General features: G+C 49.4%; 46 protein-coding genes (1 of these 46 running past the window's edge). 21 read left to right on the top strand and 25 right to left on the bottom strand.

What is annotated here, in order from left to right; genetic code table 11:
- The 3 genes in view from EOE67_RS16635 to EOE67_RS16625 are tightly spaced (at most 29 nt apart) and all read left to right on the top strand, a layout consistent with a single transcriptional unit that may run on beyond the window.
- Positions 1 to 1,912: the 3' portion of a putative bifunctional diguanylate cyclase/phosphodiesterase gene (locus EOE67_RS16635; RefSeq protein WP_127700462.1), read on the top strand. 479 nt of this gene lie to the left of the window's left edge; only the last 1,912 of its 2,391 coding nucleotides appear in the window; its start codon lies off the left edge, out of view; the stop codon is at positions 1,910 to 1,912.
- The gene (locus tag EOE67_RS16630; protein ID WP_127700461.1) at positions 1,912 to 2,742 is read left to right on the top strand and encodes a DUF3034 family protein; all 831 of its coding nucleotides are present in this window, start codon (positions 1,912 to 1,914) and stop codon (positions 2,740 to 2,742) included. Before EOE67_RS16635 ends, EOE67_RS16630 begins: the two co-directional genes overlap by 1 nt.
- Before the next feature lie 29 nt (positions 2,743 to 2,771).
- Positions 2,772 to 3,221: a group I truncated hemoglobin gene (locus tag EOE67_RS16625; RefSeq protein ID WP_127700460.1), complete on the top strand. Its 450-nt coding sequence runs from the start codon at positions 2,772 to 2,774 to the stop codon at positions 3,219 to 3,221.
- Positions 3,222 to 3,251: 30 nt separating this feature from the next.
- On the opposite strand, the gene EOE67_RS16620 is transcribed toward EOE67_RS16625, so the two are convergent.
- Positions 3,252 to 3,986 carry a type 2 periplasmic-binding domain-containing protein gene (locus tag EOE67_RS16620; RefSeq protein ID WP_127700459.1) on the bottom strand — a complete coding sequence of 245 codons (735 nt, stop codon included), beginning with the start codon at positions 3,984 to 3,986 and terminating at the stop codon, positions 3,252 to 3,254.
- A gap of 109 nt (positions 3,987 to 4,095) precedes the next feature.
- On the opposite strand from EOE67_RS16620, the gene EOE67_RS16615 reads away from it, so the two are divergent.
- Together EOE67_RS16615 and EOE67_RS16610 are read left to right on the top strand one after the other, a co-directional pair.
- Positions 4,096 to 5,046 carry a D-2-hydroxyacid dehydrogenase gene (locus EOE67_RS16615; RefSeq protein ID WP_127700458.1) on the top strand — a complete coding sequence of 317 codons (951 nt, stop codon included), beginning with the start codon at positions 4,096 to 4,098 and terminating at the stop codon, positions 5,044 to 5,046.
- A 131-nt stretch (positions 5,047 to 5,177) separates the two neighbouring features.
- On the top strand, positions 5,178 to 7,184 hold the full coding sequence (locus EOE67_RS16610) for a tetratricopeptide repeat protein (RefSeq protein WP_127700457.1): 2,007 nt from the start codon (positions 5,178 to 5,180) through the stop codon (positions 7,182 to 7,184).
- Between the two features lie 59 nt (positions 7,185 to 7,243).
- Here the strand turns inward: EOE67_RS16610 and EOE67_RS16605 are convergent, their stop codons facing one another.
- Positions 7,244 to 8,086, bottom strand: coding sequence for a pseudouridine synthase family protein (locus EOE67_RS16605; RefSeq protein WP_127700456.1), 843 nt, complete (start codon positions 8,084 to 8,086; stop codon positions 7,244 to 7,246).
- A gap of 108 nt (positions 8,087 to 8,194) precedes the next feature.
- Here EOE67_RS16605 and EOE67_RS16600 point away from each other — a divergent pair, with 108 nt between their 5' ends.
- A complete protein-coding gene (locus tag EOE67_RS16600) occupies positions 8,195 to 8,887 on the top strand; it encodes a choice-of-anchor H family protein (protein WP_127700455.1) in 693 nt (230 codons plus the stop codon).
- Positions 8,859 to 9,782 (top strand): hypothetical protein, encoded by a 924-nt coding sequence (locus EOE67_RS16595; RefSeq protein WP_127700454.1) that lies wholly within the window; start codon positions 8,859 to 8,861, stop codon positions 9,780 to 9,782. Before EOE67_RS16600 ends, EOE67_RS16595 begins: the two co-directional genes overlap by 29 nt.
- Here the strand turns inward: EOE67_RS16595 and EOE67_RS16590 are convergent.
- The 3 genes from EOE67_RS16590 to EOE67_RS16580 form a co-directional block, all read right to left on the bottom strand.
- Positions 9,767 to 10,846 (bottom strand): hypothetical protein, encoded by a 1,080-nt coding sequence (locus EOE67_RS16590; RefSeq protein WP_127700453.1) that lies wholly within the window; start codon positions 10,844 to 10,846, stop codon positions 9,767 to 9,769. The two genes, EOE67_RS16595 and EOE67_RS16590, sit on opposite strands and share 16 nt — an antisense overlap.
- Positions 10,843 to 13,458: a hypothetical protein gene (locus EOE67_RS16585; RefSeq protein WP_127700452.1), complete on the bottom strand. Its 2,616-nt coding sequence runs from the start codon at positions 13,456 to 13,458 to the stop codon at positions 10,843 to 10,845. The genes EOE67_RS16590 and EOE67_RS16585 overlap by 4 nt, the downstream gene beginning before the upstream one ends.
- Before the next feature lie 68 nt (positions 13,459 to 13,526).
- Positions 13,527 to 14,918, bottom strand: a complete 1,392-nt coding sequence (locus EOE67_RS16580) for a PhoH family protein (protein ID WP_127700451.1) — start codon at positions 14,916 to 14,918, stop codon at positions 13,527 to 13,529.
- Positions 14,919 to 15,114: 196 nt separating this feature from the next.
- On the opposite strand from EOE67_RS16580, the gene rapA reads away from it, so the two are divergent.
- The 4 genes from rapA (at position 15,115) to EOE67_RS16560 (ending at position 20,923) form a co-directional block, all read left to right on the top strand.
- Positions 15,115 to 18,027, top strand: coding sequence for an RNA polymerase-associated protein RapA (gene rapA, locus EOE67_RS16575; protein ID WP_206099642.1), 2,913 nt, complete (start codon positions 15,115 to 15,117; stop codon positions 18,025 to 18,027).
- Positions 18,028 to 18,094: 67 nt separating this feature from the next.
- The gene (locus EOE67_RS16570) at positions 18,095 to 18,748 is read left to right on the top strand and encodes a pseudouridine synthase (protein ID WP_127700450.1); all 654 of its coding nucleotides are present in this window, start codon (positions 18,095 to 18,097) and stop codon (positions 18,746 to 18,748) included.
- Positions 18,749 to 18,913: 165 nt separating this feature from the next.
- On the top strand, positions 18,914 to 19,981 hold the full coding sequence (locus EOE67_RS16565; protein WP_127700449.1) for an OmpA family protein: 1,068 nt from the start codon (positions 18,914 to 18,916) through the stop codon (positions 19,979 to 19,981).
- A gap of 150 nt (positions 19,982 to 20,131) precedes the next feature.
- Positions 20,132 to 20,923 carry a DUF3530 family protein gene (locus EOE67_RS16560; RefSeq protein ID WP_127700448.1) on the top strand — a complete coding sequence of 264 codons (792 nt, stop codon included), beginning with the start codon at positions 20,132 to 20,134 and terminating at the stop codon, positions 20,921 to 20,923.
- A gap of 23 nt (positions 20,924 to 20,946) precedes the next feature.
- Here the strand turns inward: EOE67_RS16560 and EOE67_RS16555 are convergent, their stop codons facing one another.
- Entirely contained in the window at positions 20,947 to 22,512 is a 1,566-nt protein-coding gene (locus tag EOE67_RS16555; RefSeq protein ID WP_127700447.1) for a methyl-accepting chemotaxis protein, read from the bottom strand.
- A 204-nt stretch (positions 22,513 to 22,716) separates the two neighbouring features.
- On the opposite strand from EOE67_RS16555, the gene EOE67_RS16550 reads away from it, so the two are divergent.
- Positions 22,717 to 23,073, top strand: a complete 357-nt coding sequence (locus EOE67_RS16550; RefSeq protein WP_206099641.1) for a DMT family protein — start codon at positions 22,717 to 22,719, stop codon at positions 23,071 to 23,073.
- 9 nt (positions 23,074 to 23,082) lie between these two features.
- On the opposite strand, the gene djlA is transcribed toward EOE67_RS16550, so the two are convergent.
- From djlA to EOE67_RS16535, 3 genes are read right to left on the bottom strand one after another with little or no spacing between them, the layout of a single operon-like run.
- Complete coding sequence (gene djlA / locus EOE67_RS16545) at positions 23,083 to 23,883, bottom strand: co-chaperone DjlA (RefSeq protein ID WP_127700445.1); 801 nt, start codon at positions 23,881 to 23,883, stop codon at positions 23,083 to 23,085.
- Positions 23,873 to 24,586, bottom strand: coding sequence for an N-acetylmuramate alpha-1-phosphate uridylyltransferase MurU (gene murU, locus EOE67_RS16540; RefSeq protein WP_127700444.1), 714 nt, complete (start codon positions 24,584 to 24,586; stop codon positions 23,873 to 23,875). The genes djlA and murU overlap by 11 nt, the downstream gene beginning before the upstream one ends.
- On the bottom strand, positions 24,574 to 25,587 hold the full coding sequence (locus tag EOE67_RS16535; RefSeq protein WP_240652847.1) for an aminoglycoside phosphotransferase family protein: 1,014 nt from the start codon (positions 25,585 to 25,587) through the stop codon (positions 24,574 to 24,576). The genes murU and EOE67_RS16535 overlap by 13 nt, the downstream gene beginning before the upstream one ends.
- A 129-nt stretch (positions 25,588 to 25,716) precedes the next feature.
- On the opposite strand from EOE67_RS16535, the gene EOE67_RS16530 reads away from it, so the two are divergent.
- From EOE67_RS16530 to EOE67_RS16500, 7 genes are all read left to right on the top strand, one after another.
- Entirely contained in the window at positions 25,717 to 28,050 is a 2,334-nt protein-coding gene (locus EOE67_RS16530; RefSeq protein ID WP_127700443.1) for an LPS-assembly protein LptD, read from the top strand.
- Positions 28,051 to 28,061: 11 nt separating this feature from the next.
- Positions 28,062 to 29,354, top strand: a complete 1,293-nt coding sequence (gene surA / locus EOE67_RS16525; RefSeq protein WP_127700442.1) for a peptidylprolyl isomerase SurA — start codon at positions 28,062 to 28,064, stop codon at positions 29,352 to 29,354.
- Positions 29,351 to 30,349, top strand: coding sequence for a 4-hydroxythreonine-4-phosphate dehydrogenase PdxA (pdxA, locus tag EOE67_RS16520; protein WP_127700441.1), 999 nt, complete (start codon positions 29,351 to 29,353; stop codon positions 30,347 to 30,349). Before surA ends, pdxA begins: the two co-directional genes overlap by 4 nt.
- Entirely contained in the window at positions 30,339 to 31,154 is an 816-nt protein-coding gene (gene rsmA, locus EOE67_RS16515) for a 16S rRNA (adenine(1518)-N(6)/adenine(1519)-N(6))-dimethyltransferase RsmA (protein ID WP_127700440.1), read from the top strand. The genes pdxA and rsmA overlap by 11 nt, the downstream gene beginning before the upstream one ends.
- Positions 31,151 to 31,528 (top strand): Co2+/Mg2+ efflux protein ApaG, encoded by a 378-nt coding sequence (gene apaG, locus EOE67_RS16510; RefSeq protein WP_127700439.1) that lies wholly within the window; start codon positions 31,151 to 31,153, stop codon positions 31,526 to 31,528. The genes rsmA and apaG overlap by 4 nt, the downstream gene beginning before the upstream one ends.
- Before the next feature lies 1 nt (position 31,529).
- Entirely contained in the window at positions 31,530 to 32,342 is an 813-nt protein-coding gene (locus EOE67_RS16505; protein WP_127700438.1) for a symmetrical bis(5'-nucleosyl)-tetraphosphatase, read from the top strand.
- An 89-nt stretch (positions 32,343 to 32,431) separates the two neighbouring features.
- Positions 32,432 to 34,444: a methyl-accepting chemotaxis protein gene (locus EOE67_RS16500; protein ID WP_127700437.1), complete on the top strand. Its 2,013-nt coding sequence runs from the start codon at positions 32,432 to 32,434 to the stop codon at positions 34,442 to 34,444.
- Between the two features lie 233 nt (positions 34,445 to 34,677).
- On the opposite strand, the gene EOE67_RS16495 is transcribed toward EOE67_RS16500, so the two are convergent.
- The 5 genes from EOE67_RS16495 to rplU form a co-directional block, all read right to left on the bottom strand.
- The gene (locus EOE67_RS16495; RefSeq protein ID WP_127700436.1) at positions 34,678 to 35,055 is read right to left on the bottom strand and encodes a DUF3718 domain-containing protein; all 378 of its coding nucleotides are present in this window, start codon (positions 35,053 to 35,055) and stop codon (positions 34,678 to 34,680) included.
- 85 nt (positions 35,056 to 35,140) lie between these two features.
- Positions 35,141 to 35,626 carry a type 3 dihydrofolate reductase gene (gene folA / locus EOE67_RS16490; RefSeq protein WP_127700435.1) on the bottom strand — a complete coding sequence of 162 codons (486 nt, stop codon included), beginning with the start codon at positions 35,624 to 35,626 and terminating at the stop codon, positions 35,141 to 35,143.
- Between the two features lie 9 nt (positions 35,627 to 35,635).
- The gene (gene cgtA / locus EOE67_RS16485) at positions 35,636 to 36,793 is read right to left on the bottom strand and encodes an Obg family GTPase CgtA (protein ID WP_127700434.1); all 1,158 of its coding nucleotides are present in this window, start codon (positions 36,791 to 36,793) and stop codon (positions 35,636 to 35,638) included.
- A gap of 447 nt (positions 36,794 to 37,240) precedes the next feature.
- Entirely contained in the window at positions 37,241 to 37,498 is a 258-nt protein-coding gene (rpmA, locus tag EOE67_RS16480; RefSeq protein WP_068062017.1) for a 50S ribosomal protein L27, read from the bottom strand.
- 18 nt (positions 37,499 to 37,516) lie between these two features.
- Positions 37,517 to 37,825: a 50S ribosomal protein L21 gene (rplU, locus tag EOE67_RS16475; RefSeq protein ID WP_068062020.1), complete on the bottom strand. Its 309-nt coding sequence runs from the start codon at positions 37,823 to 37,825 to the stop codon at positions 37,517 to 37,519.
- A gap of 205 nt (positions 37,826 to 38,030) precedes the next feature.
- Here rplU and ispB point away from each other — a divergent pair, with 205 nt between their 5' ends.
- The gene (gene ispB / locus EOE67_RS16470; RefSeq protein WP_127700433.1) at positions 38,031 to 39,002 is read left to right on the top strand and encodes an octaprenyl diphosphate synthase; all 972 of its coding nucleotides are present in this window, start codon (positions 38,031 to 38,033) and stop codon (positions 39,000 to 39,002) included.
- Positions 39,003 to 39,097: 95 nt separating this feature from the next.
- Here the strand turns inward: ispB and mdh are convergent, their stop codons facing one another.
- Positions 39,098 to 40,036: a malate dehydrogenase gene (gene mdh / locus EOE67_RS16465; protein WP_127700432.1), complete on the bottom strand. Its 939-nt coding sequence runs from the start codon at positions 40,034 to 40,036 to the stop codon at positions 39,098 to 39,100.
- Positions 40,037 to 40,223: 187 nt separating this feature from the next.
- On the opposite strand from mdh, the gene argR reads away from it, so the two are divergent.
- On the top strand, positions 40,224 to 40,691 hold the full coding sequence (gene argR, locus EOE67_RS16460) for a transcriptional regulator ArgR (protein WP_068063020.1): 468 nt from the start codon (positions 40,224 to 40,226) through the stop codon (positions 40,689 to 40,691).
- 45 nt (positions 40,692 to 40,736) lie between these two features.
- Here the strand turns inward: argR and EOE67_RS16455 are convergent, their stop codons facing one another.
- From EOE67_RS16455 to pdhR, 10 genes are all read right to left on the bottom strand, one after another.
- Positions 40,737 to 41,663, bottom strand: a complete 927-nt coding sequence (locus EOE67_RS16455; protein ID WP_127700431.1) for a Dyp-type peroxidase — start codon at positions 41,661 to 41,663, stop codon at positions 40,737 to 40,739.
- A 1,370-nt stretch (positions 41,664 to 43,033) separates the two neighbouring features.
- Entirely contained in the window at positions 43,034 to 44,305 is a 1,272-nt protein-coding gene (locus EOE67_RS16450) for an ammonium transporter (RefSeq protein WP_127700430.1), read from the bottom strand.
- Positions 44,306 to 44,314: 9 nt separating this feature from the next.
- Positions 44,315 to 44,653 carry a P-II family nitrogen regulator gene (locus EOE67_RS16445; RefSeq protein WP_068062037.1) on the bottom strand — a complete coding sequence of 113 codons (339 nt, stop codon included), beginning with the start codon at positions 44,651 to 44,653 and terminating at the stop codon, positions 44,315 to 44,317.
- A 209-nt stretch (positions 44,654 to 44,862) separates the two neighbouring features.
- Positions 44,863 to 45,231, bottom strand: a complete 369-nt coding sequence (locus tag EOE67_RS16440) for a YacL family protein (RefSeq protein ID WP_127700429.1) — start codon at positions 45,229 to 45,231, stop codon at positions 44,863 to 44,865.
- A 105-nt stretch (positions 45,232 to 45,336) separates the two neighbouring features.
- Positions 45,337 to 47,934 carry a bifunctional aconitate hydratase 2/2-methylisocitrate dehydratase gene (gene acnB / locus EOE67_RS16435; protein WP_127700428.1) on the bottom strand — a complete coding sequence of 866 codons (2,598 nt, stop codon included), beginning with the start codon at positions 47,932 to 47,934 and terminating at the stop codon, positions 45,337 to 45,339.
- A 267-nt stretch (positions 47,935 to 48,201) separates the two neighbouring features.
- Positions 48,202 to 50,295, bottom strand: a complete 2,094-nt coding sequence (locus tag EOE67_RS16430; protein WP_127700427.1) for a M13 family metallopeptidase — start codon at positions 50,293 to 50,295, stop codon at positions 48,202 to 48,204.
- A 281-nt stretch (positions 50,296 to 50,576) separates the two neighbouring features.
- Positions 50,577 to 51,989, bottom strand: a complete 1,413-nt coding sequence (gene lpdA / locus EOE67_RS16425) for a dihydrolipoyl dehydrogenase (protein WP_127700426.1) — start codon at positions 51,987 to 51,989, stop codon at positions 50,577 to 50,579.
- A gap of 157 nt (positions 51,990 to 52,146) precedes the next feature.
- Positions 52,147 to 53,787 carry a pyruvate dehydrogenase complex dihydrolipoyllysine-residue acetyltransferase gene (gene aceF, locus EOE67_RS16420; protein ID WP_127700425.1) on the bottom strand — a complete coding sequence of 547 codons (1,641 nt, stop codon included), beginning with the start codon at positions 53,785 to 53,787 and terminating at the stop codon, positions 52,147 to 52,149.
- A gap of 11 nt (positions 53,788 to 53,798) precedes the next feature.
- On the bottom strand, positions 53,799 to 56,465 hold the full coding sequence (aceE, locus tag EOE67_RS16415) for a pyruvate dehydrogenase (acetyl-transferring), homodimeric type (RefSeq protein ID WP_127700424.1): 2,667 nt from the start codon (positions 56,463 to 56,465) through the stop codon (positions 53,799 to 53,801).
- Between the two features lie 67 nt (positions 56,466 to 56,532).
- Positions 56,533 to 57,291: a pyruvate dehydrogenase complex transcriptional repressor PdhR gene (pdhR, locus tag EOE67_RS16410; protein ID WP_127700423.1), complete on the bottom strand. Its 759-nt coding sequence runs from the start codon at positions 57,289 to 57,291 to the stop codon at positions 56,533 to 56,535.
- Positions 57,292 to 57,671: the final 380 nt, after the last annotated feature.

Here is a 57,671-nt window from a genome sequence, read left to right as displayed (position 1 = left end):
CCCGCAGCTGATCGCTTGGGTCGGCATGGGGTTTTTATTGGATCAGGATTTAGCCACCCAAATCAAAGGTGTGACCGATCTGGACATCAGCTTCAGCCGGGTGACGCCGGGCCAGCAGCTACTACTGGCCACCACCTTGCAACAACAGCTACCGGCAACCTTGCCGCACAATACCGGATCTAGTGTCGGCGATGGCGAAAATCTGGTGTTTGACGATGTGATCCCGCCTTATTTAACCCACGCCGTGGCGCTCGACAGCCAGCAGCAATTGTTTGCGTTTTTACATTTAGCCACTGCCCGCTGGCGTGACAACTATCTACAGGCGCGCAGCCAATTGCTGTTGATTTTTGGTCTTGGCCTATCGTTGGCCTTATTACTCGCCTATCTGGTGGCGCGCAGCATTACCCAGCCACTACGCCAACTCACTGATTTTGCACGGCAAATTGGTCAGGGGATCCGAGCAACAGCGCCCCTTATTCATAAAGGTGAAGTGGGTTTACTCAGCCAAACCCTGACCAAAATGCAGCAGGATATTTTACAGCGTGAACAACAAATCTTGTTCCAGTCACAACATGATTCACTGACCGGCCTCGCCAACCGCAGTTTTGTCGAACAACAATTACCAGCGCTGCTGCACCAGCCGAACTTGCAATTATTGCTGATCAACATCAAAGACTTTAAACATATCAACGACACCTTTGGTTATCAGAATGGCGATTTGTTACTGCAACAACTGGCCAACCGCCTGAAATCGAGCCCACTATTAAGCCTGCAGCCGCCATTATTACTGGCGCGGCTTGGTGGCGATGAATTTTTGCTGCTTTTACCACAACAGCTACCACAACAATTTCCACAACAGCCGCCCCAACAAAGCCGAACAACGCCGCTTGCGAGCCTGCAATTTGCGCTGAGTCAGGAATTTAAACTCGGTGGTTCCAGCATGAATCTGACGCTGGCGCTGGCGCTTTATGTGCTGGAATCGACCGAGATCAGCGCCGACGATGCTTTGCGCCGGGCCGATATTGCGATGGTGCACGCCAAGGTGCGACATGACCATCTGGCGGTGTATCAATCAGGTCAGGATGAAAGTCATCAGCGCGAACTAACCATTCTGCGTGACCTGCCGTTGTCGTTAAAAAGTGGTCAGATGTTTGTGGTGTATCAGCCTAAAGTCAGCCTTGGCCAGCAAATTTGTCACTCGTCTGAGGCGCTGATCCGCTGGCAACACCCGGAACTTGGTTTTATTCCGCCGGATGAATTTATCCGGTTGGCCGAACATTCCGGCTTAATTGCGCTGGTGACGGATTGGATGATTGACCAGGTGCTGGCCCAGCTGACGCGCTGGCAGCAGCAACAGCTTAAAATGAAAGTCGCAATTAACCTATCGGCGCACGATTTACTCAATCCCGAATTGCCAGCGCAGATGGCAAGCCGGTTACAGCATTTTCAGCTGTCACCGTCGGCGCTGGCGTTGGAAGTAACCGAAGGCGCGGTGATGCAGGACCCGGCACAGGTCATTCATGTGTTAACCCAGCTGCGGGATATGGGCATCGAACTGGCGATTGACGACTTTGGTACCGGCCAGTCATCATTGGCGTATCTGAAACAATTGCCGGTCCACGAAGTGAAAATTGACCGCGCATTTATTAAAGATATTGAGCATAATCAAAATGATGAGCTGATAGTGCAAGCCACCACTCAACTGGCACATGGCCTGGGTTTAAAGGTGACAGCGGAAGGTTTGGAAAATGTCGCCGGCCTTGCCAAACTACAACAGCATGGTGTGGATACAGTGCAGGGGTATTTTTTCTCCAAACCCTTGCCGGCAGCAGCCTTTGAGCAATGGCTGCAGACGTTTGAACCCAGTCGCGACCGTTGGTTTGGTCGCAGCGATAATAGCGGGAGTTTTTGATGAAACGACTGATCTGTGCTTTGGTTGGATTGATGCTGTCATTGCCAGCGGCCGCGGGCAGTAAAGTCATTGCCACCGGCGGTTCGACCTCGATTGAAGGCGCCGCTGGGGGTGGCATTGTGCCCTGGGCGGTGATTAACGGCTACGCGAGTAGCGGCCAGTGGTCGGTCAATAGCTTTACCAGCCGCGTCGGTGTTGATGACTTTACCTTACAAAATTTCGGCATCGGCGCCAGTTATAACAATCAATGGGAAGTGTCACTGACCCGGCAGAAATTTAACCTCGATACTATTGGTGGCGATTTACAGCAGGACGTCTTGGGTCTGAAATACCATATCGCCGGTGAATTGTTGTACACCAGCCTGCCGCAAATCAGTGTTGGATTACAGTATAAAAAACACCGCAACTCCGGTTTACCCCTGGCCGTTGGCGCGCAAAACGATTCCGGTACCGATGTCTATCTCGCCGCCAGCAAAGTGTATTTTGGCGCGGTGGCGGGTCGCAACCTGTTATTAAACGCCACCATTCGCGCCACTAAAGCCAACCAAATTGGCTTGCTCGGTTTTGGCGGCGCCAACCACAATAACTACCAATATATGTTTGAAAGTTCAGCGGCGGTGCTGCTACGGCCGGATTTGGCGGTCGGTATTGAATTCCGGCAAAAACCAAACAATCTGGCCTTTGCTGACGAAGAACACTGGCGCGATATTTTTGTCGGTTGGTTTATTAACCAGAATTTCAGTGTGGTGGGTGGTTATGTTGATTTAGGCAGCATCGCTGGCCTCGCCCAACAACAAGGCTATTATCTGGCGCTGGAGGCCACCTTTTAATGAAAGCATCTCTAATCAAAGCATCCCTAATGAAAGCATCATCTTTATCCGGCCTATGGCTGAGTTTGTGTTTAGCGGTGTTTGGGGTAACCGCCCTGAGCGGTTGTAGTCAGACAGCTTCGAAAGATCATCTGTATCAACAGCTTGGCAGCACAGTGGGCATCGAAAAAATCGTCGATGCTTTATTGGTCGAAATTGAAAACGACCCACAAATCGTTCACCATTTTCGCGACACTGATATTGCCAGATTTCGGAAGTTATTGATTGAACAGCTCTGTGAACTCAGCGGTGGCCCGTGTAAATACACCGGTGTCAGCATGCAGGAAAGTCACACCGGTTTTAAAATCACCCAGGCCGATTTTGACAATCTGGTGCGGCATCTGATGAAAGTGATGACGGAACAGAACATTAGCATTGCCGCACAAAACCAGCTGCTGGGCCTGTTGGCACCGATGTATGGGGATGTGGTGTATCGTTAGTCTGGGCTATTCTGAGCCGAACAGGCAGCATTATTTCACCTGTTCATAACGAGCATGTTGATAGCTGGTCCGGCTGTGATGGAGTTCGGCCAGCCTGCCACTCCGATACAGCTGCGCCATACCCAAATCATAAGCTCTGGCCAGCTGTCTGCCTTCAAAATCGTTCTGAAACAATGGGTAAAGTGGCTGTGCTGCTAAAATCTCCAGACTATACAGCGGCAGCACCATTGGATCTGGTTGATGACTCTGATAGCTGATAAATGCCGCCAGCCGTTGGTGTTGCAACAGCATAAAACCTTCTTCTTCAGTGGCCACTTCATAGGGTTCAACCGGAACCGGTAAATACTGATCAAAGTCATACCCCAACAACCAGCCCACCGGACGGTCTTTTAACTGGGCTAAGTTTTGCAGCGGCTGTAGGCTGTACAACTGCACACTTTGATCATAATCCAGATGCCAGCGTGGAAAAAACCGACTGGGATCTTCGTGGTGATAATCCGCCAACAACACATCAGCCCGCTTGGCATAAAACATGTGTTTTGCCCGCTTCCAGTTACTGAGCCGAAAATTCAGTTTGATATCCTGGCTGGCCATCGCTTCGCGGAAAATCTGAAAATATAAACCAGAGCCGTCGGCATGGGTCAGTCCTTGCCACGGAGAAGCCGCGATCGTAATCGATTTCGCCATCACAGCCGGCAAAAACAACAGCAACAACATGCCGCAGCAGTAACGGGTTATGGCAAAATGAACCTTCAATACAAACATAGACTGCCATCCAGCGCCAAACATCGTCGGATCATTAAAAATCATAAGCTACTTTATCAATAGGTGTTTCTTTTGCTAAAAGCAAGCTTTACACGAATAAGGACAGCCAATGCCTCAGCTGGTATTTTTGGATCAGGCAACTTTGCCGGACGTTGATTTAAGCCCGTTGCAACAATTAGCAATGCCGTTTAAATGCTACCCGCACACTGCGCCTGACGAAGTACTGGCTCGGTTGGCTGACGCCAGGGTCGCAATCGTCAATAAAGTGGTGCTAAACGCGACCACCTTGGCGCAATTACCCAACTTGAAACTGATTTGTGTTGCCGCCACCGGCGTTAATAATGTTGATCTGATAGCAGCAGCAGCGGCCGGGATCACCGTCTGCAACGCCCGTGACTACGCCCAGCACGCAGTGCCGCAGCAAGCGCTGGCGTTGTTGCTGGGATTGTTTAATCAAATCGTGCCTTATCAGCAGGCGGTGCAACAAGGCGCCTGGAGCCGAAGCCCGCAGTTTTGCTGGTTGGGTTACCCGATCCGGCAATTAGCCGGGCTGAATTTTACTGTGGTCGGTTACGGCGGATTGGGACAGGCGACCGCGCAACTGGCGGCCGCATTTGGCATGAACATTCTGATCGCCGAGCGACCGGACAGCGCCGTTGTTCGCAAAGGACGACTGAGTTTTCGCCAGGCGTTACAGCAAGCCGATGTCCTGTCACTGCACTGCCCCGCGACCGCCGACAATCAACAGCTGTTAAATCGCGAAACCTTAAGCTGGCTGAAACCCTCGGCGGTGCTGCTCAATACTGCCCGTGGCAGTCTGATTGACTCCACCGCACTGGCCCAAGTGCTGAAAAGCGGCCAGCTGGCCGGCGCCGCACTTGATGTATTAGACATCGAACCACCACCTCTTGATCACCCGCTGTTGCAACCAGACGTACCAAACATCCTCATTTCACCCCATGTCGGCTGGGCCAGTCAGCAAGCGATGCAAACATTGGTCGAACAAACCGCTGACAACATCCGCAGCTTTTTTGCCGGGACACCCAAACGTTGTTGCTAGAGCTGTTTGGCAGTTAAGTTCCGCTTTTGTGGTCAATAGTGTTTGGCTGGTCCACTGCCACCAGAGTACACTAGGCGTTTGTAGTGCAGCGACATCATGCCGACATTACTTTTCTTGCAGGAGCAGCCCAGTTGAATAGTCGTTGGTTAATCATTTTGTGGTGTCTGAGCGCCCCGTTGCACGCAGATCCGTTGGCCACCGACATCCAACAAATTCAGCGTGAACCGGCGCGATTTGCCAGCGAACTGAGTGAAGTCGCGGTTGAACAACGGGATGCCATCCACTGGTACAAACTCGCCCATGCCTATTTGCGTCTGCAAAACAAAGATGCGGCGCTCAGTAGTGTCAATATGGCTTTGCAGCTGGGCTTAGCTGACGACGTTACCGTACAGGCGCTGGAGCAAAAAGCGCTGATTTACGGCATGTTATTTCGCGATAATCAACAAGCATTGGCGGCACTGCAACTGGCTGAAACCAAACTCACCAGCCTGAACTCGGCGAATAAACCACAGTTACAAACCAGCGTGTATGAAAGTTTTGCCCAGGCCTACAATCAAACCGGCAACATGACCGAAGCCATTCGGTATGCCGAGCTCAGTATCGCCATCGCCACTGAACATCAGCTACCGCTGCCGGAATTACAGGCACGACTGACTGCTGGCCGACTGGCGCTACAGCAAAACAACTTTGTGCTGACCCAATTACATCTGAGCCGGGCGCTGGCCTTAGCGATTGAATTGGACCGCACCACGTCGTTAGGCTCTATTCATTTGCGATTGGGGATGGCCTATCGCAAGTTATCGCAGCAAAACCTGGCACTGGAGCATTTTGCCAAAGCCGAACAGCTGTTCCAGAAACCAGCGGACAGCCGGCAACGGCTGAGTGTATGGATTAATCAGGCCGAAACTTACCTACAACTGGCCGATCCGGTTGCGGCAGAACCGATTTTGGCTAAAGCCCTACAGCTTGCCACTGAATTACAGGATGTCCATTTACTCGGGCTGGTGTACTTCGGACAAGCGCAGTGGGCGATGCAGCAACAACAATTGCCGCAAGCCAGACAACAGCTGAATAAAGCACTGCAGCTGTTTAATCAGTTAGAGCATGCAGGCCAGCAACTGGAAGTCAGTTTGGCGATCGTTGAGGTTGCCTTGCAACAGCAGGATGTTGAAGCCGCTAGCGCTGCCATGCCAGCGGAGACTTTACTGGCCGACTTACCGGATTTTCTGCAACAACGGTATTGGCAGATGGCGGCGCAGTTAAACGCAGCGCGCTTACAGTGGCAGCCGGCATTTCTGGCCAGCGAAAAGGCCAGCGTATTGCAGAGCACCTTACTGAAAAACCAACAAAAATACACCCTGGATTTGCTGAATAACAGCTTGCAGCTGCAACAGCAGCAACAACAATTGACTGGATTGCAACGTCAGCAGCGCTGGTACCAACTAGCTATTTTAATATTATCTATCAGTTGGGTGGCAAGTCTGTTCTGGTTATTCAGACGGAAACGACAGGGCAGGAGCCGAGAAGATCTGACTGAGGCGACCCATCTGCCACAAGCCGCTAGTTGGACTGAGTTTTGCCGTAAACTGCAGCGCGAGTATCACAAATCCCAACCGCTGCAGCTGCAGTGCATTCAACTGGCACAACCACAGCAGTTTAAGTTTCTGTGTGGTGAGCAAACTCTGCGTCGTGCCATGCAGCAATTGATCAGCGCCTTGCCCGCTGAACATCTGGCCAGTTATGCCGTGCACACCGACGCGGTATGGCTGATCTGGCGTTGTCCACCCGCAGGCTTTGCTCAAATCGAACAACAACTGAATTACTTATTGTTGCAACAACAGGCACAACTGCCAACAAAACCAACGCTGTACAGCTTTGTCGCACCACTACAGCCGTTGCTTGGCGATTACTGGCAACCGGCAGACTTGGCTGGCCTGCGCGAACTGGTGTGGCTCAGCTGGCAACTAGCGGCTCAACAACAAAAAGCACAGCAGTTATACCGGGTGCAGTTGTACTGTTCACAGCGCAATCCTTGTAGTTGGCAAACTGAAAACGTCCGCGGCGACATTACCAACGCGCTGCGCCTAGGGCTGATTAGTTTAACCTGTAACGATTTGCCGCTGGCGAAGCCGCATTAATCATTTGGACACAATCACTTCTGTGGCCTGATGATTAACGCAAAATTAAAGAAACTCCGTCACTTCACGCCATAACGACGTAGTTCAGCCGGCAGTTGATAATGATATTTACGTCGGCCACCGCCCAGCGCAAAACTCAATTCCACGGCCTGTAACCCTAAACCTGCCGCATCCTGATTGTTGCTGCCGTAACGAGGATCGCCCATCACCGGATGGCCAATGTCAGCAAAATGACGGCGGATCTGATGTTTTCGACCACTAATCAGCGTGATATCCAGCAACGTAGTTGTCGGTTCCTGCCAGCCTGCGACCGGGCTGAACCTGGTTTCACAGGCTTTACCGTCAAGCACGGCATGAATTTGCCCCGCAGCCACCAAGGTAGCATCTAGCTTCCCCAGCACCAGTACCTGATATTTTTTGCTGATTTGATGTTGTTGGATCAGCAGACTGAGTTCCGCTGCAGTTTTCTGCTGATGCGCCACTAACATTAAACCACTGGCTTCCCGATCCAACCGGTGCAGTAAAAATACCGGCCTTTTGCTTTGATGATAAAGTTCGACCACCCGCAGCAAACTCAGATGGTCACCCCATTCGTTGCCTTGCGACAACATACCGGCCGGCTTATACCAGACACTGAAATTACCTTCATCCGCCACCAGCACCGGTGCATCACAGCTGCGTTGCAGTAAATCGCTGTCATAATTTAAATGCAGTTGCTCACCAGCTGCGACCGGGCTTTGTGCCCGGCGTAATCTTTTGTGCTGTTTGCCACGTTGCCAGCTGACGGCACCTTTGTTCATCGCATCTTTCAGCCGCGCTTTTGACAGTTCCGGCACCGCAACGCAAAGCACATCAATCGCAAGTGCTTGCTCGCTGACCACGATAGTTTTTGAGATCCGCATGACTCATCCAGTGACCGGTTTTCGCCGGGATTTGTAAGAAGAAAAAAATTCAGGAGCTATTCAGCCGCAACAAGCAAGGATGATATCAAAGCTACAGGAGCACTGACCATGAAAACCCATGTACTACCACTGATTTTCGCATTATTAACCACCCCTTCAGTGCTCGCAACTGAACCTTTAACCGCATTACAACCAACCAAAGAATCACATTTACCGGCCAGCACCGTCGCCAGCAGCGCTAAAGCCTTACCGAACATTGCTGTCAATCGTTCACTGGCAGTCACACAAGCGTTTCAGAGCAGTGCCTGGTTCCACACCATCGATTTAACCATGCGTTATGACGGCAACAACAATGGCTTTTATTCGCAACTCTATGTCCGTTTTGACGCCCACACCGACTACAACTCACAACCGGTATATGCTGTTTACAGCCTGATTGACAGTTCAGGGTATGAAACTGTCATCCACACCAGTTCAGTCTTCACACTTTATGGCCAAAGCAGTCAGGACTGGTTCGCTATCGAAACTGATTTAAGCCAGCTGCGGACCGGCTATTACAAATTGCTGATTGAATTGGTCGATGCCCGCACCGGTTACCTGCTGGCTGAAGTGTCCGGTTACGACAATGACACCTTAAATCGTCTGCCACTGGAAGATCAGAGCCGCGACGATTTCATCGAAGTGATAGTGCGGGAAGAATCCGGCGGCAGTCTTGGAGTTTTCAGCTTTTTAGCATTAAGCTGTGTTTATCTGAAACGACGGAAATCATCTGGTGCTGAAAATTCTGTTTGTGCTGAATAGTTTACTTTGGTCATCACTCCTGTCAGCGGCTATTGATGTGCAAAAAACTATCGCCAAAACGACGACTGAATTTCGCTATCAATGGCCGCCGGAGCCAGAGTTAAGCTTTCAACTCGACAACACCGCGATTAAAGCGCAGTCCGGTAGCACCCGGCGTTATTCAACTGAACTTGCTGATCAACATATCCGCCATCAGGTGCTATTGGCGGCGGTGAAATTGCAACAACGCGGAATTCGGGTGCAGATGTCGCCGAAAAACCTGCCATTTCGGGTGACAGTGCGCGGCAATGAAGCCAGCCAGGTTGATCAGGTACAGCAACAATTGCAACTAGCGCAACAGCAAGCTTACGACAACTACCTGAAACGTGATTTTTATTATCTAATGAAAAGCCCAACCGGCGAGCAATTTGTGATCCCGGATCACGTGCGGGTGATGCAACAAAGCCGCCCGGCGTTGCAATCCATCTCGAATGCCTTTGTTGATTTATATGGCAAAAATAATATCCGGCAAATCTCCGGAAAAATCAGTGATTGGGTGCAGCAAATCCCTTATCAGGATTTATCCAATCGCCAGGCGTCCGCCGGCAGCGGCTATTCAGCGCCACTGAAACTGTTGGTGGAACATGGCGGCGATTGTGACAGTAAAGCCGTGTTGTATGCGGCGGTGTTGCAGAATATTTTCCCGAAAAACAGTATCGGCATTGTGTATTTTCCAGACCATGCGGTCGTGGCCGCGCAAATCCCGCCACTGGAGCATGAACTGACCGTCACTTTGCAGGGGATCACCTATCTGGTGGTGGATCCAACAGGCCCTGCCCCAACGAAATTAGGCACCTTGGCGCAAAAATATCAAACCTACCTGACCAACCGCCAGTTTACTTACCGTTTGTTCTGAGTCTCATCCGTGCCGCTGCGAATTTGCTCCACCTGATGAAACACCTGCACCCAGTCCGCCGGAATATTCCGTACGCCCTGATTGTCACCCCGCCGCAGCCGCTCGATATGCACCAACAACCGGTGAAACGGGGACAATACTTTGGTCTTAAACCGGCGCCGCAGATAAATCGATAACAACATTAATGTCGCCAGATACAGCAGCAAATGCCCCATAAAATTCATCAGCTCACTACTCACCGAAGCGATATGCACCGGCTCCAGATGTAATGTCAGATGTAGCTGCTCAAGGGTTTTTAAATTGTCGCTGTGGTGGATCAGATCTTGTGGTTGTACCGGTACTACCTGCATTTTTTCAACCGTTAACAACGCCTGCCCAACATCATTCATCAACTGAACCCGTGCGCCTTGCTGTGCCTTCGCCACCAGTTTCAGCATGGTGGCTAAATCAAGCTCCAATAACAATTCGCCGATATGCTGCTCTTTTTTCTGTACTGGGATCGCCAGTAAAAAAATCGTTTCAGCGGCATCGACTTTATGCAGCCGGATATCCGGCAACCCCAATTTATGCTGTTGTTGTTTTTGTTCCCAGTACAGTTTTGACTGTAATTCCTGAGCAGCGCTGCGGTTATCGGTTGTGGAGTACCAGACGCCGTTGTTCGAGACATAACTAAACTGACGGATCACGATCGTGCTGCGCTGGCTATGTTGCAGTTTTGGTGTTAATTGCTGCAGCATGGCGACTTCTGCATCACTCAGTTTCGCATCAGGTTGTTCAGCCACCGCCGACCACAACATTCCGGGCAGCGGCTGACTGGCATCGCTTGCTTGCTCAGCCAACAAACTCAGTTCAGCATCGGCTTTGAGAATGGTCATTAAGTGCAACAACGGACTGAACTGATGTTCCAAATCTTCCACTGCGGAATTTAGCAAGTTTTGTTGTTGCGCAATCCTTTGATTTAAAGCAATAAAGTAGTCGAACACTGCAGCGGCAAATGCCAGACACAACACCACGAGGAAAGTGCGCAGCTGCGATCTTTTATATTCGTTATAGAGTGGATTCATCGGTTCATGTCCGTCGTGCTGCCTTGATGTTGTAATGTTATGTGATACAAATGGCGGCTGAGTGCCGCACTACCTTCTGCCATCACCCACAACGGATGGCTGGTGCCTGCTGATACCAGTTCAGTTCCCTGACACCACAACACAAACTGCGGCAGAGTTCCATTTGCGTTGAGTTCTTCATACCTTGAGCAAGGCAAACAGTAATAATCCCGCTGCAAATCACCGGGTAATGCTGCCGATGGTGTTACGGGCTGCACCTGATAATGCAAGTTATGCAGCTGTTGTTCAATCCACCAATACTGTAGCGGATCCGGCTGACAGAGCCAGATGTTTGCTTTTTTGCCGCTGATAATACCAGCAGCACTACTTTGAAAGGCACTGGTTAATACCTGCGGTGTCAGCGGCTTCGCCATTAAAAACAATTGTTCCGATTGCGCCAGAGCCAGCCATTGTTGCGGCTGACGAACCACCAGCAACACTTGCACCTCAGGAAAATAACGTCGCACCACTGCGGCAATTTTGCCGGCCAATGCTGCATCTGCTTGCACAAAGTCTTCATCAATCAGCATTTTGCTAAGTTCTTGCGGTGAACTCTCACACCATTGCAGCAATTGACTGGCGTCGTCCATCGGCAGTAAGTCCAGGCCGGACTGTCGGAACAAGCGCCGGTACAATTGTTGTGCGGCGCCGGGCGGGCACAATAACATCGCACTGCCGGTTAAGACTTCAACGGTCGCAGATTCCGGCTGTAACGGCACTTCACAAGGCACAATCAACACCATCTTATTACCGGCAGCCAAATCAGCCCGTGCCGATAAATGCGCATTTAATTCCGCTAATTGCTGTTGGATTTGCCGGTAAGCGACGGCAGTTTCGGAGTGGTCTTCTGCAGCAGGATCCAGCAAGCTCAGCCATTGCCCATCCGTCAGGCTATGTGCCTGATCGACAAACTCAATCCGCAGCTGATTGGTTTCAGCCAGCATCAGCCGGACCAACAAAGTCCCGGTGTCGATACGCAGTTCAGTTTGCGTCAGCAGATTTTGCAGGAGCGGCAATAATCGTTGTTGCTGGATGAATAACGCTACGGGAAAATCGATACTGGCTTCCAGCAAATAATTACGTTTGGCATCGGCCTGAATACGTTGTGCCAACAACCGCGTCAGATCCTGCATCATGTCAATGCACCACGTCTGTTCAGCAGTGTCCGGCGTCACTTGTTGTAACCAACTGCGACTGATATCTGCCAGTTTTGGGTCCAGATTCGGTTGTTGTAACCAGGCTTGCAACAAAGCGGTGGCAGCAGGCCAACCGGTGGCTGGCATGGCTGTAGATCCAGGCTCACTGCTTGAACGGTTCAAACTTGCTTCGACACCATCTGACGACCTTAGCTCTGGCGGCCTCAACAACGGGTCAATTTGCGCTTCTGCAGCACCGTCGTCCGCTAAAGATGTTGACGAGAGGAAGGTGCCTGCCGTTGACGGCGTTTCTTGTTCAGCAGTTGATTCGAGCTCAAGCGCACCAAGCACTGGCGGCTCATAGCCATGTTCAGTGGGGTCGATCCATTCTGCGGCGGTTATTTCTGCCGCCATCGCGACACCGGCAGCGCGCCGCAGCTGGCGGTGGATCAGATAAAACGCCAAGCTTAACAATAAACTTAAACCGGTTAATGCCGCCAGTAAGCGCATTTTGATGGTCGCCAGTTCTTCCAGCATCGGCGCAGCATCGCGTTCAACCACCAGATAAAGTTGCCATTCCGGCAGCTGACGGTAACTGGCTAAAGTTTGCCGTCCGAGATAATTCAGATAATGACTGGCGATAAAGCCACTGCTGCTGCGTGCAACTTCGATCATCAGACTGGTCAAAGGCCAGGCTCCGGCATCCTGATAACGCTGTTTACTGCGCAGCAGATTTTCCGGCGGTCTTTTGGCATAAATTTTTAGGGCTTGTTGCGGATCCTGAGTATCCAGACCTAATCGTGGTAATAACGATTTCTGAAACCGGCTACTCGATAACAACTCGGCATCTTTAGACAGCAATAGCAGTTCTGTCACCTGTTTTGGTATCGCCATCAGCCGTTGTAATTGTTGCTGCAGCTGACTGGCATCAAACCACAGCACCAGTCGTTGTTGCTGCTGGTCGACCTGCAACGGTAGGATCCATTGATCTTTGAGCACTAAAGGCGGTAAAAAAGTAGCGGAGGTAGCAGACTGAAAATTGGTCTGGCTAAAGTAGGTACTGGCATCGGCGGAGCTCAGGCGTTGCACCCGCCCCTGACTATCTAACACAGCATACGCCAGCAATGGATCCGGCCATAATACCCGGCGGATTTGCTCATCAAGTTGCTGTAGTGGGTCAACCAGCGCTGATTCAACACCTGCCACCGGCAGCTGTTGTACTTCCAACAGTTCAGTTTCCAGATAAGCCAAATGCAGCTGGTAACCCTGTTGCCAGTTTTGCAGCAAAGTTTGCGCTTTATCAAGCTGTTGGGTGAGTTCATTTTTCTGTTGCAGCAGCTGCCAGGATCCACTTTGCAGCAATAACCAATAACCACAGCTCCAGATAAAGCTGATGGACAAGACAAAGACCAGACCAGACCATGAAAACACTTTCACCAGGCTTCCACTTCCTCGATGCGACAGGGCTGAATAGCGTAACCTATCAGCCCATCAAGTCAACCTGTTTACAAATTGGCCTCGGCAAAAGACGCCAATCGACTGCGCACCACGCCATTGAGGTTGATGGTGGTACTGCCTTCAAAGTTTTTAAAGCGCTCGACAATGTAAGTCAAACCGGACGTGACTGCGGTTAAATAGTTACTATCGATTTGCGACAAATTGCCAGAACAAATCAGTTTGGTGCCTTCACCGCAGCGGGTGATGATGGTTTTGAGCTGTGCTGCAGTTAAGTTCTGACATTCATCCAAAATTACAATGGCGTTTTGGATGCTGCGGCCACGCATAAAATTCACCGACTTAAACTGGATATTGGCTTTATCCATAATGTAGTTGACACTGGCGTGCGGGTGCTCGTCAGTTTTATGCAGTACTTCCAGAGAATCGGTAATTGCCGCCAGCCATGGCGCCATTTTCTCTTCTTCGGTGCCCGGTAAAAAGCCAATCGACTCGGCAATTTCCGGCGTGTTGCGGGTGACAATCACTTTGTCATACAAACCACGTTCGATCACCATTTCCAGTGCCGCCGCCAGCGCCAACAGGGTTTTACCACAACCAGCCGGACCGGTCAGGATCACCAAATCCATATCCGGGTCCAGCAAGGCATTCAGCGCCATTGCCTGATAGACATTTTTTGGCATCACCCCCCAGGCCTTTTTATGCATCAGCCGCTCAAAGCCCAAGTCCAGCACTTTAATTTCATGTTCATTGATTGCAACCACCCGACCAGCGAAGGTTTCATACTCGTCGACCAGATATTCGTTGATATAAGCATTGGGTAACACCGAGCGCGGCAAATAGTGATAGGTTTCACGCGCTTCATTCGCGCTGCGACAATCTTTGATCTGGCTCCAGAAATCGCCGGGAAATTTAAAATAACCTTTATATAAAAAGCGCACATCGTCGATCAGTTGGTCGGTGCGGTAATCCTCAACCAGTTTCAACCCGGCACCTTTGGCCTTCAGCCGCATATTAATATCTTTAGTGACCAGAATGACTTTAACCGGCGCTTTTTCCCGTTGTAAAAACAACGCGGTATTGATGATTAGGTGGTCGTTCTCGCCACCAGGCAAACCTGGAATTTGATCGGATAAATGATGGTCGTTGACGATAAATAAATGGCCACTTTCTTTTAAATCGGTGGGCGCCGGCAAAGCGACACCGGCCAGCATCTGATCCGGAGTGGCATCTTTAAGCACATCCTCCAATGCGCGAATAGCCACCCTCGCTTCACGACTAACATCTTTGTGTTTATCTTTAATATGGTCTAATTCTTCTAACACGGTCATCGGGATGACCACGTCGTGTTCCTGGAAGTTTAAGAAGGCGAAAGGTTCGTGCAGCAGAATGTTGGTATCAAGGACGTAGATTTTTTTCTCTTTGCTTTTTCTTCGCGCCATATGCAGCTCCTTAGCGTGGGTAAAGCCGAATTGAACTAATGCATTCGCTTTTCTTTTTAATGTAGAGCAAGAATCGATGTTGCGGATGACATTCGCATGACAGATTTTCATCTGTTGCAAAAAAACCACAGCATTCAGATGCAGTTTGTGGCGATTCTTAGTACCATGCAGCCCCTTTTTCGGAGTGGTAAAAAATATGATGAAATTTGCACTAGGGCAACGTTGGATCAGCGACTCAGAGTCTGATTTAGGCTTGGGTACCGTGGTTGGAATTGAAGGCCGCATGCTGACTCTGTTGTTCCCGGCGAGCGGCGAAACCAGGCTGTATGCCATTGCCGAAGCGCCTCTGACCCGAGTGCAATTTAATCCGGGCGATACCATCAAAAGTGCTGATGAATTCAGTCTGGTTGTTGATACCATTGAAGAAAAAAATCAAACCCTGATTTACCATGGCCATAAAACCGACACTGGCGAAGCGGTCAGTCTGCGCGAAACTTTCCTTGACCATTTTATTAGCTTTAATCAGCCACAAGACCGCTTGTTTGCCGGTCAAATCGACCGTTTTGAATGGTTTACCCTGCGCTATCACAGCTGGCAGCATATCCATCAGCAACAACAAAACCCGATGCGTGGCCTTGGTGGCGGCCGGGTTAGCTTAATTCCGCATCAACTATATATTGCCGATGAAGTCTCTAAACGGCATGCGCCACGCGTTTTACTGTCGGATGAAGTGGGTTTAGGTAAAACCATCGAAGCTGGCCTGATTATTCACCAACAATTGATTGCCGGTTTAGCGCAGCGCGTGCTGGTGGTGGTGCCAGAATCGCTGATGCACCAATGGCTGGTCGAAATGCTGCGTCGGTTTAACCTGAAGTTTGCCATTTTTGATGAAGAACGCTGCACCGAAGCCAAAGGCGATGGCGGCAATCCATTTGAATCTGAGCAGCTTGTGTTAACAACGCTGGAGTTTTTCAGCCGCAAAAAAAGCTGGCACGAAGCGGCCACCGAAGCGCATTGGGATTTACTGGTGGTGGACGAAGCGCACCATTTACAGTGGAGCCAGGACAATCCAAGTACCGAATATCAGCGGATTGAAGCACTGGCTCAGGACACCCCAGGCGTTATTTTATTAACAGCAACGCCAGATCAGCTGGGCCACGAAAGTCATTTCGCCCGCTTGCGGTTATTAGACCCTGCCCGTTTTTACGATTATCAAACTTTTCTGGGCGAAGAGCTGCATTACAAAACCATCGCAGAACTTGCCAAAGAAGTGTTGGACGCGCCAGCTATTTCAGCCGCGACCGCAGCAACTTTGCAGCAAAAAATCGCAGAAACGGATTTGTCTGCAGAGCTGACCTTATTACAACAAAGCGAGCCAAGCCCAGAGCGTCAGGCTGCCGAGCAATCGGTACTCAGCCAGTTATTAGACCGCCACGGCACCGGCCGCATTTTATTTCGCAACAGCCGCGCCGCCATTGCCGGTTTTCCAAAACGGCAGCCGCATTTACTCCCGCTGGAAATGCCGGAACAATATCAAAACGCCATTAAAGTGCAGCAGGCCTTTAATGCCAGCCAAACTGACGCGCAAAAAGCCCGGGCACAGTTATTTCCGGAGCGGATTTTCCAGGAATTTGAAGGCAATAAAAGCAGCTGGTGGCAGTTTGATCCAAGGGTTGAACTGATCATTGACCGGATCAAAGCCAATAAATACAAAAAGTTCCTGATCATTTGCGCCCATGCGGATACTGCCATTGCGCTGGAAGAAGCGCTGCGGGTGAAAGAAGGCATTCGGGCTGCGGTATTCCACGAAGGCATGAGCATTGTCGAGCGCGACAAAGCCGCCGCTTATTTTGCTCAGGACGACAACGCCGCTCAGGCGCTGATTTGTTCGGAAATTGGTAGCGAAGGCCGTAATTTCCAGTTTGCCCATCAGCTGGTATTGTTCGATTTACCGCTGAATCCGGATTTATTGGAGCAGCGCATCGGCCGTCTGGATCGGATTGGTCAGCAGCACGATATTCAAATTTACCTGCCATTTTTCAAGAATCACCCACAAGAAATTCTGGTGCAGTGGTATCACGAAGGCTTGCAGGCGTTGCAATTCACCAGTCAGACCGGCCGCGCGGTGTTTGAAGAACTGCAACATCAGCTGCTGGCGCAACTTGCGGCGAATCAGCCAGATGCCGATGCGGTGGCAAAACTGCTGCACGATACTCAGGCGCTGAATTTGCAGTTAAAAACTAAGCTCGAACAAGGTCGTGACAAGCTGCTGGAAATTAACTCCGCTGGCCGCGGTCATGCAGCTTCGATTGCTGAGCAAATTGCCGTGCAAGATGACGACACCGTGCTACCGCTGTACATGATTAAAGCCTGGGATATTCTGGGAATTAATCAGGATGACCGTAGCGACACCAGTATTATTCTGACGCCATCAGAACAAACACAGGGTCATTATCCGGGTCTGGACGAAGACGGCGTGACCGTCACTTTCGACCGTCAAACCGCGCTGGCACAGGAAGACATCCAGTTTTTAAGCTGGGATCACCCGATGGTGCAAGGCACGCTGGATATTGTGACTAACGACAGCATGGGCAACAGCTCGGCGGCGGTGATGTTCAACAAACAACTGCCAGTCGGCACGTTTTTTGTTGAATTTATTTATGTCGCCGAGGCCAGCGCACCGGCTGAGTTGCAGTTAGGCCGTTATTTGCCACCAACGCCAATCCGGTTATTGCTGGAAAAAACCGGTAAAAACCTGGCACCCAATGTGCCCTTTGATAACTTTAACCGGCAGCTAAAACCGGTTGGCCGTCAGACGGCAAGTAAACTGGTTGGTGCGCTGCAAACCACCATTCACCCGCTCATTGCGAAAGCCGAAGCTTATGCGTCAGTACAGTTAGTGCAAATTCAGCAGGACGCCCAGCAGAAAATGCAGCTGGCGTTGACGGCACAAATCAGCCGCTTGCAGGCCTTGTCGAAAATTAACCCGTCGGTGCGGCCGGAAGAAATTGCCCATTTGCAATCAATGCAAACACAACTGACGGATTACATTAGCAAAGCGCGACTGAAATTTGATGCGATCCGGGTGATAGTTGCCAGTAATGAGTAGCAAAAACGATGAGTAACGGCCATCACTGCTTGCATCATCGCTGTCCATTGCGGTCTGCGGAATTGCCATGTTGATCCACTATGAGCCGCCGCTGTGGCCGTATCTGGAGATTGTCTATCAGGACAACGATCTGCTGGTGCTGAATAAGCCCAGCGGATTGTTAACCGTACCTGGCAAAGCGCCGGAGCATCAGGATTGTCTGGAGCGCCGGGTGCAACGGGTGTTCCCGACGGCGCGTATCGTACACCGGCTGGATATGGCGACTTCCGGATTAGTGGTGATGGCGCTTAGCCTCGACAGCCAGCGGCAACTCAACCGGCAATTCGAACTGCGTCAGACCGCCAAACACTATATTGCCAGGCTGGAAGGTGTGGTCAGTGCACGTCTTGGCAGCGTTGAGCTACCGCTGATTTGTGACTGGCCAAATCGACCCAAACAAATGGTGTGTTTTAGCCGCGGCAAGAAAGCTTTGACCCATTTTGAAGTGCTGGCAACGGATGCCACCAGTAGCAGAGTGCGATTAACGCCAGTGACCGGACGTTCGCATCAGCTCAGGGTGCATATGCAATGGCTTGGACATCCGATCCTTGGTGACAAATTTTATGCGTCTACCCATGGACTCGCAGCTGCGGATCGCCTGCAATTGCATGCTGAATTTTTAGCATTACGACATCCGGTAGATGCACGTTGGTTGGAGTTTGCGGCACCAAGTCCATTTTAGTGCTAAAGCGAATCAATTAACCTTTGATTCAGTTATAACTGTTAAGATGGCGCCGCTCGCTTATAAAATATTCAGAAAATCTGAACTAAATTTAAGCAATGTTTGTTTAATACAGGCAAATCAAATAAAATTAGCGAGTTGGAAAAACCCCTAAAGGAGAGATGGATGAAACTTAATACTAGCGCACTGGCCGTTTTGGCTGCTTTACCCCTGATGTCGTTTGTTGCTTCTGCTGCCCCAACTGCAGAAGATTTACAAGATCGGGTTTTTGGTTCTGTTTTCTACGAAGTTTATAGCCCTGATAGTGACAAAGCACGTTCTGCCGAATGGCAAAACGTCGACAACGGCAATGGCCGTGGTCTGAACATCGGCTACCGTATCAACAAAGAATGGGCAATCCGTGCCGAGTTCGCTCGTCAGGATCTGGACAAAGCTACTGTAGGTTATGACGTGAAAGGCAATCGTGCTGGCGTCGATCTGATGTACCACATTGACAGCCTGCCAGTTTACGTTGTCGGCGGTGTGAAAAACTTCACCACTGGCCGTTCAGCATCAGCTGCCAACGTCGGTATCGGTGCAAACTTCTTTGTTTTAGATAACTTAGCTATTTTTGCTGAAGCGAACCGTTACCAGGGTATCAGCCAGTCATTTGCTGATACCGGCCTGAAAGTTGGTTTAAGCTATGTATTTGGTTCAGCACCACAAGCTGCTCCAACACCAGCACCACAGCCAGAAGCAGCACCTGCGCCAGCACCAGTGATTGGTGATGCGGATCAGGACGGTGTGACTGATGACAAAGATCAGTGTGCAAACACCCCGATCACTGACAAAGTTGATACCGTTGGTTGTTCAATTTTCACTGAAACTTCAGTGCGGATTGATTTAAACGCTCAGTTTGACAACGACTCTTCTGTTGTAAAACCTGAATATCATGCAGACATCGAAAAACTGGCGAACTTCTTAAAACGTTTCCCAAATACTGATGTTGAAATTGCCGGTCACGCTTCAAATGTTGGCAAACCAGCCTACAACATGGCGCTGTCACAACGTCGTTCTGATGCCGTTGCTGATGTATTAGTGACTCAATATGGTATCGACCGTTCACGCGTAAAAGCTGTCGGTTACGGTGTCACTAAACCACGCGCTGCCGGCAACAATGCTGCTGCTCACGCGGTTAACCGTCGTATCGAAGGCCATGTTACTGCATCTGTAAAAGAAGCTGTTACCCGCTAAGATCAAACTTTCTGCATGGCATTTTTAGCCATCGCATGATTGCTCAAAGGCTCAACTCAGGTTGAGCCTTTTTTTATCCGGCCGATCGCTTTAAGTTTCCAGTTTGCCCGCCGATACTTTGCTTAATCTATCCTTACAACAGTATTCCTGATGATCACTTTTAAGATAGCTTCAGCGACGCAGGGCTTACTGTTGTTGCTACTCCTTTCCTCCGCCAGTTATGCCAATAATGCTGAACTCAGTATCGAAAATTTCACCACCACTGATCTACAAAATCAAATTGACCCCATTGAAATCAAACCATTACAGGCGGGCGCACTGACATTTACCGTGCTGGAAAAACCTGCGATGACCGCGTTTACCAAAGGCACCGTGATCCTGGTGCCCGATTGGTCACAGCATGCAGCAAGCCCGAGAATGATTAATGTCCTTCGCCAGCAACTGGTCGATTATGGCTGGAACACCATAGCGATGATGGTGCCCGATCCGCTCCCGGAAACGAATGCCGAAACCATGCTGACTTATCAAACTGAGCTGTTGGCACGGCTACAAGCAGTGATGAAAAGTGCTGAAAACAATACCGGCAGTATTATTGTGGTGGCGCAAGGTAGTAGTGGCGCTTTGATTAATCAGCTGTATCAGAGCGGGCAGCTAAAAGCACCTGAAGGGTTGATCCTGCTGAGCGCTTATCTGCCGGACAAAGCATTAAATCAGGCCGTATCGGTGGCGCTGGCGAAACACAAAGTCCCGACGCTGGATATCCAGCAGCAACAAGACAATTCTTTTGTGATGGCCAGCAGCCAGTTGCGGCTGCAGCTGGTCCGAAAACACATCAAAGAAATATACCGGCAGCGGCTGCTACCGGGTTCTATCGATCAGCCGCAAAACCAACAATGGGTGTTTAATGAAGTGTATGGCTGGCTGAGTTATCTTGGTTTTTAACCCAGCAGCCTTATAGCACGGCACTAGCCTTGTTTTTTAAACCGCTCCACCAGTTGATACAGGGACTCGGCATTTTGTTCCAGATCGCTGCTCACTGCCGCAGCCTGTTCACTATGCTGATAACTGTCGCCCGCCAAATCGGCAATCCGGCTAACCTGGCGGTTAATATCTTCCGATACGTGCGCCTGTTCCTCAACTGCGACGGCAATCTGGTGTCCCATTTTGGCAATGATATTGACCGCAGCCATAATGCCGTGGAGCATAGTCTCAGTTTCGATGACTTTGGCTACACCAAGTTCAGTCGCTTTCACACCGTCATTGGCCGCAGATACCGCTGAGCTGGCACCAAGCTGCAAATTCTTGATAATCAGCTGAATTTGTTTGGTTGATTCCTGCGTCCGCTGCGCCAGATGCCGCACTTCATCCGCAACCACGGCAAAACCACGGCCTTGCTCGCCTGCCCTGGCCGCTTCAATGGCAGCATTTAGCGCCAGCAAATTGGTTTGTTCAGCAATTTGTTGAATGATATCAGCTGCCTGAGTAATGCTGGAAGTTTGGGTGGCTAACTCTGTCACTGCGGCAGAAATCGCCTGCACCGCTCTCGCCAACGCTTGAATTGCATCTTTGGTTTGTAACGCAACCTGTTGCCCCTGGCTGGTCAGTTCGTTGGCGTTCGCAGCCTGATTCGAAGTTAACTGCACATTTTGTGCAACTTCGGCAATGGTATGCGTCATTTGGTTCATCGCAGTCGCCGTCTGATCGGTTTCCTGTTGTTGCGACGTAATGGACGATAAGGTTGCTTTACTTAAGTTGTGGGCTTGCGCTGATTCTTTGGAGGCCAACATTGCAGCATCTTCCAGCCGGGTTAACACGGTACGTAAATGCGCGCCTTCGGTGATGAGCGCCAGTTCCAGCTGTGCCCACACGCCACTGTTCCCGGTAAATACCTGACTGGCGACCGGGCATAAAAACGGGCTACTTAATTGCGCTTTTAGTTTCTGTTGCGCTTTTTGCATCCCAGCCCGCTCCAGACTGACCAATCCAAAACTACTCAGCGCTGCCGCAACACCGGCGCCATACTGGCCAAACAGCATAGCGCCACCGACAGTAATGGCCAATACTGCCGCCATCCCAGCCGGTATTTGCCAGGACTGCGCCAAAGCACCACCGGCAATACTTTTGCCGTCTTTAATTTGTTGATACACCTGCTGTGCGCGATTGACTTGCTCGGCGGTTGGCCGCACCCGTACCGACTCAAACCCCACCACTTTCCCGTGCTGCAAAATGGGCGTGACGTACGCATTCACCCAATAATAATCGCCATTTTTGCAGCGATTTTTAACAATCCCCATCCAGCATTGACCTTTTTTCAGGTAATCCCACATCCCGGCAAACACTGGTTCCGGCATATCCGGATGGCGCACCAGATTATGTGGCTGCCCGATCAGTTCCTCGCGGGTAAAACCGCTGACGTCGACAAAAGCATCATTACAAAATTGAATATTTCCCTGAACGTCTGTGGCTGAAATTAAGCGTTGCTCAGAGGCAAAGGTCCGTTCTCTGGATGTAACAGGCAGGTTTTGGCGCATGGTATGACAATCCTTCGTGTGAAAACATCATGTTTTGGTTCCGGAAAGGATCCATCTTGGAAACTTTTCAAATTAAAGCTAGTTGAGCTGTCGCTAAATTCAAGACATAGCCCGGCAATTTTTTAACTACCCACATTGCGGGATATCCGGCGCAAAAATACCGATTTTCAGTAATAATACGAGTTCGCATTGATGGAGAAAATGATGCCGCAACTTAGCCCGACGCTGACGACTATCCTGCTGTTATTACTCAGTAATATTTTTATGACTTTCGCCTGGTATGGCCACCTGAAACATTTAAAAGGTTCAGCGGTGTTCGTCGCCATTATGGTGTCGTGGGGCATCGCGTTTTTTGAATATATGCTGATGGTGCCGGCCAATCGTATCGGCGCGACGGTCTTTTCATTAGCGCAACTGAAAATTTTGCAGGAAGTGATCACGCTGAGCGTGTTTATTCCATTTGCGGTGTTGTATATGAAAGAGCCCTTTAAACTCAATTACGTCTATGCCGGAATGTGTTTATTGGGCGCGGTGTATTTTATGTTTTATCACAAAAGCTAAAAGATTGACTTAATCTTGGCGATGCTGGCATAGCAGCTCGTAAGCAGCCTGAATATCCTGGGTTTTCCGCTTGGCCAGTTCCATCATTTCTTTGGGTAAACCTTGTGACATCAGTTTATCCGGATGATGCTGTGCCATTTGTTTTTTATAAGCTTTTTTCAGTTCAGCCTTGGAGCAATCCGCTTTGACGCCCAGCAACTGATAAGCATCCTGCACCGTGGCACTTTTTGGTTTTTGCTGCGGTGGCCGGTTGGCAAACCGTGCTTCGGCTTCAAATCGACCCAGCAAATACTGCAAGCGGGTGGCTGAAATCGACAAAGCTGCCGCCACTTGCTGCAGCAAAGTCAGTTCGACGCTACTTAATTTGGCATCAACATAAGCCACGCTGATCTGAATTTCCAGAAACATCTGCAGTAAATCCGGACGCCAGCGATAACGCTGTTTGACCTGCGCCAGTTGCTGTTGCAGTGGAAAGTCGGCGGCTTTACCTTCACGAAACGCCCGCTGTGCTTCCTGTTGCTGCGTCGCATCAAGCCCCAACTGCTGCATAAACGTCGTGGCTTTATCGATGTGTGCTGTGGTGACCACACCATCGGCTTTGGCCAAATGTCCCATCACGGCAAAGGTGCTGTACATAAACAGCCCTTCAGCATCGTCTTGGTCGCGTTTTAATGCACCAAAACCACCGGCACCTTCAAACGACGACCTCAAACTGCGGTCAAACCAGTGACCAATCAGCAACCCCAGAAAAAAACCGGGCCATTTAAACAGCGCCATGCCAAACAAAGCGCCCAGAATTTTACCCCACATGATGGTTCCTTAACTGCATTTCTTGATGTGCTGCAAACGTGGAATCCGCTTGTTGTAAACGTTCCGGGGTACCGATATCGGCCCAATAACCGCTAAAAAGCTCGCCGCTGACCTGTTGCTGCATCATCGCCTGGCGCAAAAACGGCGCCAATTTTTGCGCCCCTTCGGGAACATCTTTAAAAAAATCAGGATGATATAACGCAATTCCACTAAAAGTGAATTGTTCGTCACCGCTCGAACAAAGCCAGGGTGATGTCGGCGCAAAAGCGAAATCGCCCTTGGGGTGTTGTGACGGATTAGGCACCAGCACCAAATGCGCCAATGCGCTTTGCGGTAAACCTTGTGCAATCAACGCCGCCGGTTGCAATGTGCTTAACACGTCGCCGTTTATCACCAGAAAGGGCTCAGTCCCGAGCATGGGGAGCGCCTTTTTGATGCCACCGGCCGTTTCCAAGCCGGTCGCGCCTTCAGCTGAGTAGTGCAGACGCACCCCAAACTGACGGCCATCCCCCAGCTGCTGCTCAATCAAATGGCCAAGCCAGGCATGGTTTATCACAATATCCAGCACACCAGCAGCGGCCAGCGCTTCAATGTGATGCACAATCAGCGGCTTACCGGCAACAGTTAACAACGGCTTGGGCAAATGATCGGTCAGCGGTCGCATCCGCTCACCGCGGCCTGCGGCTAGAATCATTGCCCGCATGCGATCACCTCCAACAAACGCGGCTGAATTTTCTGCTGCAATAACTGGCAAAACGCCTGACATTCTGGGTATTGCACCGCCGCATCAATGACATAATCTAATACCCGTGGCAAATCGGCCAGATAACCGGCTTTGCCGTCCCGGTGATACAACCTGCTGAAAATGCCACAAACTTTGATATGGCGCTGCAACCCCATCAGGTCAAAACTTTTGGCAAAACGTTCGCGGGTCCATGATGCATCCAATACAGCGCTTTGCTGCAATTGCCGGAAAAACTCATCGCGTTGCTGGACGACAAACTCATCTGGCCAGCGTTTGTAACAATCTTTAAGTAGCGACACCGCGTCATAGCTGACTGGGCCGATCACAATATCCTGGAAATCAATGACCGCCAGTTGCTGGTTTGCGAGTACCATCAGATTACGGGCATGATAGTCACGATGCATCCCGGCCTGCGGTTGTTCCAACGCAGCGTCAGCAAGAACATCAAACAACGTTGCCAACATCGCTAATTCGTCATTGGATAGCTCAAGTGACAGATGGACTTTGACAAACCAGTCGATAAATAACTGCATTTCCCGCAGTAAAAACGCCCGGTCAAACAACGGCAGCGGCCCTTGAGAGGTGCTGGTGATAGTGCGGATCTTCACCAGTTCAGCCAATGCCTGCGGATACCAGTGGTCTGCAGTTTCAGAACTCAATAAATCCAGCAGCAATTGATCGCCCAGATCTTCGAGTAATAACAAGCCGGCGGCCAAATCCTGCTGCAGGATCAACGGTACCCGCAGTCCACTAGCCAGAAATGCCTGCTGCACCGCCACAAAACGCTGGCCATCTTCCAGCATGGGTGGCGAGTCCATCAGGACATAGTTTTTTCCCTGATAATGGACGCGGAAATAACGACGGAAACTGGCGTCACCACTGATGGCGGACAGTTGATAAGGATGCTCTGGCCACACAGTGGATAAAAAACTACAAATAAGGGTCAACCGATCTGGCACTTTTGGCTCCGGTGTAGTCAAAGGCTGCACTATATCTGATTAGCAACGCACAGAAAATTGCTTTATCATGAGCATCCTGCTGTTTTTGCGGTCGGCTTAAGCAACATGCATCAATTCTGAGACTGCTGGATGAAACGAACTTTATTAAATCAATGGCTGTTGTTGGCGTTCGCTAGCACCTCCCCTGCAATATGGGCTGACGGCACCTCGCAGGTTGAAAGCACTCAGCAGGTTGAAGACGCTCTACGGGTTGAAGACTCTGCACCTTTGCAGCTGTGTTATCCCAAAGCCGACATTCCCGCCATTATGGCTACGCTGGATAAAAACGACGACCAGCTGCGCATTGATTCCAAGAACGCAGAACTAATCGACAACCAAACCGCTGAATTTACGGGTCCGTTGCAACTCACTTATCGTGACACTTTACTAACGGCGCCAATGGCCCGCGTCAGCAAAATTGACCAAAGTATGTTTGCCGATGGCGGTATCAGTTATTACAGCTCAGCGCTGAAAGTCAGCAGCAGCTCGTTCAGCGCCAACCTTGCTGAAAATAAAGTGACCATGCGCGACGCCGAATACCGCTTTGTCAGTCAGGCGGGCCGTGGGTACGCCAGCGAGATGTCAGCGTCCGATCAAGGCGTGGTGTTAAATCAGGCGACTTTCAGTACTTGCCCGGAAGGCGATAACGGCTGGGCACTGGCCGCTGACAAAATCAGCATCAACGCCGAAGATGGCTGGGGTGAAGCCTGGGGCTCGGTGGTTAAAATTAAAGATATTCCGGTGTTGTATTTGCCTTACATGACCTACCCGGTCAACGACAAACGCAAAACCGGGGTGTTATTCCCAAAAATCGGTAGCTCGCAAAAACTGGGGCTCGATGTTGAAGTTCCTTATTATCTGAACCTTGCCGACAACTATGACGCCACGCTGACACCGCGTTACATGAGCCAGCGCGGCACGCAGCTGAAATCGGAATTCCGTTATTTAACCAGCCAGCACCAGGGCAGCCTGTATTTAGAATATCTGAATAAAGATCAAGACAAAGCGGCAGATTTTGGCAAAAGATATTTGTCGCATATCAGCCATGTCGCCGACTTTAACGACCGTTGGCGTGCGACAGTCGACTTTACCGATATCAGCGATGACAGTTACCTGACTGAACTGGGTTCCGACATCAACAATCAAAGTGACACCCAACTCTATCGCCAGGCAACGTTGAGTTACTATGGAGATTACGTTCGTTCTGACTTGCAAATGCAAGGGTTTGAAATTCTTGGTAATTATTCAGAAGCTTATGCAGCTTTACCGCAATTGAATTTAAGCTCCAGCAAGCCGCTTGAGTTAGGCGGCGGTTTGCAATTTTTGTGGTCTGGACAATATGCACACTTCAACAACGATAGTCAGCTGGTAAAAGCCGCCGATCGTTTACACCTCGAACCAACGCTCAGGTTGCCTTACAACACTGCGGCACTGGAGCTGTTGTTTGAAGGCAGTTTGCTGCAAACCTATTATCAGCAAGACCTGCAACTTCCCTCAGCCGTGTTGGATAAATCGATACAACGTAGCATGCCCAAGCTTAGCATGAACGGCAAACTGAACTTCGAGCGAGACACCAGCTGGTTTGGCGCCAATTCACTGCAAACGCTGGAACCACAAATTCAATATTTGTATATCCCATACCGGGATCAGCGCAATATTGGTTTGTTTGATACCGCCCGGTTGCAGGACGATTATTACGGTTTATTCCGGCAAAATCGTTACTCGGGTCTTGATCGGATCAACGATACTAACCAGCTGACACTTGGTTGGACCACCCGCGTCTACGACCAGCGGGACACTGAGCGTTTTCGCTTCAGTATGGGCCAAATCCTATTTTTAGATGAAGCCAAAACCGAATTTGAAATTGCGCCCGGTCAAGCACCTGCTATCGCGGCCACCGAGTCGATTTTCGCCGCTGAAACCCTGCTGCACTGGCAACAACGCTGGTTCCTAAACGGTGGTGTACAGTATGATTCTGAAACCAAACGCATGGTTAAAAGCAGCGTGTCACTCGATTACCGGGCCGATGATAAAAAAATATTTCAATTGAACCATCGTTACAGCCGGGATGTCTCAAGCAACGAAATCGCTCAGCTTGGCGCTTTGGGTACCCTGCCCATCGCCGATAAATGGCAAGCTGTTGCCAGTTATTACCGCGATATCAACAATCATCGGATGATTGAAGCCAACGTCGGTTTTCAATATGAATCTTGTTGCTGGGCGATTCGTCTGGTCGCCAGACGGCAAATCGAAACCAATCTTGACCTGGCGATCGATAATTTCGCACATCCGGTCAAACTAGACAGCGGCATTGCGCTGCGATTTGTGTTAAAAGGTTTTGGTGATTCAGCCGGGTTTGATGTGTCGGATATGTTATCCAGTGGTATTTTTGGCTACCGCCGCCCTTATTTATTAAATAATTAATGTGGAATTTTATGAAGTTACAAAAGTTGATTGCTGTTGCCGTAACGACCTGCTTCGTACTGGGCTCACAGGCTGCTGAAACGAAAGTGGATGCGGTCGCTGCTGTTGTCAACAACGGCGTGGTGCTTGAAAGTGAAGTAAACGAGATGGTGCAACGGGTAAAAACCAATGCCAGCCGTCAAAATCAGACGCTACCTTCGGATCGCGCACTGCGCACTCAGGCGATGGAGCGACTGATTTTGAACAGCCTGCAAATGCAAATGGCAAAGCGGATGGGTTTACAAATTACCGACCCGCAACTTGATGAAACGATTGAAAATATTGCCCGCGAGCAGAAAATGACGCTGGAGCAATTCCGCAGTCAGGTGGTCCAGGAAGAAGGTAGTTACGAAGTTTTCCGCGAAAGATTACGCGAAGAAATCACCACCGGCGAAGTACTGCGTGCCAATGTGCAACGGCGGATTTATGTCAGCCCACAGGAAATCGACACCGTCACCAAACTGATGGAGCAGCAAGGCGCCAGTAACGAAGAATATAATATCGGCCATATTCTGGTGGCATTGCCAAGCCAGCCAGATGCCGCTCAAATGAAAGACGCTGAAGTTAAAGCCAATAAAATCATTGAGTTGTTACGTAGTGGCAGCGACTTCAAAAAAATTGCTATTGCATCGTCTTCCGCTGAAACAGCGCTCGAAGGCGGCGACATGGGTTGGCTCAATATCAACGAAATGCCGACTTTGTTTGCTGACCAAATCCGCGGTAAAAAGAAAACTGACATGATTGGGCCGCTGCGTTCAGGTGCTGGTTTTCACATTCTGACCATTTTTGATATCCGCGGCGCTAACGTTGTTGAATTTGAAGAAGTAAATGCCCGTCACGTGCTGATTAAACCTTCAATTATCGTCAGCGAAGAAAAAGCCAAAAATACCCTGGCTAACTTCGTCAAAGAATACAAAGCCGGCAAAGGTGATTTTGCAGCATTCGCCCGTGAGCACTCGGAAGACCCGGGTTCAAAATTAAAAGGCGGTGAACTGGGCTGGGCTGATCCGGGAAAATATGTTCCGGCGTTCCGCGACACCCTTGCTAACATGAAAAAAGGCGAAATCAGCGAGCCATTCCGCTCAGATTTCGGCTGGCATATCATTGAGTTGCATGACCGTCGCACCGTAGATGCCACCGCCGAGAAAAAGCGTGAGCAAGTCACCCGACTGATTTACAACCGCCGTTATAATGAAGAATCCAGTAACTTCCTGCGCGAATTACGTGACCAGGCCTTTATTGAAATTCTGGCTGAGACTGAATGACCCTACGAATTGGCGTCACGCCCGGTGAACCGGCAGGTATAGGTCCGGACCTCATTATTCAACTGGCGCAGCAAAGCTGGCCAGTTGAACTGGTGGTGTGCGCCGATCCGGAAGTGCTACAACAACGGGCAGCCTTGTTGCAGCTGCCGTTGACGTTATTGCCCTATCAACCGGAGCGTCCGGCGACACCACAAGCCGCCGGTACACTGACCATAGCACCATTTCTAGTCGCGCAGCCGGTAGTCCCGGGTGTGCTGAACGAAAACAATGGCCGTTACGTGGTCGATACCCTGACTTTTGCCGGAGAAAAATCAATCTCCGGCGAATTTGCTGCCATCGTCACAGGCCCGGTACACAAGGGTATTATTAATAAATCCGGTATTCCATTTAGCGGCCATACTGAATTTTTCGCCCATCAGTCCAATACACCTTATGTGGTGATGATGCTCGCCACCGAAGGGTTGCGCGTGGCGTTGGCGACAACACATATTCCGCTGGCTTATGTGGCCAAAGCCATTACCCGCGAACGCCTGACTCAGGTGCTGCGGATTTTGCAGCAGGATTTACAGCAAAAATTTGCCATCCCGAATCCGCGGATTTATGTCTGTGGGTTAAACCCACATGCCGGCGAAGATGGTCATTTAGGCCGGGAAGAAATCGATGTGATGATCCCGACTTTAAACGACCTGCGCGCAGAAGGTATGGATTTAATAGGACCGTTGCCAGCGGATACTTTATTCCAACCCAAATATCTCGACAACGCTGATGCAGTATTAGCGATGTATCACGATCAGGGATTACCCGTGCTGAAACACAAAGGATTTGGCCGTTCGGTCAATATCAGCCTGGGTTTACCGCTGATCCGCACTTCCGTCGACCATGGCACAGCGATTGATTTAGCAGGCACCGGCACCGCCGATGCCGGCAGCTTTCAGCATGCTTTGGATCAGGCGATTTTTTTAGCGACTCAATCGAATTCACGCAATGACAGATAAAGTACATATGGGCCATACCGCCCGCAAAAGATTTGGCCAGAACTTCCTGCACGACCCGGTAGTTATTGAACGTATTGTTAAAGCCATAGCGCCAAAACCAGGTGAACATCTGGTTGAAATTGGTCCTGGCCTTGGCGCTTTAACCGAGCCGGTGGTGGAGCGCAGTGGTCATCTAACCGTGGTCGAACTGGACCGGGATTTGGCGCAGCGCTTGCGCGAGCATCCGACACTTGCCGACAAGCTGACCATCCATCAGGGGGATGCGATGAAATTTGATTTCAGCACCCTGGTACCCGCTGGTGGCAAGCTGAAAATTTTTGGTAATTTGCCGTACAACATTTCAACGCCGTTGCTGTTTCATCTGTTTGAATTTACTGAACATATTGAAAACATGCATTTTATGCTGCAAAAAGAAGTGGTTGAACGCATGACAGCTGGTCATGGCTCTAAAACTTATGGCCGTCTCAGCGTGATGACACAGTTTTTTTGCCACGCCATGCCGGTGGTTGAAGTGGGTCCTGGCGCCTTTAAGCCGGCGCCAAAGGTCCATTCTGCGGTGGTGCGGCTGATCCCGAAAGCCGACAGCGAACGTGATGGCGTGCCGGTCACAGTGCTCAACCGCGTGTGTCTGGAAGCGTTTAATCAACGCCGCAAAACCTTGCGCAATTGTTTTAGTAATTTTGCCACCGCTGAGCAAATTGAAGGCCTTGGGATCGATCCATCACTTCGCCCGGAACAACTACCGGTCAGCGAATTTATCCGGATCGCCAAGTGGTTATCACAACAGCCGGAAAGCAAGCTATGAGCGCTCAGTTTGCCATTCCAATAGAGGTCGAGACTTTTTACGTTGAGAATCAGTCAGACGCAGCTGCCGAACGTTTTGTGTTTGCTTATACCATTACTATCCGCAATCAAAGCGAACAAAAAGTAAAATTACTGCGTCGTTATTGGTCCATTACTGACGCCAATGGTAAGCACAGTGAAGTCTATGGCGATGGCGTCATTGGTGAACAACCAGAGCTCCCGCCGGGAACAAGCTACACCTACACCAGCGGCGCTGTGCTGGAAACTCCGGTCGGCACCATGCAAGGTCATTATGAAATGACTGCCGCTAGTGGCGAGAGCTTTCATGCGCAAATACCGGTGTTTCGTCTGGCCATTCCAAATATTCTGAACTGATATGGCCAGGTATGTGATTGGCGATGTTCAGGGCTGTTTTGATCAACTGCTGGCGCTGTTACAGTCCATCGACTTTAACAGCGACCGCGATCAGCTATGGTTCTGCGGTGATTTGATTGCCCGGGGTCCAAAATCCCTCGAATGTCTGCGCTTCGTAAAAGCTTTGGCTGACAATGCCATCACCGTGCTTGGCAATCATGATCTGAACTTTCTGGCTTCATTGTATGGTTTTGGCAAAATCTCTGCCGCTGACCAACTGGCGTCTTTGCAACAAGCACCGGATAAACAACAACTGGCCGACTGGCTGCTGCAACAACCGCTACTTCACTTCGAACCAGCACAAAACTTACTGTTGGTCCACGCTGGACTTGCCCCGGAATGGGATCTGCCAACGGCACTGGCGGCCAGTCAACAAGTCGCGGCGGCGCTACAACAGCAACCGGAATTTGTGTTTAGCCAGATGTATGGCAATACACCGACCTTGTGGTCTGACGCCACAACCATGGCTGAGAAGCTGCGTTTTAGCATTAACAGCCTCACCCGCATGCGCTATTGTTATGCTGATGGTCGGCTGGAGCTGAAAGAAAAAGGTGAAATTTCGGCCAATCCCGATTTAAAACCCTGGTTTGAGTTCTGGCGGGAGCGTCAGCATCCGGAAGTTTTTTTCGGTCACTGGGCTGCTTTACAAGGTCAATGCACTGTACAAAGGATCCATGCACTGGATACAGGATGCGTCTGGGGAAATTCTTTAACAGCCTATTGTATTGAAACGCAACGGCGTTATAGTGTCACAGGATACAAAAAACAACTATAATACGATCGTTTTTTGACTGCATAATTGGTCGTCAGGCCGAACCGCACGCACAATCGAGCGACTAATTACAAACCCTTTGGGAGTTCCACATGAAGTTAACTGTAGCAATGCGAATTGTAGGTGGTTTTAGCGCTATTTTAATATTGTTACTGTTTTTGGGCGGCACGTCTTACTACAGTCTGAGCGAGATCAGCGATTCCACCAATCAGGTGAACAGCATCTCCATTCCAGCCCTCGAAAATAGCGCCACGCTGCAAAGTGAATTTGTCAAAATGAGCAAAGTCAGTTTGCAGGCTTTCTACAGTGAAGAAGTGAAAGACGTGGTTAAGCTCGAAGGTGAGTTTAACAACGAAAAATCCCAGTACGACACTGCAGCAAAAGCCCTGCAAGAGGTCGTCGCTGCCGAGCCAGCCCTCGCGGCAAGCTTTAAACAGCTTTCTTCAGAATATGACGAGTTCAGCACCGGTAGTAATGCCTTGTTTGCCGACTTGAAAAAAAGTCTGACCCTGCGCGACCAGATGAACAGCAAGTTGTCAGATTTAGAAGGCAGCTCAGATGATGCAGCTTCCCTCATCCTCGATTTTTCTGACGTTCGCGACGTTAGCCGCCGTTTCCCAAAATCCACTGAAGCCGCCACCGAAATGGAAACCAGTATGAATGCACTGGTGAGTACCGTAGTTGACTTAACACGGACCAACGCGCAGGCAACAGCGGATACCTTAAGCAACGAAGTTAAAAATCGTTTAAGTGATATAGTCGCAAAAATGGCCATCATCGCCGCCGAAACTGGTGATAGTGTGGAGATGGTGACAGATTTAAATGACAAAATTAATGAAATTAACGAGTTAATTGGTGGTGCACAAGGTATTTTAACCTTAAAGCAACAACGTTTAACGGCTCAGGCTACCGCAACGAAGTTACTTGCTGCCACCGAACAACAAACTACAGCAGCCGTTGACGCCTTAGCACAGTTGCTGGCAAAAGTGCGTACAGCAGCCGGTGAAATCCAACAAGAAGCTGAGTCTAGCGTCAGTTCAGCGGTCGTGACCATTTTTGTCGTGGTCCTGGTATCAATCGCCATTGCTATCGGGATTGCGATGCAAACTGTTCGCAGCATCACCACCCCACTGGCTAAAGTGAATGAAATTTTAGGCGTTGTCGCTTCAGGTGATTTAACCAAACGCTTAGACGACACCGCCAGCGATGAATTCGGTGAACTGGCGCGCAACTGTAACCAGGTGATTGGCAACCTGCGTCAGTTGATCCAAGGCATTATTTCACGTTCTACGCAGCTTGCTGCAGCTTCAGAGCAAACCTCGGCCATTACCGTTCAATCGACGCAGGCGATCCGTGAACAGAAGTCACAAGTGACACAAGCCGCCACTGCCACGACAGAAATGAGCAGCACTTCACAAGGCGTGATGCAAAGTTCAAGCGATGCACTGGCCGAAATTAAACATGCTGACAGCGAAGCAGAACGTGTCAAAGGTATTTCCAATACCAACAAACAAACCATTCTGCAGCTGTCACAGGAAGTTGAACAAGCTTCTAAAGTTATCAATAAACTGCATCAGGACAGCGCGTCTATCGGCAGCATCCTCGATGTTATCCGCGGTATTGCTGAGCAAACTAACTTATTGGCATTAAACGCGGCGATTGAAGCGGCTCGTGCCGGTGAGCAAGGTCGTGGTTTTGCAGTCGTTGCTGACGAAGTTCGTTCACTAGCCAGCAAAACACAGTCATCGACTCAGGAAATTCAGGCGATGATTCAGGTGCTGCAATCTGGTGCCCATGCCGCCGTAGAAGCAATGAATAAAGGGAAACGTCAGGCAGAAAACTGCGTGGCGCAAACTGAAATTGCCGATCAGGCGCTGGATTCCATCACTCATGCGGTGCACTTAGCACACGATATGAGCGAGCAAATTTCTCACGCTGCCCGTGAGCAAAATCAGGTTTCACATGAGATCAGTAAACTGCTGGAATCGATTGTAAACATCGCTGAAGAAACCGCTTCTGGTGCTGAGCAAACTTCGGATTCAAGCCATGAAGTCGCTCGTTTGGCTGAAGAGTTACGCCAATCGGTTGATCAGTTTAAGGTCTAATCTGAGCTTTTTGATAAAAAACACCGCAATGCGGTGTTTTTTTTGCCTCAAAGAAACTGGAATTTTAGAAACCAGAAATCATCATGCCCGCCTTCCCTAGACATCGTCGAAAAAACGCTGCTGCCGTGATGCTCCGACTAAGGGAAGATCTAATGCCAATCGGCGTAAAAAAACCGCATCGCTGCGGTTATTTTTTATCTTGGTCGGTTTTTTGTCGATATCGTGGCAACTTCCTAGTCACCACCGCCTGCACGTTCTTTTAACACTGCAATCAACGCAGAACCTGCATGATTCGCTTCTGCCCACGCGATATCGCCTGAAGAGCTAATTTGTGCCGCGGGTAACTGCTTAATAATAAACTCACCGGCACCAGCAGCATTGCTGACAACTGCAAAACGCACGAGAGGATGACCATCGCACATCACGCCATCATAGATATTACGCAGACGTAGGCGGTTATCACTGAGTAATTTTCGGAAACGGTTTTTATCATCTGCTTTAACATAGTCACACATCGACGCAGCCAACTGTTGATCAGCATGCGCTACAGGAGATACCACGAACAGACCAGTTAACAGCGAACTGCATAACATCGCTGGTAATACTTTCATAGACGACCTCTCAAACAGTTAGGATCCAGACCGAACTAATAGTAGCAACATGTTATACGCTGTGCAATCAACCAACACGACAGCTTTACTTTTCAAGTAAAACAAAACGATATGAATGAGGGTTTTTGTGATCCGCGGCAAATTCGGCGCTACTTATTTGCTGCCAATTGCCATCAGTTTGATAGTCTGGAAAATAAGCATCGCCTTCGGTGTCGAGATCGATGTGGGTGAGATAGAGCCGATCAGCTCGCGGCAGCAGTTGCTTATACAAATCTGCACCGCCAATGATCATCACTTCCGCTTGATCTGCAACCAGCGCAAGCGCTTCGTCAATCGAATGAACCCAGTCTGCAGCAAGTTGTTGTGGTGCTGGCTGTCGGCTAATAATGATATTACGACGGCCAGGCAATAAGCGGCCAATCGAGTCATAGGTCTTGCGACCCATAATGACCGGCTTGCCCAGCGTCACTTGCTTAAAATGTGCAAGATCAGCTGGCATATGCCATGGCATTTGATTATTCAGGCCAATCACATTTTGATTGGCCATCGCAGCGACTAACGCAATCTTCATCGAACGTCCTTATCGCTGATAAATGACTTCTACATCGTAATCGTCTTCATCAAAATCATCATCATCGTCCAAATCGTCAGATAAATCCATGGCTTGTTCATGATAGTCATCCCATTTGAACTGCACCGGATCCAACAACTGCTCCGTGACCACTTCTTTTGGCAGCACATCTAAATACTGCTGAATTTCGCGACACATCTGCTCAGTGTTGGTGCGTGAAGCAGCCGATACGGTATAAACCGGGCCGTCCCAGCCAATAGCTTCAATCACGCGTTGTTTAATTTCATCGAGTTCGTCTTCCAGCACTAAATCGATTTTATTAAACACTAACCAACGTGGTTTATGCGCAAGTTTGTCACTATATTTCGCCAGTTCCTGAATAATCACCTGGGCGTTTTCAGCCGGATCAGAACCATCTGCTGGCAATACATCAACCATGTGCAGTAATAAGCCACAACGTTCCAAATGCTTTAAGAACTGGATACCTAAACCGGCACCTTCAGAAGCCCCTTCAATTAAGCCAGGGATATCTGCAATCACAAATGACTTGGCGCTTTCGGTACGGACCACACCTAAATTAGGCACTAATGTGGTGAATGGATAGTCGGCAACTTTTGGCTTCGCCGATGACACTGCGCGGATAAAAGTCGATTTACCGGCGTTTGGTAAACCCAACATGCCAACATCAGCGAGTAATAACAACTCAAGCCGTAAGTTACGCACTTCGCCAGGGGTACCGTTGGTTTTTTTCCGCGGTGTACGGTTGGTGCTACTGGCAAAACGGGCATTACCTAAACCATGCCAGCCGCCTTTTGCCGCCATCAGTTTTTGACCATTTTGGGTCAAATCACCTAAAACTTCATTGGTATCAATGTCGACTGCGCGAGTACCAACAGGAACACGCAGCACCATATCTTCACCACGTCTACCGGTGCAGTTGGTACTCATGCCATTTTGGCCGCCTTGAGCGATATGAATTTTCTCGAATTGAAAGTCAACCAAGGTATTCAGGTTTGTATCAGCCTGCAGATAAACATCGCCGCCGTCACCGCCATCGCCACCGTTAGGGCCACCTTTGGAGACAAATTTTTCCCGGCGGAAACTAATTATGCCATTACCACCGTCACCGGCTTCGACGCGGATTTCCGCTTCATCAACAAATTTCATCTGACCTATCCTGCTATTTTGCTTGCGGATATTATAAACCCAAGCATGACTTTCGGCGAAAAAACAATCACTCCAGTCGGTATTGCTGTCGTTTAAGCAATTTAAACGGCTGCAGTAGCAACAAATATGAATTAGTTTTTCAATACAACTACTGACGTAGCGTGGGAATAATCTTTACTCGCTATTTTACCGGAAAGGCTTATACCCGTCATCCTTGAAGATGCGGGGTTGTTGCCTTCGCTCGTTCGCTGAAGCGTCAGTCCGACCCAGTCACATAGAACAGCTATGCTCCGGGTCGGACTGACGTTCCAGTCTCACTCACGCGTCGCCTACCCGCATCCTCAATGATTTTGGGTATACACATTCCCACGGTACTAAATAGCATCAATCTCTTGTACATAAAAAAAGCCCCGCACTCAGGCGGGGCTTTTTCAAAAAGCTTTCCGATTATTCGCTAACGATGCTGACGAATTTACGGTTATGTTCGCCTTTTACTTCAAACTGAACTTTACCGTCAGTTAAAGCAAACAGGGTATGGTCTTTACCGATACCAACGTTGGTGCCAGCGTGGAATTTAGTACCACGTTGACGCACGATGATGTTACCAGCTAAAACTGATTCGCCACCGAAGCGCTTAACACCTAAGCGTTTCGCTTCTGAATCACGACCATTACGTGTACTACCTACACCTTTTTTACTTGCCATGAGTCGTTACTCCTGAAATTAAGCGCTGATGCCAGTAATTTTCACTTCAGTAAACCACTGACGATGGCCAGCTTGTTTACGAGAGTGCTTACGACGACGGAATTTAACGATTTTAACTTTATCGCCACGGTCATGATTGACCACTTCCGCAGTAACTTTACTGCCTTCAACTAAAGGAGTACCGATTTTGACTTCTTCACCATTTACAACCATCAGAGCAGCAAATTCAACAATTGCGCCCTTTTCTAAGTCCAGTTTTTCTAGACGAAGGGTTTGGCCTTCAGTCACACGGTGCTGTTTACCACCACTTTGGAAAACCGCGTACATAGTTAACTCCGTACAGATCACGCCAGCCACATAAGGGGCGTGTTAATTACATTCACAGGGCGCGAATTGTACGCAATTTCCCCTACCCTCGCAAGCATAATTCTGAAAAAGATCAGCACTTCACAAAATGCTGTAGTTTTAGTTTTGCCGATCTGGCTCTTGGTGTAGAATCAAGCCACTTTAACCGTTGGTGCAGTTATTCAGAATGACGCTCGATGAAATCAAGCTGTTAAGCCAAGACGACATGGCAGCAGTCAACCAGCACATCTTCTCTCAGCTCAGTTCAGATGTCGCTTTAATCAATCAACTTGGTATTTATATCGTCAATAGTGGTGGCAAAAGACTTCGCCCGTTATTGGCGGTTTTGGCTGCGCGTGCATTGGGCTATCAAGGCCAGCAACATGTCACGCTCGCCACTATTATCGAATTCATTCACACCGCAACCTTATTGCATGACGACGTTGTCGACGAATCGATGCTGCGAAGAGGCAAAGAAACTGCGAATGCGGTCTTTGGCAATCAGGCCAGTGTGTTGGTGGGTGACTTCCTTTATACCCGTTCATTTCAGCTGATGGTGTCACTTGGCCGAATGCAGGTGATGGAAATTCTGGCAGATGCGACCAATATTATCGCTGAAGGCGAAGTATTGCAGTTGATGAACGTGAATGACCCGGACACCACAGAAGAAAGTTACATGCAGGTCATTTACTGCAAAACGGCAAAACTGTTTGAAGCAGCGACCCAACTTGCCGCGGTCCTGTCCGATCAGGACGAAAGCGTTACCAAAGCCATGCAAAATTACGGCATGCACTTAGGAACTGCCTTTCAACTGATCGATGATGTGCTTGATTACCAGGCCGATGTTGACGAGCTCGGTAAGAATATCGGTGACGATCTCGCTGAAGGTAAACCGACTTTACCGCTGATCTATGCGTTAAAGCACGGAAATCCACAGCAACAAGCCTTAATCCGTGAAGCCATCATCGAAAGCAACGGTTTGAGCAAACTTGATGAAATCATGGCAACTCTTGCAGAAACAGCAGCTTTTGAATACACCCGCAATATCGCTGAACAAGAAGCGCAGAAGGCTCGTGATTGCATCGCTTTTTTAGCTGAATCGCCTTATAAACAAGCCTTACTGGCATTGGCCGATATGGCGGTAGAGCGCAATCATTAAACTTGGAACAGTACTGTAACTATTTGTTTTTTAGCAATTTAATATAAACCCCATAAAAAAAGCCAGCATCAGCTGGCTTTTTTCATTCAATAACTTCAGGCTTTATTAACGAACTCTTCGCCTAAAGTGATATCTGCTTTTAAAGTTGGCAGCATATCGTTCATGGCTTGTTGCTCATAAGCACTTAAAGTACCGATCGACAATAAAGCTTCAACGCCGTTTTTGCCTAAGGTAATTGGTTGTGCGAAGAAACGTGCGTGCTCGCCGTTTCCTTCAACGTAGGCGTATTCAGTTACAGATTCGCCTTGCAAGCCTTTGACTAAAGACATACAAAAACGTGCTGCAGCCTGACCCATCGACAATGTGGCTGATCCGCCACCGGCTTTGGCTTCCACAACTTCAGTACCGGCATTCTGGATACGGTAGGTCAGGGATGACACTTCTTCTGCTGTGAAGCTAACACCAGCGATTTGCGACAACAGCGGCAGAATCGTGGTGCCGCTATGGCCACCGATCACCGGAACCGTCAACTCAGCAGGGTTTTTGCCTTTTAATTCACCAACAAAAGTTTCAGCACGGATCACGTCTAATGTCGTCACACCAAACAGGCGTTTTGCATCATAAGTACCGGCTTTTTTGAATACTTCAGCCGCGATAGCAACTGTCGTATTGACTGGGTTGGTGATGATGCCAACCAGCGCTTTTGGACATTGTTGCACAATGGCTTCTGCCAGTGTTTTTACAACACCAGCGTTGATGTTGAACAGATCAGAACGATCCATGCCAGGTTTGCGTGGCATACCCGCTGGGATCATCACAATATCAGCACCGGCCAGCGCCGTGTTTAAATCTTCTTTACCATGGCCGGTCACTTTGACGGCCGTTGGGATATGGCTTAAATCTACCGCAACGCCCGGAGTTACCGGAGCTAAGTCATACAACGCTAAATCCGTGCCGGCAGGCAGGTTTAACTTCAGTAATAAAGATAAGGCCTGACCGATACCACCAGCAGCACCTAATACGGCAACTTTCATGCTATTCTCCCAATTTACGGTTCATTAAAAAACGCGCCAACAATACTGAAATCACGGGCAAATTACAAATGACTTACGCCTAAAGTCTAAGCATTTTAGCGCATTTAACCCGATTTTACTGCCATGTCCGGCTAGCTGTGTTAACTTTGCTGCAATTGGCCGGTTAATTTGATAAGAACGATAGATGATGACCAAACAATCAAAACAAGAAGCACTGATTTCCGCTTTTAAATCCTTATTAAAAGAAGAGCGTTTTGGCTCGCAAAGTGACATCGTCGAAGCATTAAAAGCCGATGGGTTCGACAATGTCAGTCAGTCAAAAGTCTCGCGGATGCTCAGCAAATACGGTGCAGTGCGCACTCGAAATGCCCGCCAGGAAATGGTTTATTGTTTACCGCCGGAATTAGGGGTTCCAACGACCAAGAGCCCGCTGCGCCAGTTGGTGTTAGATATTGAACATAATGATGTGATGATCATCATCAGAACCAGTCCGGGCGCGGCGCAGTTGATTGCACGATTATTAGATTCTGTTGGAAAAGCGGAAGGTGTACTTGGCACTATCGCCGGTGATGACACTATTTTTATCGCACCGACCAGCGTCAAAAACATTAATTTTACGCTGAAAAAAGTGACTGAATTGTTCGAAAAGGTCTGATTGACGATTAAAGAGCCAGCACACTGCGGGCGAAAAAGCAGCCAGCTATAACCCAGCTTGTTGCTCCATAAAACTGACTGATGGCGCAAAAAACGCAGCGCCGCAGTCAGCCTGAATAAAATCCAGCAACAAATCATAATTTTGCCGACCTGGCTGTCCCATTCTGCTCTTTAACCACCGCAGGTATGCCTTAGCATCTGCCGAAAAACCAAGATTCAACATGCCTTGCACTTTTAACTGTCCATAAGGCATATTTTGAAATAACAAGGGCAAAGGCTGCCCTTCTACTGATACACAACTCGCTTTTACTTCGTGACTATTATCATCAAGTTGCGCCAAAGCCAGGCGCTGACCATCGATTTTTCGACGCCCCATAATGGCTTCTTGTTGTTGCTGAGTCAGCTGCTGCCAGCGGTTCATATCCAACCGGTACCGCTGAAAATGCAGATAACTGCCACCGGCGAATACCGCATCATTTTGTTCTGAAATGAGTGCGATCTCGCGTTTACGACGTCCTTTGGGTGCATCGGGCTGGTCAATAAAACCGGTTAAATCCCGACCATCCATGTACCTGAACGCATGAATTTGTTCTGCTAGTTCAACATGTTGATTGAGCAGTTGAAAACATTGTTGTGCAGCAAGATGGAGTACATCGTAGCGATCGGCGCGAATTTGCAGCAGCAAATCAAAGGGCAGCGCTGGCATATCAAGGTCGTCAACCGACAGCGGCAACCATGGCTGCAAATCTTTAGGCCTTTGATTAACATACAATGTATCCCAAAAACCAACCCCGATAGCCACCACTGCGGATAAGTTAGATTCCGAAAATTGGTCGGATAGTCTTTGCACCAGTGCCGGCAACCTTGCAAGCTGCAGACGAATGGCGGCTTGATGCCCATCCATTGCATTCATCAGCAATACCATGCCGTGTAAGTTTGCTTCGGCACAAATGCCCAACTGTTCGCGTGCCATCGTGGTTTCAGGTCCAGAATTCAGTGTTAAATGAACGGCCGACAGGATAATAGGTTCACTAAAAGATTACCATCCTTTGCAGCTGGGGGCAGATAAACGGACATATCTGCCATCAGCGTGTGAGATATATCTCACATATCAGTAAGACATGGCAGTTTTTTCTCACAAAAAAATTTCACAACACATCATAACCAACTGTTTATTAAAATAATTTAATATTTCCCCCGTCATTTCAATTCAATGACAACTGCTATGTTCACTGGTAGGCGCCGCATTTTTAAGTAAATTCAACGCATACTATGTTCATCGGATTGAGAATAAGTTTTGCAGATAATCGATGCGAAGATAGATTCAGGAAGTTCAGGACGAGCTCTGATTTCAGGATGAGATCAGTAGGGAAATGGACGCTTAAGGATAAGCTTGAAATCAGGACGATTTCAACAAGGATGTAAGACAGCTCTGGACGAGCTTTGAAATCAGGACGATTTCAGCAAGGATGTAAGACAGCTCAGGACGAGCTTTGAAATCAGGACGATTTCAGCAAGGACGTAGGACAGCTCAGGACGAGTTTTGAAATCAGGATGATTTCAGCAAGGATGTAGGACAGCTCAGGACGAGCTTTGAAATCTGGATGATTTCAGCAAGGATGTAGGACTGCTCAGGACGAGCTTTGAAATCAGGATGATTTCAATAGGGACAGTGGACAGCTCAGGACGAGCTTTCGTTTGACTCTGTGGTGGCAGTGTTTTACGTAGCATGGATGTTAAAACCTTCACAGCGCGATCGACTCCGCAAGGAGCAGGGACGAAAGGCCCGCAAGGGTGACAATACGGATATTGTAAAAGTTTTAATGGTAGCCGCACTTTTTAGTGCGGCTTTCCTTTTTGTGGTGCTTCACCTTTTACACCAAGCCACCATTCACCTCACCAATTCACCAATTCACCAATTCACCAATTCACCAATTCACCAATTCACCAATTCACCAATTCACCAATTCACCAATTCACCAAAAATAACTTAGCGCGCAACCGTTAGCAGAAGGCTATTGCAATTGAATGACAGATGACGGCAGACGGATGAAAGATTTTCACTTATGCATTTTTGCTCTTTTCGCCGAATAAATGTACTGCTACATTAGGGGCGTCCAAATAATGAGCAGAAGCAGCGTTTGAACGAGCAATAGTTCAATACACGAGCTGAACCAAATAAAAAACCCCGTTAGTATTTACCAACGGGGCTGTCTGATAAAAGACAAAGGACAAGGATAGACGACTTAGTGGGTCAAGTTTGTTTGCAGGGTTAACCTCTAGGGCTAGCTGTTAACTCTGCAAACCGCTCCCGACAGATCCCCACCGAACCTGCCAGACTGCTTACTTCGACGATGCAACAAACTCAGGATAGGCTTCGATGCCACATTCTGAACGGTCTACACCATCATATTCTTCCTGCTCCGTCACACGGATCCCAACAACTAACTTCAGCACATACCAAACCAGCAGACTGGTGGCAAATACCCAGAAGAAAATCGTTGCCGCACCCACTAATTGACCGGTGAACGAAGCTGATTCTTTAGTCACAGGGACAATCATTAAGCCAAACAAACCCACCACACCGTGTACAGAAATGGCACCAACCGGGTCGTCAATTTTCAGTTTATCCAGGCCGATGATTGAACACACCACCAACACACCACCCACAGCACCAAATACAGTCGCTAACAATGGCGTTGGTGTTGAAGGTTCAGCCGTGATAGCGACCAGACCTGCTAATGCACCGTTTAATACCATGGTTAAATCGGCTTTACGGAACAACAGCATCGACATGCAAAGTGCTGCTAAAGCGCCACCCACTGCAGCCATGTTGGTGTTCACGAAGACCATCGCCACGCCATGCGCATTACCGATATCACCTAGCTTTAACATGGAGCCACCGTTAAAACCGAACCAGCCCAACCACAGAATCAAGGTGCCTAAGGTAGCCATTGGCATATTTGCGCCTGGGAAAGCATGTGCTTTGCCGTCTTTACCATATTTACCTTTACGAGCGCCTAACAACAGCACGCCTGCCAACGCTGCAGCGCCGCCCGCCAGATGCACAATGCCTGAGCCGGCAAAGTCAGAGAAGCCAAAATCCGCTAAGGTGTACAAACCAAACACCGCCTGGCCGCCCCAGGTCCATGAACCTTCCATCGGATAGATAAAACCAGTCATTACCACCGCAAAGGCAAAGAAAGCCCAGAGTTTCATCCGCTCGGCAACAGCACCCGAAACAATCGACATCGCCGTGGCGACAAACACCACCTGGAAGAAGAAATCAGAGGCTTTCGAGTAAATCGCTTTACCGGTAAAACCGTTTTCGCGTTCAGCAAAACCGGCTAAGGTTGCATCAACATCAATGGCTTCGATACCGGTTAAAAAGAAACCGCCGCCGTACATAAACTGATATCCACAGACCAGATACATCAGACAGGCAATGGCGTACAACGCAAAGTTTTTAGTCAGAATTTCGGTGGTATTTTTAGAGCGAACCAGACCGCCTTCCAGCATGGCGAAACCAGCAGCCATCCACATCACTAAAGCGCCACACACCAAAAAATAGAAGGTGTCCATGGCATACTGTAAATGGAAAATTTGTTCTTGCATAAACTTCTCCTAGATGGCTTCTGAGTCCATTTCACCAGTACGGATCCGGATCACTTGCTCCAGATCGTAAACAAAGATTTTACCGTCACCGATCCGACCGGTATGTGCAGCCTTGGTAATGGCTTGCAACAAACGTTCGACATTTTCGTCCAGCGTGGCGATTTCCAACTTCACTTTCGGCAGAAAGTCGACCTGATATTCCGCCCCACGGTAAAGTTCGGTGTGACCTTTTTGCCGACCGAAGCCTTTGACTTCAGTGACGGTCAGGCCTTCAATGCCGATGTCCGCAATCGCTTCGCGGACATCGTCAAGCTTAAACGGCTTGATAATGGCACATACCAATTTCATAGTTTTTATCCTTTTTAGGCTTGGACCGGGCGCAAACCAGGCCGCTAACTTGTTGCAGTTGCCAAATAGATAAGAAAACCTTGTGCCATGTTGTAAAACATAAATTAATCAATAACTTAACTAATAGAGACAACGATTGGTCAAAAAAAACGCACCAAGACGGTGCGTTATTTCCCAGCTGGGGTGCAGTTCGAAGCGAGTTGGCAGGATCAGTTGGGTAAAAATTGCTGCCACTGGGTCAGCAGATGAATCAAATCTTCCAGCCCACATTCAGCGGTCAAGCTGGCATCGTCGGTGGTGAGTTCCGGGTCGAGATCGGCATCACGTTCATCAAACTGACCGACGCTGTAGTGGTACACCAGCACTTCCTGACGTTCGACTTTCAGGATGTATTCGCGACCGTCAAATTGATATTCGCTGTAAGGGCCCAGTTGTTGCAAATCATCACACAGCGCCTGATATGACGAGGCTTTGCGCTCAAATTCGTCCAGCAAAAACCGCTGCAGCGCATGTTGCTCCATCGGCAACTGCAGCTGATAAATCCGGCTGTCTGGTAAATAGATAAAATCAAATTCCATCCGGGTACTCCGCTGGGTCAAGTTTTAAGCTGTAAAAAGTTTTTAGAAACAATAACAAAGGGCCCGCGAACGGGCCCTTTTCTTTGAACAACAATATGTTATGACTTAAACAGCTTGCTGCACAATCACGTTGGAAGCGATTTGTGTGTACTGCGCCATCTGATGGAAATTCAGGTAACGGTAGGTATCCGCTGCTGTGGTTTCAATCTGCTTGGCGTAATCCAGATACTCTGCAACTGTTGGCAGACGGCCGATGATTGAAGACACCGCCGCTAATTCCGCAGATGCCAGATAGACATTGGCGCCCTGCCCTAACCGGTTCGGGAAGTTACGGGTTGAAGTCGATACCACCGTAGTATTGTCGCCAACACGCGCCTGGTTACCCATACAGAGTGAACAGCCTGGGATCTCAATCCGCGCACCAACACGGCCGAAAATGCCGTAATAACCTTCTTCAGTCAGCTGGTCTTTATCCATTTTGGTCGGTGGAGCGATCCACAGACGGGTTGGGATCTGACCTTTGAACTTGTCCAGCAATTTACCAGCAGCGCGGAAGTGGCCGATGTTGGTCATACAAGAACCGATGAACACTTCATCAATCTTGTCGCCCTGCACTGAGGACAGCAAACGCGCGTCATCCGGGTCATTTGGTGCACACAGGATTGGCTCTTTGATGTCTGCCAGATCGATTTCAATCACAGCTGCGTATTCAGCGTCAGCATCGGCACGTTCCAGTTTTGGATTGGCCAGCCAGGCATCCATCGCGTTGATCCGACGCTCAATAGTACGACGATCGCCATAACCTTCGGCAATCATCCACTTCAGCATCACGATGTTCGATTCCAGGTACTCACGTACTGAAGCTTCAGACAATGTGATAGTACAACCGGCAGCAGAACGCTCAGCAGAAGCATCAGACAATTCAAAGGCTTGTTCGGCAGTTAACTGCTCCAGACCTTCAATTTCCAGCACGCGGCCAGAGAAAATGTTGACCTTGCCTTTTTTCTCCACTGTCAGCAAACCTTGCTGGATTGCATAGTATGGAATGGCGTGGACTAAATCACGCAGCGTGATGCCAGGCTGCATTTCACCTTTAAAGCGCACCAGTACCGATTCCGGCATATCTAATGGCATGACGCCAGTAGCAGCAGCGAAAGCGACTAAACCAGAGCCAGCCGGGAACGAAATACCCAGCGGGAAACGGGTGTGCGAGTCACCGCCAGTACCAACGGTATCTGGCAATAACATGCGGTTCAACCAGCTGTGAATAACACCATCACCCGGACGCAGTGAAATACCACCACGGTTCATGATGAAATCTGGCAGCGTGTGGTGCGTGTTGACGTCGACTGGTTTTGGATAAGCAGCCGTGTGACAGAACGACTGCATCACTAAATCGGCGGAGAAACCTAAACAAGCTAAGTCTTTGAGCTCATCACGGGTCATTGGGCCTGTGGTGTCTTGTGAGCCGACAGTGGTCATTTTAGGTTCACAGTATTGGCCAGGGCGAATACCTTTCACGCCACATGCAGTACCAACCAGCTTTTGCGCCAGGGTGAAACCTTTGTTGGTAACTACAGTCACCGCTGGACGTTCAAACACGGTTGAGTGCGGCAGACCCATGGCTTCACGGGCTTTATCGGTTAAACCACGACCGATAATCAGCGGAATCCGGCCACCAGCACGCACTTCGTCTAACAACACGTTTGAACGCAGTTCAAAAGTAGAAATAACTTCATCAGTGCCATGGCGTTTCACCACACCCTGATGCGGGAAAATATCGATCACATCGCCCATCGCCATGCTGTTGACGTCAAGCTCGATTGGCAGTGAACCCGAATCTTCCATGGTATTGAAGAAAATCGGCGCGATTTTGCTCCCTAAACAAACACCGCCAGTGCGTTTGTTCGGCACAAATGGCATGTCTTCGCCCATAAACCACAGCACTGAGTTGGTGGCAGACTTACGTGAAGAACCGGTACCAACCACATCACCGACATAAGCCAGTGGGAAACCTTTGGCGATCAATGCTTCAATTTGTTTGACTGGGCCTTTTGAACCTGGAGCATCCGGCTCGATACCATCACGGACGTTTTTCAGCATGGCTAAAGCGTGCAGCGGGATATCCGGGCGTGACCAGGCATCTGGTGCTGGTGATAAATCGTCGGTATTGGTTTCGCCGGTCACTTTAAATACCGTGACGGTGATTTTTTCTGGGATAGCAGGCTTGCTGGTAAACCACTCGGCATCAGCCCAGCTTTGCATCACTACTTGAGCATGCGCATTGCCAGCATCAGCTTTTTCTTTCACATCGTGGAAAGAATCAAACATCAATAAGGTGTGTGACAAACCTTTGGCCGCTAAAGCACCTAATTTCGAGCTGTCTAACAAATCAATCATCGGCTGAATGTTGTAACCGCCGAACATGGTGCCTAACAGTTCAGTGGCGCGCTCTGGCGTCACTAATGGGCTTTGCACTTCGCCTTTGGCGACAGCAGTTAAAAAACCAGCTTTGACATAAGCGGCTTCATCCACACCTGGTGGAATGCGGTTTTCTAATAAATCGACCAGGAATGCGCCTTCGCCAGCTGGTGGATTTTTTAATAATTCGGTTAATGACGCTACTTGCTGAGCGTTTAATGGCAGTGGAGGAATGCCAAGAGCGGCGCGTTCGGCCACATGTTCACGGTATTGTTGAAGCACAGTTGTATCCTCTGGTTGGTCCACTGCAACCTGTATCACAGCGGTTTTCAATCGAATCTAAACAGGCTGGATTATAAGAAAAAAACGCCTGAATTGACATGCAAGTATAAGCAGACGGGCTTATAGTGGGTATAAGTTTGCTGAATGGTGGTAGCGTTTAAAACACAGTTTCGGATATGGAAAGCAACTTACCGCTAAATTCAGGCGCATTTAGACGTCAAAAAGGCCGCAATGCGGCCTTTTTCAATCAAATAATCAGATCAGCAATTACCAGATTTTGACGCGGTTTTCCGGCGCAATATACATTTTATCGCCTTCTTTCACGTCAAACGCCGTGTAAAATTCCGGAATATTCGACACGATACCAATAGCGCGGTATTCGCTTGGTGAATGCGAGTCGGTCATCAGACGGTTACGCAGTTCTTCTTCGCGGTATTTCCGACGCCAAACTTGTGACCAGCTGATAAAGAAGCGTTGCTCGCCCGTGAAACCGTCGATAACAGCGGCCGCTTTACCATCTAGCGACAGTTTATAAGCACGCAGTGCCACCGTCAGGCCACCTAAGTCACCGATGTTTTCGCCTAACGTCAGCTCACCGTTCACGTGTGCGCCTGGTAGCGGTTCGTACTTGGCGTACTGCGCAACCAGCTGTTTGCCACGTTTTTCGAACTCAGCTTTGTCAGCATCCGTCCACCAGTTACGCAGGTTACCATCACCGTCGTACTTGGCGCCCTGATCGTCAAAACCATGGCCCAGTTCGTGACCAATCACCGCACCAATACCACCGTAGTTCACCGCATCGTCCGCATCCATATTAAAGAACGGTGGTTGCAAAATGGCAGCCGGGAACACGATTTCGTTGTTGGTTGGATTGTAATAAGCATTGACGGTTTGTGGTGTCATAAACCACTCAGAGCGGTCAATTGGCTTGCCCAGTTTGTTTAGCATTTCGCTATAACCAAAGGCCGTCGCTGCTTTGTAGTTACCCACCAAATCATCAGCTTTGATGCTCAGGTTGCTGTAATCTTTCCATTTATCCGGATAACCGATTTTTGGCGTGAACTTGTTCAGTTTTTCATGCGCAGCTTTTTTCGTTTCCGGCGTCATCCATTCCAACGTGTCGATACTGTCGTGGTAGGCCTGGATCAGGTTTTTCACCAGCACTTCCATCCGCGCTTTGGCTTCTGGCTTAAAGTGTTCTGCCACGTAGAGCTTACCGGCCACTTCACCTAACACTTCATCAGAAGCATTGACGGCTTTTTTCCAGCGTGGTTGTTGCTCTAAAGTGCCGGATAAAACTTTGCCGTAAAAATCAAACTGACGATCAACAAAGGCTTTGCTTAATTTGCCTGAAAATTCAGAAACTAACCGCAGCGCCAGGTAATCTTTCCAGCTTTGTAAGTCAGTCTCAGCGTAAATCTTGCCAAAAGCTTCCATATAGCTTGGTTGCTGCACGATGATGTCATTCACAGCATCCAACTTGGCAGCTTTAGCGAATGTTTCCCACGGGAAACCACCCAGCGTTTTGGCTAAATCGGCTTTAGCGAACTTGTTATAAGTTTTGTCGGCATCGCGGTTTTCAACACGTGACCACTGCGCGCCAGCCAGTTTGGTTTCCAGCGCCAGAATACGTTCAGCCGCTTTTTCTGCATCAGCGACGCCAGACAGCGTCAGCATATCTTTGATATAAGCCAGATAGGAAGCGCGGATGGTTTTGAATTTTTCGTCATCTTTCAGGTAATAATCGCGATCCGGTAACCCCAGACCTGACTGACCTAAATACACCGCGTATTGCGTGGAGTTTTTCTCGTCGTTGTTGACGTACCAGCCCAGTGGAATGGCTGCGCCCATGTGTTGGAACTGGGCAAAAGCACTGGCTAATTGGTTCGCATCAGCGATAGCTGCGATGGCTGCTAAATCGGCTTCGATTGGCGTTTTGCCTAAAGCTTCGATGCCCGCTTCGTTCATATAACTGGTGTAGAAATCACCGAGTTTTTGCTCGTCCGTGCCTGGTGTTTTGTTTGGTTTCGCTGCGGCAGTTTCGATAATGGTGCGCAGCGCAACCTGGGCATCATCGGCTAATTTAGTGAATGAGCCGTAGTTTGACTTATCCGCTGGGATTTCGGTTTTGCTCAACCAGGTGCCGTTGACGCTATAAAAGAAGTTTTCGCTGTGCTTGACTGCCGGGTCGAAGTTTTCTTTGTCGACGCCTGACAACAATGCAGCAACAGGGGCAGCGACTGGAGCTGCGGTGGCTTGAGTTTCTGGCTTGGTTGTTTCCGGCGCTGTTGGCGCTTTATCACAGCCCACCAGACCAAGTGCGAAAGCGACGCTAGCCGCCAGCAGGGTAATTTTTTTCATTTGAGTTATTCCTGAATGGAGGGGAAAAATAAAGTAGTTTTACCGGTTCTATAGTACGCGCATCAACTACAAGGTTACAACCGGCACTTTACACAAGATGTAACGAAATATGACACTCTGCTGACAAAGAGGGAATTTGCACCGTAGCGCTCAGTGGTTACTGCAAAAACAACCTTCAAAGGAGCGGGCGGGAATTATCGGATTGATTTCAGCAACAGTTAAAACAACAAAGGCCGCAATGCGGCCTTTGTCTGGATATAAAAATAAGCTAAACCAAAAGCTTATTTCTTTTTCGCTTTTGGATTTGGCAGATCCGTAATTGAACCTTCGTACATTTCTGCAGCTAAACCAATAGACTCATTCAGCGTTGGGTGAGCATGAATGGTCAGCGCGATATCTTCAGCGTCAGCACCCATTTCAACTGCTAAGCAGATTTCGCCCAGCATTTCACCGGCGTTGATACCAACAATAGCGCCACCTAGAATGCGGTGGGTTTCTTTGTCGAAAATCAGCTTAGTGAAGCCTTCAGTGCGGGCTGAAGCGATAGCACGACCAGAAGCTGCCCATGGGAAAGTTGCAGTTTCAACCGCAACGCCTTTCTCTTTGGCTTCTTTTTCAGTGATCCCTACCCAAGCCATTTCTGGATCGGTATAAGCAACAGAAGGAATGCAGCGTGGGTCGAAGAAGTGTTTCATGCCAGAAATGACTTCAGCAGCTACATGGCCTTCGTGCACCGCTTTGTGCGCCAGCATTGGCTGACCAATCACGTCACCGATGGCGTAAATGTGGCCAACGTTGGTGCGCAGTTGTTTATCAACATTGATAAAACCACGTTCATCGACGTTCACACCAGCTTTTACTGCATCTAACAGCGCGCCATTTGGACGACGACCCACAGCAACCAAAATTTTGTCAAAACGCACTGGGGCGGCCGGGGCATTTTTACCTTCAAACGTCACGTACAGACCATCAGCTTTGGCTTCAACGGCCGTCACTTTGGTAGATAACATGATGTTGAAGTTGTCTTTGTTGTATTTGGTGTAAACCTTCACCAAATCAGCGTCAGCAGCCGGAACCAGCTGATCAGCAAATTCAACCACAGACACTTTTGAGCCCAGCGCACGGTACACAGTACCCATTTCCAGACCGATAATACCGCCACCTAACACCAGCATTTCACCTGGAATATCTTTGAGTTCCAGTGCGCCGGTTGAATCGATGACACGTGGGTCATCTTTTGGAATAAATGGCAGTGCCACTGGCTCAGAGCCAGCAGCGATAATGGCGTGTTCAAAAGTGATGGTGGTGTCGCCGGCAACCAAAGTATTTGGGCCAGTGAATTTACCGTAACCAGTCACAACTTTTACTTTGCGCATTTTTGACATGCCGGCTAAGCCGTTGGTCAGCTGACCAACAACTTTGTCTTTCCAGGCACGGATTTTGTCTAAATCAATTTGTGGTGCACCAAAAGTCACACCGTGAGAAGCCATGTCGCGGGCATCATCGATGACTTTGGCGACATGTAATAAAGCTTTTGAAGGGATACAACCGACGTTTAAACAAACACCACCAAGTGTGCTGCGTGCTTCAACTAAAGTCACTTCCAGACCTAAGTCAGCGGCGCGGAAGGCTGCAGAATAACCACCAGGGCCTGCGCCCAGGACCACAACTTGAGTTTTGATTTCGTTGCTCATCGTTTTACCTTTTTATCTTTTCAGAGATAACCGCTTGTTTGCGCAGGCGGCCTGGAAATAAAGTGGCGGAATTTTATCACCCTGCCTGAAAGAAGTCGCGTAACTTTTCAGTCTCCACAACATCAGATCAGGCCAAGGGCGATAAAACACCGTCAAATCACATAATGATTTGACGGATATCCGCTAAATATGAAGCCAGCGTCGCAGTAAAGCGCGCCGCTAAAGCGCCATCGATCACGCGGTGATCGTAGGACACTGACAACGGCACCATCAGTCGCGGCTCAAACTCTTTACCATTCCATTTTGGCTTGATGTCAGATTTAGACACACCCAAAATTGCCACTTCCGGCGCGTTGACGATTGGCGTGAATGCCGTGCCGCCAATACCGCCTAAGCTGGAAATGGTGAAACAACCGCCTTGCATATCTGCAGCCGTCAGTTTGCCTTCGCGGGCTTTCACCGAAATATCCTGCAATTCACGCGACAGTTCGATGATGCCCTTCTTGTTAACATCGCGAACCACCGGCACCACCAGTCCATTCGGTGTATCCACCGCAATGCCTAAGTGCACGTATTTCTTCAGGATGAGGCTAGCGCCATCTTCTGAAAGCGAGCTGTTAAAGGTTGGGAATTCTTCCAACGCTTTGGCCACCGCTTTCATGATAAACACCAGCGGGGTGTATTTGACGCCGAGTTTTTTCTTCTCCGCCAGCGTGTTTTGCTCTTTGCGGAAATCCTCGAGGCCGGTGATATCGGCTTCATCAAATTGGGTCACATGTGGAATACGGACCCAGTTGCGGTGCAGGTTGTTGCCTGACAGCTTCTGAATTCGCGACAGGGCTTTTTCTTCCACCGCACCAAATTTACTGAAATCCACTTTTGGCCATGGGATCAAATCAAAACCAACGCTATTGCCGCTGCCGGTGACTTGACCTTTACCTGACGCCACTTGCGCAATAATGTTTTTCACATAATTTTGCACGTCTTCGCGTTGGACCCGACCTTTGCGAGCAGAGCCGGTCACTTTAGATAAATCAACACCAAACTCACGCGCTAAGCGGCGGACCACTGGCGAGGCATGGGCATAGGCCTGGTTTTCAACAAAACCGGTGCTGGCTGCAGGGGCTGCTGAAGGCGCTGGTGCGGCGGTTGTTACAGCTGGAGCTGCTGGTGCAGCGGCGGCAACTGGAGCTGCTTGAGCTGGTGCTGGTGCGGCTGTTACCGGCGCAGCAGCGCCAGTAGAGAACACAAACACTAACGAGCCCGTCGACACTTTATCGCCAACTTTGACTTTAATTTCAGCAACTGTCCCGGCAAAAGGTGCTGGTACTTCCATTGCGGCTTTGTCGCCTTCGACGTTCAGCAGGGATTGATCGGCTTTGACCACATCACCCACTTTCACCATAATTTCAGTAACTTCAACAGCGTCACCGCCGATATCCGGCACTGTGACGTCTTGCAGCGTGGCCACTGCTGAGGCAACGGCTGCCGGAGCGACTGGAGCCGCAGCCGGTGCAGGTGCAGGCGCAGCAACTGGCGCTGCGACAGGCGCTGCAGCAACAGCCGCTGCACCTTCAAACACCATAATCAGCGAACCGGTTTTGACTTTATCACCGGCTTTCACGCGCACTTCTTTCACCACACCGGCTTGCGGCGCTGGTACTTCCATCGCGGCTTTGTCACCTTCGACACTTAATAATGACTGGTCAACCGCGACTGTATCACCGGCTTTCACCAGCACTTCGGTCACTTCGACTTCATCGGCACCAATATCTGGTACAAAAATTTCAATGCTCATTGCAAATCCTCTTAGGCGAACAGCGGGTTCAGCTTGTTGGTATCAATGCCAAAACGCACGATGGCGTCGCTGACCAGCAGCTTGTCGATTTCACCTTGTTTGGCCAGTTCACGTAAGGATGCCAGTACGATATAACCAGCGTTCACTTCGAAGTGACGACGCAGGTTCTCGCGGCTGTCAGAACGGCCAAAACCATCGGTACCCAATACTTTGTACGAAACAGAAGGCACAAAAGCCCGCACCTGATCGGCGTAGTTTTTGATGTAGTCTGTTGCGGCAATAACCGGCGCTTTACCCAGTACGGTCGCGATATACGGTACTTTTTCCGCATCGTTCGGGTGCAGCATATTGTGACGTTCACAATCCTGACCATCACGCGCCAACTCGTTGAAAGACGTCACCGAGAACACATCGGACGCCACACCATATTCTTCACTGAGGATTTCCGCGGCGCGGCGAACTTCATTCAGAATGGTGCCAGAGCCTAACAGCTGCACCTTGGCTTTGTTGCCAGACAAGGTTTCCAGCTTATAAATACCACGACGAATGCCTTCTTCAGCGCCCACAGGCATCGCCGGGTGATGATAGTTTTCGTTCATCACGGTGATGTAGTAGTAGACGTTTTCCTGCGCCTGGCCGTACATCCGGCGAATACCGTCCTGAATAATCACGGCCAGTTCATAGGCATAGGTTGGATCGTAAGAAATACAGTTCGGCACAGTGCCGGCCAGAATATGGCTGTGGCCATCTTCGTGCTGTAAACCTTCGCCGTTTAAGGTGGTGCGTCCAGCCGTTGCGCCAAGCAGGAAACCACGGGCTTGTTGATCGCCTGCCAGCCAGGCCATATCGCCAACACGCTGGAAACCGAACATCGAGTAGTAAATGTAGAACGGGATCATCGGCAGATCGTTGGTGCTGTAAGACGTTGCCGCCGCCACCCAGGATGCCATTGCACCCAGTTCGTTAATGCCTTCCTGCAAGACCTGGCCTGAAGTTTCTTCTTTGTAATAAGAAACAATGGCGCGGTCTTCCGGCGTGTAAGTCTGACCACGCGGGTTATAAATACCAATCTGCCGGAACAAACCTTCCATACCAAAGGTACGGGCTTCGTCGGCAATAATTGGCACAATTTGCTTGCCGATATTTTCATCTTTCAGCAGGATATTCAAGCCACGCACAAAAGCCATGGTGGTCGAAATTTCGCGTTTCTGCTCTTCCAGTAAACCTTCAAATGCAGGTAATTCTGGCAACGTCAGCGGCTTAGTGAAATTCGGCAAACGCACCGGCGTGTAACCACTTAATGCTGCACGGCGGTCATGTAGATATTTGTGCTCTGGCGAACCTTCCGGCAGCGTCAGGTACGGCAGCGACTGCACGTCTTCTTCGCTTAAATAATCTTCCAGGTTCAGACGCTTGCGAATTTGCAGCACGTGCGTCATGTCCATTTTTTTCACCTGGTGAGCGATGTTTTTGCCTTCAGCGGCTTCACCCATGCCATAACCTTTGATGGTTTTGGCCAGAATAACAGTCGGACGACCTTTGGTTTCCTGCGCCGCTTTAAAGGCTGCGTACAGTTTTGAAGGTTCGTGACCACCACGTTTTAACGCGAAAATCTCTTCGTCGGTCATATCAGCAACTAAGGCTGCCGTTTCCGGGTAACGTCCGAAGAAATGCTGACGGACATAAGCGCCATCTTTGGCTTTGTAAGTCTGATAATCACCGTCAACGGTTTCGTTCATCAGCTCTAACAGTTTGCCGGTGGTGTCTTTGGCCAGTAATTTATCCCAGCCACTGCCCCACACCACTTTAATTACGTTCCAGCCAGCGCCACGGAATAAACCTTCCAGCTCCTGGATGATTTTGCCGTTGCCCATCACCGGGCCGTCCAGGCGCTGCAGGTTGCAGTTGACCAGGAAACACAGGTTATCCAGCTTTTCACGGGCAGCAAAAGATAACGAACCACGGCTTTCCGGCTCATCCATCTCGCCATCACCCAAGAACGCGTACACGCGCTGTTGGCTGGTGTCTTTCATGCCACGACCATCTAAATACTTCAGGAAACGTGCCTGATAGATAGAAGTGATCGGGCCTAAACCCATTGACACTGTTGGGAATTGCCAGAATTCCGGCATCAGTTTTGGATGGGGATATGAAGATAAACCTTCGCCACCGACTTCCTGACGGAAGTTGTCGAGCTGATCAGCAGTTAAGCGGCCTTCCACAAAAGCACGGGCGTAAATACCCGGAGAAATATGGCCTTGGTAATAAACTAAATCGCCGCCGTCTTTTTCGTTTGGTGCGCGGAAGAAATGGTTAAAACAAGTTTCATAAAATGCCGCTGAAGACTGGTAAGACGCCATATGGCCGCCCAAATCCAGTTCTTTTTTCGAAGCGCGCAGCACGATCATAATGGCATTCCAGCGAATGATCGAACGGATGCGTTTTTCCAGATTCACATCACCCGGATAAGCCGGTTCCTGCTGTGGCGGAATAGTATTGATATAGTTGGTGGTGATCCCGGTTGGCATGGCCACACCTTCAAGGCGTGCTTGCTCCAGTACCTGCTCTAACAGAAACTGCGCGCGTTCAACACCTTCGGTACGCACCACAGATTCAAGGGCTTCTAACCATTCTTTGGTTTCGAGCGCGTCGATGTCAATTTGACTGACTTCAGACATATCAAAGTTTCCTATATTCCGAGCCTGCCAGCAGCAGGGTCTGTTTCATTAAAAGTAAGTACGCTGCTCAGGTGGTTTGTGACCGACGCAGCGAGCGTGCAAGGCGTGAGCGTTCCCGATCAGCTTCCAGCAAAGCCTCTTCAATAAAGGCCAGATGGCTGTTGCTGGCTTGCCGGGCTTGCTCCGGCTCACCGTTGATCACTGCTTCCATGAGACGCTGCCGATGTGCATTCAGCTGGCCCACGATCCCGTCTTTTTGCCGCAGAATTTCCAGGTTCAGTTGAATATTCTGCTCTACCAGCGGCGTTAAACCGCGTACCAGATGGAGCAACACCACATTGTGAGATGCTGCAGCCACCGCTAAATAAAGCTGGCCAACTGCTTTGGCTTCAGCTTCTAAATCTTTCAGTTGTTGCGCGGTACAAATTTCGTCATACCGTTGTTTAATTTGAGCGAAATCGGTACTGGTGCCACGCAGCGCAGCGTAATAGGCGCAAATGCCCTCTAAGGCATGGCGGAATTCCAGTAAATCAAATTGCGATTCAGGATGGCGGCCGATCAGTTCAAACAGCGGATCAGTGAGACCGCCAACCAGATTGTCACAGACATAAGTGCCACCACCTTGTTTGCGGCTGACCAGACCTTTGGCTTCCATTTTCTGCAGCGCTTCACGCAGACTGGGCCTGGAAACATCAAACTGTTCGGCTAATTCACGCTCAGTCGGCAATTTCTGCCCAGGCGCAAAAGTGCCTTCCAGCAGCATATGTTCCAGCTGCTCGACAATACGGTCTGACAATTTGGCAGGTTTTATTTTCAGCGTATTCATCCTGGTTCCCACCGGTGGCTGCGAGCTTAAGAGCGTATGACAGTCCGGGGTGTTTTATTATGTTTGTCTTTTTATATTTGCTTTGGGTATTTTTGTTTTTATTGTAAATTGGTAAGACCAATTTACATCAACGAGCCATAAGGTAACAGAAAGCGTAGTTGAAGTAAATTCGACCTGACAGTCTGACGGCGGTTTGGCGTGAAATAACTAGAGTTTAAGCTCTAAATACGTTTCAGGTTTCTAAGGATGCAGAATTGGTCAGACCATTGAAACTAACCAGCTGACGCCGATGGCGTACTACCTTCGGTGAGTACGCCCTACTTTTTCATTTAAATTCAGATACTTGCGTAGGGCGCTACTCGCCGCGGCAGCGGCAGTAC

This window comes from Rheinheimera riviphila, assembly GCF_004005945.1.
Lineage (GTDB): Bacteria > Pseudomonadota > Gammaproteobacteria > Enterobacterales > Alteromonadaceae > Pararheinheimera > Pararheinheimera riviphila.
The sequence above is the reverse complement of the archived record's forward strand: the minus strand, read 5'-3'. Positions and strand labels throughout refer to the sequence as shown.

Coding starts and splice junctions, on each gene's coding strand:
- EOE67_RS16630 (WP_127700461.1), top strand. CDS start 1,912: ATGAAACGACTGATCTGTGCTTTGGTTGGATTGATGCTGTCATTGCCA.
- EOE67_RS16625 (WP_127700460.1), top strand. CDS start 2,772: ATGAAAGCATCATCTTTATCCGGCCTATGGCTGAGTTTGTGTTTAGCG.
- EOE67_RS16620 (WP_127700459.1), bottom strand. CDS start 3,986: ATGTTTGTATTGAAGGTTCATTTTGCCATAACCCGTTACTGCTGCGGC.
- EOE67_RS16615 (WP_127700458.1), top strand. CDS start 4,096: ATGCCTCAGCTGGTATTTTTGGATCAGGCAACTTTGCCGGACGTTGAT.
- EOE67_RS16605 (WP_127700456.1), bottom strand. CDS start 8,086: ATGCGGATCTCAAAAACTATCGTGGTCAGCGAGCAAGCACTTGCGATT.
- EOE67_RS16600 (WP_127700455.1), top strand. CDS start 8,195: ATGAAAACCCATGTACTACCACTGATTTTCGCATTATTAACCACCCCT.
- EOE67_RS16590 (WP_127700453.1), bottom strand. CDS start 10,846: ATGAATCCACTCTATAACGAATATAAAAGATCGCAGCTGCGCACTTTC.
- EOE67_RS16580 (WP_127700451.1), bottom strand. CDS start 14,918: ATGGCGCGAAGAAAAAGCAAAGAGAAAAAAATCTACGTCCTTGATACC.
- rapA (WP_206099642.1), top strand. CDS start 15,115: ATGATGAAATTTGCACTAGGGCAACGTTGGATCAGCGACTCAGAGTCT.
- EOE67_RS16570 (WP_127700450.1), top strand. CDS start 18,095: ATGTTGATCCACTATGAGCCGCCGCTGTGGCCGTATCTGGAGATTGTC.
- EOE67_RS16565 (WP_127700449.1), top strand. CDS start 18,914: ATGAAACTTAATACTAGCGCACTGGCCGTTTTGGCTGCTTTACCCCTG.
- EOE67_RS16560 (WP_127700448.1), top strand. CDS start 20,132: ATGATCACTTTTAAGATAGCTTCAGCGACGCAGGGCTTACTGTTGTTG.
- EOE67_RS16555 (WP_127700447.1), bottom strand. CDS start 22,512: ATGCGCCAAAACCTGCCTGTTACATCCAGAGAACGGACCTTTGCCTCT.
- EOE67_RS16550 (WP_206099641.1), top strand. CDS start 22,717: ATGCCGCAACTTAGCCCGACGCTGACGACTATCCTGCTGTTATTACTC.
- djlA (WP_127700445.1), bottom strand. CDS start 23,883: ATGTGGGGTAAAATTCTGGGCGCTTTGTTTGGCATGGCGCTGTTTAAA.
- murU (WP_127700444.1), bottom strand. CDS start 24,586: ATGCGGGCAATGATTCTAGCCGCAGGCCGCGGTGAGCGGATGCGACCG.
- EOE67_RS16530 (WP_127700443.1), top strand. CDS start 25,717: ATGAAACGAACTTTATTAAATCAATGGCTGTTGTTGGCGTTCGCTAGC.
- surA (WP_127700442.1), top strand. CDS start 28,062: ATGAAGTTACAAAAGTTGATTGCTGTTGCCGTAACGACCTGCTTCGTA.
- pdxA (WP_127700441.1), top strand. CDS start 29,351: ATGACCCTACGAATTGGCGTCACGCCCGGTGAACCGGCAGGTATAGGT.
- rsmA (WP_127700440.1), top strand. CDS start 30,339: ATGACAGATAAAGTACATATGGGCCATACCGCCCGCAAAAGATTTGGC.
- apaG (WP_127700439.1), top strand. CDS start 31,151: ATGAGCGCTCAGTTTGCCATTCCAATAGAGGTCGAGACTTTTTACGTT.
- EOE67_RS16505 (WP_127700438.1), top strand. CDS start 31,530: ATGGCCAGGTATGTGATTGGCGATGTTCAGGGCTGTTTTGATCAACTG.
- EOE67_RS16500 (WP_127700437.1), top strand. CDS start 32,432: ATGAAGTTAACTGTAGCAATGCGAATTGTAGGTGGTTTTAGCGCTATT.
- EOE67_RS16495 (WP_127700436.1), bottom strand. CDS start 35,055: ATGAAAGTATTACCAGCGATGTTATGCAGTTCGCTGTTAACTGGTCTG.
- folA (WP_127700435.1), bottom strand. CDS start 35,626: ATGAAGATTGCGTTAGTCGCTGCGATGGCCAATCAAAATGTGATTGGC.
- cgtA (WP_127700434.1), bottom strand. CDS start 36,793: ATGAAATTTGTTGATGAAGCGGAAATCCGCGTCGAAGCCGGTGACGGT.
- rpmA (WP_068062017.1), bottom strand. CDS start 37,498: ATGGCAAGTAAAAAAGGTGTAGGTAGTACACGTAATGGTCGTGATTCA.
- rplU (WP_068062020.1), bottom strand. CDS start 37,825: ATGTACGCGGTTTTCCAAAGTGGTGGTAAACAGCACCGTGTGACTGAA.
- ispB (WP_127700433.1), top strand. CDS start 38,031: ATGACGCTCGATGAAATCAAGCTGTTAAGCCAAGACGACATGGCAGCA.
- mdh (WP_127700432.1), bottom strand. CDS start 40,036: ATGAAAGTTGCCGTATTAGGTGCTGCTGGTGGTATCGGTCAGGCCTTA.
- argR (WP_068063020.1), top strand. CDS start 40,224: ATGACCAAACAATCAAAACAAGAAGCACTGATTTCCGCTTTTAAATCC.
- EOE67_RS16455 (WP_127700431.1), bottom strand. CDS start 41,663: ATGGCACGCGAACAGTTGGGCATTTGTGCCGAAGCAAACTTACACGGC.
- EOE67_RS16450 (WP_127700430.1), bottom strand. CDS start 44,305: ATGCAAGAACAAATTTTCCATTTACAGTATGCCATGGACACCTTCTAT.
- EOE67_RS16445 (WP_068062037.1), bottom strand. CDS start 44,653: ATGAAATTGGTATGTGCCATTATCAAGCCGTTTAAGCTTGACGATGTC.
- EOE67_RS16440 (WP_127700429.1), bottom strand. CDS start 45,231: ATGGAATTTGATTTTATCTATTTACCAGACAGCCGGATTTATCAGCTG.
- EOE67_RS16430 (WP_127700427.1), bottom strand. CDS start 50,295: ATGAAAAAAATTACCCTGCTGGCGGCTAGCGTCGCTTTCGCACTTGGT.
- lpdA (WP_127700426.1), bottom strand. CDS start 51,989: ATGAGCAACGAAATCAAAACTCAAGTTGTGGTCCTGGGCGCAGGCCCT.
- aceF (WP_127700425.1), bottom strand. CDS start 53,787: ATGAGCATTGAAATTTTTGTACCAGATATTGGTGCCGATGAAGTCGAA.
- aceE (WP_127700424.1), bottom strand. CDS start 56,465: ATGTCTGAAGTCAGTCAAATTGACATCGACGCGCTCGAAACCAAAGAA.
- pdhR (WP_127700423.1), bottom strand. CDS start 57,291: ATGAATACGCTGAAAATAAAACCTGCCAAATTGTCAGACCGTATTGTC.